Here is a 57,671-nt window from a genome sequence, read left to right on the forward strand (position 1 = left end):
GCGCCGGCCCGCCGCCGGGCGGGCCGGCGCCCCGGAGCGGTCCGCGCTCACGCCCCCGCCTGCCCCCGACCGCCCGTCCGACCAGGAGCTGCCATGACCGACGCCCCGATGACCGCCCCCACCGCCGCGGTCGTGATCCGCCGGGCCACCCCGGCCGACACCACCGAGGTGGCGGCGATGGTCCGCGAGATCGCCGCACACGAGGACCAGGCCGCGTCCGTGCACGTGCCCGACGACCAGTGGCACGGGCTGCTCGAGCGGCCCGAGGTGGTCGTGCTGCTCGCCGAGCGCGACGGCGCGGCCGTCGGCTACGTCTCGGCGATCCGGCGGCTGCACCTGTGGACGGGCGGTGACGTGCTCGACCTCGACGACCTCTACGTCCGGCCCGGACACCGCGACACCGGCGTCGGCCGGCGGCTGATGGCTGCACTCGCCACCCTGGCCGCACCCGAGCAGCTGCTCATCCGGTGGGGCACGGAGGTCGACAACGTCGACGCCCAGCGGTTCTACCGCCGCCTCGGCGCCACCCTCCGGCCCAAGATCCTCGCCGCCTGGACGCCTGCCGTGTACGGCGCGCTGGTCCCCGGCCGTTGAACCCGCTGGTCCGGGGATCCGCCGGGTCGGAGAACCCGGCGAATCCACCGGTCCGAGCCTGCGCGCCACCGCCGACAGTCGGCCGTAGCCGACGACCCGATCGACCCCAGGAGTCCGGGATGACCACCACCGCGCCTGGCAGTGCCGCGCCGACCGCCGCCGCCGGACCGAGCGCCAGCTGCACCCTCGACATCGGCGGCATGACCTGCGCCTCCTGTGTCGGCCGGGTCGAGAAGGCGCTGAACCGGGTCGACGGCGTGGCGGCCGCGGAGGTGAACCTGGCCACCGAGGTCGCCACCGTCCGCTTCGACCCGGCACGGGTCGGACTCGAGGAGCTGACCGCCGCGGTCGCCCGCGCCGGCTACACCGCCACCCCCCGCCGCGAGACCCCGCCCGCCGACCAGGACACCGGCACCGGTCCCGGGACGGCGGCCGGAGGTGGCGACGACGAGACGCGGCTGACCGCGCTCAGGCGCCGGTGGCAGATCACCCTCGCCACCGGCCTGGGCCTGATGGTGCTGATGTACGTGCCGCTGTACCTGGACACGATGGACTGGCTGATGCCGGCCGTCCTCGTGGTCGCCACCGTCGTGCAGTTCTGGGCCGGCCGGGACGTCTACCGCGCCGCCTGGGCCGCCGCCCGCCACCGCTCGACGAACATGAACACCCTCGTCGCCCTCGGGACCGGCGTCGCCTACGGCTACAGCGCCTTCGTCACCCTGTGGCCGGCCGCCGCCGAGCGCTGGGGCCTGCCGCTGCACGTCTACTTCGAGACGTCCCTGGTGATCCTCGCCCTGGTCCTGGCGGGCCGGTGGATGGAGGCCCGGGCGAAGAAGCAGACCGCCGCGGCGATCACCGCCCTGGTCGGCCTCGCGCCGAGGACGGCCCGCGTGCTGCGCGACGGCGCCGAGGTCGACGTCCCGGTCGAGCAGGTCGCCGTCGGGGACCTCGTGCGGGTCCGGCCCGGCGAGAAGGTCCCCGTCGACGGCGTCGTGACTGAGGGCGCCACCGCGGTCGACGAGAGCATGCTGACCGGCGAGAGCCTGCCGGTGGACAAGACGGTCGGCGACCAGCTGATCGGCGCCACGCTCAACCGGACCGGCACCGTCGTCGTCCGGGCCACCGCGGTCGGTGCCGACACCGCGCTGGCGCAGATCGTCCGCCTGGTGGAGGACGCGCAGGGCGCGAAGGTCCCGCTGCAGCGGCTGGCGGACCGGGTCTCGGCCTGGTTCGTCCCGATCGTGCTCGGCCTGGCCGCGGCCACCTTCCTCGCCTGGGCGCTGTTCGGCCCGGACAGCGGCCGGCTGACGATGGCGATCACCACGACGATCGCGGTGCTGATCATCGCCTGCCCGTGCGCGCTGGGCCTGGCCACGCCGACCGCGGTCATGGTCGGCACCGGCCGGGCCGCGGAGCTCGGCATCCTGATCGGCAACGGGGACGCGCTGGAGACCGCCCGCCGGGTCACCGCCGTCGTGCTGGACAAGACCGGCACGATCACGCGCGGCAGGCCGGCCCTCACCGGCGTCACCACCACCGGCGGGTGGGCCGAGGACGACGTCCTGGCGCTGGTGGCCGCCGCGGAGACCGGCAGCGAGCACCCGGTCGGCGAGGCGGTCCTGGCCGCCGCCGACCGCGGGCTGGTCCTGCCGGCGCTGCGCTCCTTCGACGCCGTGCCCGGCCACGGCATCGACGCCGTCGTCGACGACCGGCACGTCCTGGTGGGCAACGCCGCCCTCATGGCCGCCCGCGGGACCGACGTCTCCGCGCTGCAGGCCACCGCCGCCCGCGAGGCCGCCGCCGGCCGCACGCCCATGTTCGCCGCGGTCGACGGGGCCGCGGCCGCGGTGCTCACGGTCGCCGACACGGTCAGGCCCGAGTCGGCCGAGGCGGTCGCCCAGCTGCAGGCGCTCGGCGTCCAGGTGTGGATGCTCACCGGTGACAACGCCGCCACCGCGGCCGCGATCGCCGGGCAGGTCGGCATCGAGCACGTGCTGGCGGAGGTGCTGCCGGCGGACAAGGCGGCGCAGGTGCGCCGGCTGCAGGAGCAGGGCCACGTCGTGGCGATGGCCGGCGACGGCATCAACGACGCCGCGGCCCTGTCGGCCGCCGACGTGGGCATCGCCATCGGGACCGGCGCCGACGTCGCGATCGCCGCCTCCGACGTCACCCTCGTCGGCGGCGACCTGCGCGGCATCGTCTCGGCGATCGCGCTGTCCCGGCGCACCGTGACCACGATGAAGCAGGGACTCGGCTGGGCGTTCGGCTACAACCTGCTGCTGATCCCGGTCGCCGCCGGCGCCCTGTACTGGTGGAACGGCCTGCTGCTGGACCCGGTGCTGGCCTCCGCCGCGATGGCGATGAGCTCGGTCAGCGTCGTGACCAACGCGCTGCGGCTGCGCCGCTTCCGCCGCCCGGCCACCGTCGCGGAGATCCTGCGCCCGCCGCTGCGTGCCCGGATCGGCCAGTACGCCTACCTGACCGGCATCGCGGTCGTCGCGCTGGCCCTGGGCGCGGGGCTGACCGCGGTGTCCCGGATGGACTTCGCCGAGCGCGGCATGAACGGGACGCTCGCCTGGATGCAGGGCACCGGCATGCCGATGCGGCCGGCGATGAGCGAGATGATGACCGCCGAGGTGCCGCCGACCGAGGCCGCCGACGCCCGGCTCGACGTCCGGCTCGACCTGCCCGCCGCCGTCCGCCCGGGGGAGCCGGCCCGGCTGGTGGCCACCGTCGTCGACACGGGCACCGGGGAACCCGTCGAGGACCTCACCCGCAGCCACGAGGCGTGGATGCACCTCATCGCCACCCGCGAGGACCTGGGCACCTTCGCCCACGTCCACCCGCAGCCCACCGGCCGGCCCGGGCAGCTCGCCGTCGACGTCACGTTCCCCACCGCCGGCCGGTACGTCGTCGACACCGAGTTCCGGCGGCAGGGCGAGATGGCCGACGTGCACTCGCGGCAGGTGCTCACCGTGGCCGGTACCGCGCCGGAGCCGGTGGCCCTGACGTCCGGGCCGCGGACGGTCGTCGTCGACGGCGTGCGGGTCGAGCTGGGAGGGACCGCCGAGGCCGGGGGCGTGAGCGACCTGCACTTCACGTTCACCGACGCGGGGACCGGCCGGCCGGTCGACGACCTGCAGCCCTACCTGGCCGCCGCCGGGCACGTCGTGGTCATGCGCGCCGACGGGCAGACCTTCGCCCACGAGCACGCGGAGGTGGACGACGGGAACGGCCGGCCGGTGTTCGCGCTGCCGGGCCAGACGTTCGGTCCGGAGCTCGACGTGCACGCCGAGTTCCCCACCGCCGGGGTCTACCGGCTGTGGGCGCAGTTCCGCCTCGCCGACGGGGACGTCATCACCGTCCCGTTCACCGTCCGGGCCCGCTGACCGGAGGAGCACCCGATGAGCACGCCCACCACCCCGACGCCCCGCCCGGCTGGGGCGCGGCACCCCTGGTCGCGGGTGATCGGCAGGCGCGACCAGCTGCCGGTCCAGCGGCTCGCCGACGGACCGGCTGCTGACGACGTCGGTGCCGTCGCGTCGGCCGCGGACCGCGCGCACGGCAGGACCGGAGGACCGGACGGGCCCCGCTCGCCGAGAGAGGAACGGATGACCGTGCACGTGCGCCCGGCGACACCCGAGGACGTCCCGGCCGCCGCGGCGGTGCTCGCCGACGCGTTCACCGACTACCCCTGGACCCGGTGGACGGTCGACGCCGACGACCACGGCGGGCGGCTGAGGACGCTGTTCCGCCTCGATCTCTCCGCCGTCGCGGTGCCCTTCGGCCGGGTCGACCTCGGCGAGACGGTGGACGGGCTCGTGAGCGTCGCGGTCTGGATCCGCGGCACCGCGGTACCCGCGGACGTGTGGGCACGGGTCGGTCGGGCGACCACCGAGCTGGCGGGGGACCGGGCAGCGGCCGCGGCCGAGGCCGAGGCGGTGCTCGCCGGACGCCGCCTCGACGAGCCGCACGTGGCCCTCGCCAGCCTCGGCGTCGCGCGGCGTCGGCAGGGGCGGGGCCTCGGTGCCGCGACCCTGGCCCCGGGACTCGCGTGGGCCGACCACGAGGGACTGGCGGTGCACCTGGAGACCAGCGCGGAGCCCAACGTGCGCTTCTACCGCCGCCTCGGCTTCGCGGTGGTCGACGCCGTCGACCTCCCCGACGGGGGTCCGCGCACCTGGCTGATGCGCCGTCCGCCCCGCGCGTCCGCCGCTGCCCAGGGGACCTCATCCGTGGGGTTCCCGGACGGACGGGACCGGTGAACGTCGTGCTCCTGCGGCCCGGTACGTCCTGCGCCTGCGCCGCACCAGCGCCGCCATCCCGGCCGGCGCCCCGGTCCTCGACCTCGTCCTGCTCACCGCGCGGGTCGTGGCTCCCCGCTCCTGCCGGGAGGCCCGCGGGGCGTGGGACGGGCGGGCGACGGGACCAGCTCACGAGCAGGCGGGCGATGTAGTACTCGTCGACCGGTAGTACTCGTCGACCGCCTGCCCACCGCGGTCCAGGGCGCGGCGGCGCAGTCCCTCGACGTGGGACCCGCCCGCCGGGTGGAGCCGGACGGCGCGCCGGGAGGGAGGACGTCGACGGGAGTCAGCCCCCGAGGTCCGAGCCGACGGCGGCCCCGAGGTCGAAGGAACCTCCGGCGGTGTGGCCGGCGAGCCGTTCGGCCAGGGGCCCCGGGGACTCCTCGCGTTCTCCCGGTTCGAGGAGCATGCACGGCGACTGACGGTCCCGGCGGAGCTGCAGTGCCAGCAGTGCCAGCCGTGCCGGCAGCGCCGGGGCGTCCTCCGGGCCGGCGCGCCGGACGGCGGACCCGGGGGAGGTCGCTGCGTCGGCGCGCCCGCCGGTCAGGGGATGTCCCGGGGGAGGACGAACCGGCCGGCGACGACGGTGGCGATCACCGCGTAGGCGGCCAGGGCGATCGCGCCGTGGACCGGGTCCCCGCTGCCGGCCAGGCCCACGGTCGCGTTGACGGCGCCCATCGGCAGGTAGGTGGACGGGACGAGGAGGCCGGCGAGGTTCTCGCCGACCACCGCCCAGACCATGAGCCCGACGATCCCGGCGACGGTCGACCGGGCCGCGTAGCCGACGCTCACGCCCAGGACGGCGGCGAGGGGGGCGGCGAGCGCGGGGGTGGCGACCAGCCCCACCGCGTCGGCGGTCGGTCCGGCCGGCAGGCCGCGGGCGTCGCCGATCGCGGAGGCGAGGACCCAGGACAGCACCCCGGTGAGGGCGCCGGTGACGGCGGCGAAGGCCGCGTAGGTCACCTGCCGGGCGGCGAAGACGTCGAGGCGCCGCGGGCGGACGAGGAAGGTCGACTCCGCCGTCCGGTGCTGGTGGTCGCTGGAGCCGCCCAGGATGCCGAGCACGAGCACGGTGACCGCGGCCAGGACGCCGGGGATCCGGACGGCCTCGGCGAGGTCCTCGGCCACGTCGTGCGGGGCCGTCCCGAAGGCGAGGCCGACCAGCAGGCCGGTCAGCGTCAGGACCACGGCGACCGCGATCAGCGGTGCGGGGACGGTGCGCAGCCGGATCTGCTCGGCGCGCAGGAGAGCGGTCATCGGGGGTCTCCGGTCCGGGTGGTGCCGTGCTCGGACACGAGGGAGAAGAAGAGGTCCTCGAGGGACGCCGTCGACGACCCCAGCGCGTACAGCGGGATCCCGGCTGCGGCCGCTGCCTCGGCCACCGCCTCCTGGGAGAGACCGCGGACCTCGATCCGGTCCTCGGCCGGCGAGGTGGCCATCGCCCCCGCGGTCGCGAGGAGGGGGACGAGCCGGCCGGCCTGCGGTGTCCGGACGGTCACGACCGTCTCCGGAGCCCGCACCAGGTCGGCCAGCGGTCCCTGGGCGACCAGGCGGCCGGAGCGGATGACGACGATGTCGTCGACGGTGGACTCCACTTCGGCGAGCACGTGGCTGGAGACCAGCACGGTGCGTCCCTCCGCGGCGAGGTGGCGCAGGAAGCCGCGCAGCCAGCGGATGCCGTCGGGATCCAGGCCGTTGGCCGGTTCGTCCAGGACGAGGACGCGGGGGTCGCCGAGCAGGGCCGCGGCCAGACCGAGGCGCTGCTGCATGCCGAGGCTGTAGCCGCTCGCCCGCCGGTCGGCGGCGTCGGTCAGTCCGACCAGCTCCAGGACCTCGTCGACCCGCTCGGCGGGGAGGGAGGCCATCGCGGCGAGCACGCGCAGGTGTCCCCGGCCGGTGCGGCGCGGGTGGAAGGCCCCCGTCGAGAGCACCGCACCCACCGCGCGCACCGGCTCGGGCAGGTCACGGACGGCCACACCGTCGACCGTGGCCCGGCCCGACGTCGGCGTGACCAGGCCCATCAGCATGCGCAGCGTGGTGGTCTTCCCCGCGCCGTTGGGGCCGAGGAAGCCGAGGACCCGCCCGGCCTCGGCGGTGAACGTGAGGTCCTCCACCGCCGTCAGCTCGCCGTACCGCTTCGTCAGCCCGCGCACCTCGATGACCGCCATCGCAGCGCTCCTCCCGCTCGTCGCTCGTCCGTCAACGGCCGGGAACGCTAGGAGCGGTGCCGACGACGGGGCATCGCCCAGCGGTCGGGTCCTCGGGGTCACCGACGGGAGCAGCCGGGCGCTCGGACTGCCCCGGCGGTCGTAGCCCTCGCTCCTCCGCCGGCCCGGACACCTGCGCGGGCAGCCGGTGAACCGCGACGGGTCAGACCCGCGGCGTACGCCGATCTCCTCCCGGCGGGGCAGGCAGAGCGCCCGCCGGCGTTCCTACAGTGGCCGGGTGCCCGGAGGACGTCCCGATCGTGTGCGCCGGGCGCTGCCCTGGGCGGTGGACGGGGTCCTCACCGCCGCCCTGGCCGTCCTGCACGCCGGCCGGCTGCTCGGCGCGCCGACGGCCGCGGTGGGGGAGCGGCCGATCGACGCACTCGCCTGGGTCCTGGGGGCGGCGGCCACGCTGCCCGTCCTGGCCCGTCGGTGGGTGCCGTGGACCGTCCTGGTCCTCACGTCCTCGGCGATGGTCGGCTTCGTCGCGCTGGGCTACCCGCCCTCCCTGTCCGGGTACGCGGTGCTGGTCGCCCTCTACGGCGTGGCAGCGCAGTGTCCCCGGCGGCTGTCCGTGCCCGCGGTGCTGTTCGCGGCCCTGCCGATGCTCGTCGTGTACCTGCAGTGGAGCGCGGAGTACACCTGGGGCTCGGCGCTCCAGGACGCGCTGCTGGCCGGCGCGGCCTGGTCGCTGGGCGACGCCGCGCGGACCCGCCGGCTGCAGGCCGACGCGCTGGCGGAGCGGGCCAGGGAGGCGGAGCTGAACCGCGAGGCCCACGGTCGCGAGGCGGTGGCCCAGGAGCGGCTGCGCATCGCCCGGGAGCTGCACGACGTGATGGCGCACAGCATGAGCGTCATCGCCGTCCAGGCCGGGGTCGGCCGGCACGTGATGGACCGGGACCCGGAGACGGCCCGCAAGGCGCTCGGTGTCATCGAGGACAGCAGCCGCCGCACGCTCACCGAGATGCGGCAGCTGCTGGGCGTCCTCCGTGTCGACGACGGACCGGTGGCGGGGTCCGGCGGCACCGTGCCCACCCCGGCCGACCGCGCACCGCAGCCGGGTCTGGACCGGCTCGAGGAGCTCCTCGCCGGTGCGCGGGCGACCGGGCTGGTGGTGACGCTGACGGTGACCGGGACGGCCCGGTCGTTGTCGCCGCAGCTGGACCTCGCCGCTTATCGCATCCTGCAGGAGGGGCTGACCAACGCCGCCAAGCACGCGGGCCCGGCGGAGATCCGGGTCGTCCTCGACTGGCAGGGCACCGACCTGGTCATCGACGTCAGCGACGACGGACGCGGCCCGGTCGGTGGGCGGAGGAGCCGGACCCCCGGCGGTGGCTACGGGCTGATCGGCCTGCGGGAGCGCGCCACGTCCGTCGGCGGCGAGCTGCACGCGGGGCCCGAGCCCCGCGGGGGCTTCCGGATCCGCGCCCGGCTGCCCCTGGAGGCGGAGAGCGCGACCACCTCCGGGAGCGGTTCGTGACCATCCGGGTGCTCGTCGTCGACGACCAGGAACTCGTGCGCGCCGGCTTCAGCGCGCTGCTGCGCAACGACGGCATCGAGGTCGTCGCCGAGGGCGGGAACGGGCAGCAGGCGGTGGAGCTGGCGCAGCGGCACCGGCCCGACGTCGTCCTGATGGACGTGCGGATGCCTGTCATGGACGGCATCGAGGCCACCCGGACCATCCTCGGCAACTGGCCGGCCGCCGACGGCGAGCCGCCCCGGATCATGATGCTGACGACCTTCGACCTGGACGACTACGTGTTCGCGGCGCTGCGCGCCGGCGCCGCCGGGTTCCTGCTCAAGGACACCCGGCCGGCCGAGCTGCTGGACGCGGTCCGGGTCATCGCGCGCGGGGAGGCCCTGCTCTCGCCGGGGATCACCCGCAAGTTGATCGCCGAGTTCGCCCGGCAGCCGGCTCCCGCCGCGCGGCCGACCGGGGGGCAGCTGCGGGAGCTCACCGAGCGCGAGGTCGACGTGCTGCGGCTGGTGGGGACCGGCCGCAGCAACCAGGAGATCGCCGCCGAGCTGTTCGTCAGCGAGGCCACGGTCAAGACCCACCTCGGCCGCGTCATGGCCAAGCTGCACCTGTCCAGCCGCGCACAGGCCGTCGTGGTCGCCTACGAGAGCGGCCTGGTGAGGGCCGGCTCGCAGGGCGGGTAGGACGCGATCCGACCGCCGTCACCCGCTGGTCGTACACCTCCGGAGGCAGGGCGACGCCCTTCGTGATCAACCGCGGGGGCGACGCGCGCCGGGCCGCGGATCGGCAGGGTCTGTCGTCGAACTCGATCACCGGGAGACGACAGTGGACGTATCGCGCAACCTCGCCGGCCGGATGGGGCGGTGGAGCGCCCGGCACCGGAAGACGGCGGTGCTCGGCTGGCTGGCCTTCGTGGTCCTGGCCGTGGTCCTCGGCGGCCTGCTGCCGCGGGGGGAACTGACTCCTGCGGAGGAGCTGCTGGGGGCGCCCGCGCAGGCGCAGCGGATCCTCGACGACAACGGCTGGGAGGAGCCGGCGTCGGAGATGGTCCTGGTGCAGCGGGAGGACGGCGTGTCCGAGGCCGCCGCGACCGCCGCGCTGACCGACCTGGTCGCGGTCCTCCAGCACACGCCGTCGGTGGAGAGCGTGCACAGCCCGCTGGACGGCGCGCCACTCGTGTCCGCCGACGGCCGGTCCGCCCTGGTGACCTTCGACGTCGCGGGCGACCCCGAGGACGCCGACGCGAGGATCGGTCCCATCCAGGGCGCGGTCGCCGCGGTTGCCGCCGAGCACGACGACGTCCGGGTGGAGCAGTTCGGGGGCACCAGCGCGGGGGTGGCGCTCGACGAGACCATCGCCGGCGACTTCCAGCGCGCGGAGCTGCTGTCGATCCCGATCACGCTGGCCGTGCTGCTGCTGACCTTCGGCGCCCTGGTGGCCGCGGTCCTCCCGCTGGTCTTCGCGCTCACGGCGTTCGTCGGGGCGCTCGGGCTGCTCAGCCTGACCAGCCAGATCTGGCACGTCGACCAGAGCGCACAGATCGTCATGCTGCTCATCGGGCTGGCCGTCGGCGTGGACTACTCGCTCTTCTACCTCAAGCGCGAACGCGAGGAACGCGCGCGGGGTCTCGGGTCGGTCGACGCCCTCGACGTCGCCGCGGCCACCTCCGGACGGTCGGTGCTGGTCTCCGGCATCACGGTGGTGGTGGCGATGGCCGGCATGTTCCTCACCGGCTTCTCGGTCTTCACCGGCATGGCCTCGGCCACGATCCTGGTCGTCGCCACGTCCGTGGTCGGCTCGCTGACCGTGCTCCCGGCGCTGATGAGCTGGCTGGGCGACCGGGTGGAGAAGGGGCGCCTGCCGTTCCTCCGCCGCCGCGAGGCCGGCCCCGGCCGGTTCTGGCCGCTGGTGCTCGGGGCGGTGCTGCGCCGGCCGCTGGTCGCCGTGGTGACCGCCGGGGCGGCGCTGGTCGCCCTCGCCGTGCCGGCGTTGTCGATGGACCTGCGCAGCGAGGGCATCGAGGACCTGCCGCGGGACCTCGCGGTCATGCAGACCTACGACCGGATCACCGCGGCCTTCCCCGGCGGCCCCGCGCCGGCCGAGGTCGTCATCGAGGCGGCCGACGTCACCGCTCCCGAGGTGCAGGGGGCGATCGCCGACCTCCGGGAACGGGCGCTGGCCACCGGGCGGATGAACGAGCCGGTCGGGGTGGAGACCAACGAGGCCGGCACGGTGGCGGTCGTCAGCGTGCCGCTGGTCGGCGACGGCGAGGAACAGGCCTCCCGCGACGCCCTCGCCACCCTGACCGAGGACGTCGTCCCGGCGACGGTCGGCGCGCTCGACGACGTCACCGTGGTCGTCTCCGGCAACACCGCGTACTCGGTGGCCTTCGACCAGCTCATGGCCGAGCGCACCCCGTGGGTCTTCGGGTTCGTGCTGCTGCTGGCCTTCGTGCTGCTGCTGGTGTCGTTCCGGTCGGTCGTCGTGGCCCTGACGGCGATCGTGCTCAACCTGCTCAGCGTGGCCGCCGCCTACGGCGCGCTGGTGCTGGTGTTCGAGGAGGGCTGGGGCGCCGGCCTCATCGGGCTCGACCGGACCGGGGGGATCGTGAACTGGATCCCGCTGTTCCTCTTCGTCATCCTCTTCGGGCTGTCGATGGACTACCACGTGTTCATCCTCAGCCGGGTCCGGGAGGGCTACGACCGCGGCGCGGACACCCGGGAGGCGATCACCCAGGGCATCACGAGGTCCGCGGGAGTGGTCACCAGCGCCGCGGTGATCATGGTGTTCGTCTTCCTCACCTTCGTGACGCTGTCGCTGACCAGCATGAAGCAGATCGGGCTCGGGCTGGCCATCGCGGTGCTGCTGGACGCCACCGTCGTCCGCGCGGTCCTGCTGCCGGCGGTCATGCGGCTGCTCGGGGACGCGAACTGGTACCTGCCCCGGTGGCTGCGCTGGCTGCCGACCCTGCGGCACGACGTCGACCCGCTCCCGGTGCCGGCTTCCGTACCCGCTCCTCGGGACCCCGAGGAGGAGCAGGCCCTGGCCCTCAGCAGGGACTGACCCGTCGCGCCGGGGCGCCGTCCGTGGCCGGACGGCGCCCCGGTGTGCGTCGGGTCAGGAGCGGGGGAGCGCCTGCGGCACCGGTGCGGTCCACGCGTGCAGGGGCGAGGGGATCGGCATGGAGTGCTGCGTGAGGTCGATGCCGTAGAGGAAGACGCTCATGTCCCGCTCGGCCTGCAGCAGCGGGTGGTCGGAGGTGCGGATGGTCTCCAGGAGCCGGGCCACCTCGCCGCGCACGTAGATGAGGTAGAGCTCGCCGATCCGGGTGCGTTGCACGAGGTGCACCTCCCGCCGGGAGCCGGTGAGCTCGTGGCGGACGTCGTCGAACCGGTCGATCGTCAGGCGGCGCTCGGCGATGCCGGCGGAGACCCCGGGCAGCAGCACGGTGGCGAAGGCCATGACCTCCGGGAACCCGTCCGCGGTGCCGGCGGCGGAGAACCGGCGCACCTCCACGGGGAGGGCGTCCCCGGGATCCCACGGATCCGTGCCGAGGGCGGCGGTGATGCGGGCGTGCACCCGTGCCGTCACCTCGTCGGTGGGCTGCGCCAGCCGGCGCGCCACGGTCCACGGGTCGCAGGCGCGGAGGTGGACCAGCAGGACGTCCGCCTCGTCGAGGTGCTGCAGCCAGAACGTCTGGGCCTCGGCGCCGGCCGCGAGCCGCTCGGCCGTCAGCACGTCCTGGTGCTCGCGCAGCAGCACGGCGAGCAGGTCGACGCGGTCCGGGTCGGGGCCCCGGCCGGGCAGGGGGACCGCGTACAGGACGTCGGTGGCGGAGGCCGGAGTGGCGGTGGGGAGGGGATCGGGGTCCGTCCGCGGGGCGGGCACCCAGCGCCGCCAGCGCGCGAAACCTGCCACGCCCACCAGACTACGGGCGGCCGGAGCGGTTGCGGATCCGCGCACCGTCGGCCGGAGCGTCACCGTCCGGGACCCGCGCGTGGTGGGCGGCACCGACGGCGCGCATCCGCGCCCCGACCGGTTCTCCCGCCGCTCCGGTCCCCAGATCGTGCGGGTCCTCCAGGCGCTGGGCGGAGACGGGCCGGCCGGTGCCCTCGTCGCGGGCGGCGCTGCCGGAGGTGTGGACGCCCGGTCCGACGGGAGCTGTTCCGGACCTCTCGTCCGGGACGAGGGCGGCGGCGTCGATCTCGCGGACGAACCCGGTCCCCTGGCAGGTGGTGCAGGCGCCGGCGCTGTCGAGGGCGAGGTCCTCGGCTGCCGGGAGATCGAGCACGACGCTGCACTCGGGGCAGGTCAGTCGTGCCCCGGTGGCGACTCCCACGTCGGGCTCCTGACGGTGCCCGCTGGGGCACCACACCTTCGAAGACCGGTCCGTGTCCCCGCACCTGCTGGACGCCGACCCACGGCTGACCCCGGTCATCGACCGGCTCGAGCAGGAACACCACGCCATCCACGACGTCCTCGAGGGCGTCGACCGCGCGCTGGTCGCCTTCGTCGCCACCGCCGACAGCACAGCCGGACTGCGCGCCGCCGTCGACCTGCTCAGCGACACCCTGCTCTATCACCTCGCCTACGGGGGGAACGCGACATCGTCTACCACGGCCCACCTGAGGAACGGGTGATCCCGTTCCCCTCCGAGAGGACCGGGCGACGAGCCCGGACGCGGCACGACAGACCCACCGGTCCGCTCCTGCACGGACGGCTCGGCGGGCTCGTCGCCCCGCTGTCCGGGGTGGGCCGCCGGTCGGGCACTACCCGCTCGGTGTGATGCGCGAGGGAGTCGTGTCGTCGGGGGACGGCAGGATCCCGTCGGCCCGGTGGGCGCGCAGCCGGGTGACCAGGACGGCGACCTGGGTGCGGCGTTGCAGGCCCAGTTTGGGCAGCAGGTTGCTGACGTAGTTCTTCACCGTCTTCTCCGCCAGACCCAGCCGGTTGCCGATCTGGCGGTTGGTGAGCCCGTCCCCGATCAGCTGCAGCACGGCACGCTCCCGCTCGGTGAGGTCGGCCAGCGGATCCGGCCGCCCGGCGCCGCCGTCGGCGTCGAGCACCGCGGTGACCTCGGGGGCGAACACGGTGCCGCCCGCCGCCACCCGGCGCACGGCCGCCCGCAGGGCCGGACCCCGCACGTGCTTGACCAGGTATCCCGACACCCCCGCCCGCACGGCTGCTGCCACCGTCTCCGGGTCGGCGTACTGGCTGAGCACCAGGCACCGCACCCCGGGGACGTCCGCGCGCAGCCGGGTGCAGGCCTCCGCCCCGGTGCCGTCGGGCAGGCGCATCCCCATCACGGCCACGTCCGGGCGCACGGCCCGGCCGCGGACCACCGCCTGGTCGACCGAGGCCGCCTCGGCGACGACGGCGAACCCGGCGTCGCCCTCGAGCACCTGGATCACGCCGCGGCGGACCACCTCCTGCTCGTCGAGCACGAGGACCCGTACGACGGCCGTCTCTGCCGGCACCGGAACCAGCTCCCCGGGGTCGAGGGGTGCGGCACGACGTCGTCGGCGTGCAGCCGGAACGCTATTCGGCCGCGCGGGAGTTCGGTACCCGCGCCGGCACCCTAGAGCCGGCGCTCCCCGAGCTGCGGTCGAGGGCCGGCCGACCGCAGGCGCTGCCCGCCGTCCGGGGGTCACCGGCGCGGCTGGGCCGGGAGCGGCTGGAGCACGCCAGCGCCACCGTCACGCTCACCGTCCACCGGCACGTGCACCCCGGCATGGGCCGGCAGGCCACTGACCGCTTCACCACCCTGCTGGAGGGCTGAGACCGGGCGATGGGTGTCGAACGGGCACCACGAGGGCCCCGGAGACCCGAACCTGACGCGCCCCGGGCTCTCGACCTGCCGGAACACCGGGGCGGTGCTGTGTCCGAGGGGGGCTCGGGCACCGCGAAGTGCGAGCCGTCCCACCGGCGTCTCCCACCGGGGGAGTGGAGCGCGGTGTGCGCGGCTTCGTGGTCATCGTCGGAACGCGGCGCGGCGCACGGACGAGATCGTCTGTCAGGCCGACGGCGGTGCAGCCACACGTGGGTGCACCTGCTCCCGACACCAGATGCCGTCAGTGCGCGCTGTCCGACGCTCGGCACGCTCGGACTCGCTGTCCGACGCTCGGCACGCTCGGACTCGCGGACCCAGTGCCGGTCCGACGACAGCCGCAGGCTCGTGCCGTTGGGCCGGCCGAACGCGGGCCGAAGCAAGCGCGAGCGTGTTGTCGTGGTCGCGCACGGTCCGGCCGGCGAGTTCCAGTGTCTCGACCCGCGCGGCCGGGGCGGTGAGCGATGCCTCGGCTCTCAGCGGGGCGACGTGATCGCCGACGCCCCAGTGCGGTCCGAACGCGAAGCCCAGGTGGGCAGACGCGTTGCGGGACGGGGCGAAGTGGTCGGGCTCGGTCCAGCGGCAGGGTCGTGGTCGGCCGTGGTCGGAACATCGAGATCACGCGCCGTCGAGGACGACGATCTCGGGCGACCTGGACGTCGGCCGTGGCAGTGTGTACGCGCTGGTCGGAGTGGGTGGCGAAGGCGCCGAGGACGACGGTCAGCCCGTGCGCAGTGGTGTCCACCCCGGCCGGAACGGGAAGCGGGACGACGAGCGGGGCCTGCCCGGCAGGATGCCGCCGCGGTCGGCGGTTGGTCATGCGCGGCGAACTCTCCCCGCCGCTCGGGCCTGCCCCGGCTGCGCGCGTGGTCACCCAACGGTCCGCGGGGAGCTGCGACCCGGACGAGACCGCCGGAGCGCGGAGCGGATGACCGGTGGTCGTGCCAGGTCGTCGGCCGCGGTCTCGCGCTGAGGTGGCCGGGCTTCGTACCATCTCGTCCAGGTGTGCCGGGAAGTCTGGTCGGCGGTTCCTCAGCCGACCCCGACCGCCGGAGTTGATGGCCGTGACCACGACCGCCTCCGGTGGGACGGGACCCGACCCCCGGGCCGTGGACGCCGTGGTGGCGCAGGTCGCCGCCGCGTCGGCCGGCGAGCACGGGATGCCGGCCGCGCTCCTGGACGGCTACCTGACCGCTCTCTGGGCGGTGGCGTGCACCGGTCGTCGGCTGAGCCGGGACGAGGAGGCGGCGTGCCGACGCCTCGGTGGAGAGGCAGCGGCCACCGGTCTGGCGCTGCCGGCCCTCGTGGACATCTACATGACGGCCTCCCGGCGCCTGTGGCCCCGTCTCCCGGACCTGGTGGCGGAGGTCCGGCGCAGACCGCTGCGGCCTCCTGAGTTGATCAGCATCGGCGAGGCGGTGTGGCGGGCCGCGGACACCGCTCTGGCAGCACTGGCCGCTGGGTACGTCGAGGCCCAGCGCCAGGTGGTGCGGCGCGAGGAGGCGTTCCGGCGGGAGTTCGTCGAGGACCTCCTCAGCGGTCACGCCGACGTCGGATCACTGGTGGAGCGTGCCGGACCGTTCGGGCTCACTCTGACCGCTCCACACTTCGTCGCGGTCGCGGCCACCGACCGGCCGGTCGACTCGGGGATGCAGCTGACCGGCGGGTTGACCGACGACGTCCGCTCCCGCTTCGGGGACCGCGGGCTGCTCACCGCCGCGAAGGACGGGCAGCTCGTGTGCGTGTTCTCGCTCCCCCCGAGGGCCGGTGGCCACCCTCCGGGGCCGGACTGGTACGACCTGGCGGAGCTGGTCGGTCGGGCCGCGGCCCGGCTGACCCGCCGCTCCGAGTGGCGGGTCGGGGTCGGCCGCGTCCACCCGGGCCCGGGAGGGGTCCGGCGCTCGTACCGCGAGGCGCTGGAGGCCATCGACCTGGCCGAGCGCTTGTCCCTCCCGCAGCGGGTCGCCCACGCCCGTGACCTGCTCGTCTACCGGGTCCTCGTCCGCGACGAGGCCGCGATGGCCGACCTCGTCGAGGCTGTCCTGGGCCCGCTGGCGACCGCGCGGGGCGGAGCGGAGCCGCTGCTCCGCACGGTGGAGGCCTGGTTCGCCAGCGGCGGCAACACGGCCGAGGCGGCGCGCCGACTGCACCTGAGCGTCCGTGCCGTCACCTACCGGTTGCAGCGGGTCGCGGAGCTCACCGGCCACACAGCAGGTGACGCGGAGCACCGGCTCGCCCTGCACGTCGCCGTGACCGGGGCCCGGCTGCTCGACTGGCCGCGTCGCCCGCTCGTCGCCGACTGACCCGCCGATTGCCGGGACCCGGCAATCGGCGGGTCCCAACTCGTCCGCAGGCGGGCGCTGCCGGCGAAGGGGACCGGTTCCTAGCCTCCTGGCCATGCGCTCCCGACCTGCCCTGTACCCGATCCCCGACGCTCCCGCGCCCGGCGACGCGGCGCTCGCAGCGCAGGTCGAGCCCGCCGATCCGCCCACCGGCGACGGTGTCGGACGTGAGGGCGACCTGACCGTGTACGTCGACACCGACCCGCGGCCTCCGGTGGTGTCCGTCGTCGGCGCCCTGGAGGGCCACGGTCACGCCCTCCTGGCGGCGGTGCTCGACCACGTGCGCGAGCAGGTAGGGCAACCGATCGTGGTTGACCTGCACGGTGTCTCCCGGACCGATCAGCGCGCCCTGACCCCGGTCCTCACGGCCGACGTGGTCCTCACGGACACCTCACCAGCGGTCGACGAGGTCCTGCTCGACCTCACCAGGCGCGCGCAGGCGGCAACCGGCCGGGTCGGGCGAGCCCGCCGACCGCCTGCCGGGGCCCGGCGGAGCGCCTCACCGACTCCCCGTCCTCACCGGAGGTAGGCGTGTTCTCACTGCTCTGGTTGCTCGTCGTCGGGCTGGTCGCCGGGCTGCTCGCCCGCGCCATCGTGCCCGGCAGGGACTCGATGGGATGGCCGGCCACGATCCTGCTGGGGGTCGCCGGGTCGGTCGTCGGCGGACTGCTGCTCGGCCTCCTCACCGGCGGGCTGCGCGACCGCGGCTTCGGTCCCGCCGGGCTCGTCGGCTCGGTGATCGGGGCGGTGATCGTGCTGGTCGTCCACAACCGGCTGGCCGCCCGCCGACGGATGCCCCCGGGGGCGTCCCGCGGCCGGCTGTGACCGCAGGCGCCGGCGTGTCCTCGGTCCCGCGCGCGGGGAGCGGCGCCGCGCGCCGGCTCCCCCGCTCCCTGTGGCCCCCGACCCTCCGGATCTGCCGCGGCGTGCTCCTCGTGGGAGCGGTCTGCTGCGCCCTCGTCGGGGCGCTGAGCGCACCTGCCTACGTCGTCCTGGCGGTGACGCCGGCCTTCGGGCTCCTCGTGGCCGGCCTGGTCGGCCTCATGGACCCGGCCTTTCCGAAGGCCCCGTCGGCCAAGCGCAGAGCGGTCCTCGCCGGAGCGGGAGCATCCCTCGTCGTGCCGTGCCTCGCCGGCCTGGCGCAGCTGGGCGACGCCGGAACGGTCGCCGGGCTCGTCCTGCTGTTCCTGAGCTGCCTCCTGGCCGAGGCCTGGATCACCCGGTCCCTCGGCTCCGCCGGCCGGGACGACGAGGCGGAGGTGGACGTCGAGGAGCTGCAGCGGCTCCTGCGTGCCCTGCCGACCTCGGTGCTGGTGCGGGAATGGCGGTCGACCGGCGAACTCGTCCGGACGGCCGCGGACCCGGACCGCCGGGCCCGGAGCCTCCTGGTGCGCACCGTCCTGCTCGAGGAGATGACGCGCCGGGATCCGGCGGGAGTGGCCCGGTGGCTGCGAACCGGCGACGACGACGCTCCCGAGCAGTACCTGAGCGGCGACCGGGACACCGCCCCGTGAGGGCCCGGACCGGTCGGGTCCCCGCGCTCCGGCTCACCGCCGGGTGCCGGCGGTGGCGGGATGCCACCGCTGCGCCCGCCGGGCCCTGACCGGCCGAGCCGACCCAGGCCCGGACGGCCTGGCCCGGTACCTCCGAGGGCAGGTGTGCCGGGAAGTCCGGTCGGCGAGCTCGCCGCCGACCCCACCGCCTCTCCGGAGTTGATCTCGTGTCCGCCCCTGCCCCCACCTCGTTCCGGCTGTTCGACCGCGGCTCGTGGCCCGAGACCCGCCGCATCGCCGGCATCCTGCGCAAGGAGACCGTCGGCGGCATCCTGCTCATCAGCGGCGCCGTCCTCGCTCTGGCCTGGGCCAACAGCCCCTGGTCGGCGGCCTACGAGACGCTGCGCGACACCCGGGTCGGCCCGGCCGCCCTGCACCTGGACCTCACGTTGGGCACCTGGGCCGCCGACGGGCTGCTGGCGGTCTTCTTCTTCGTCGCCGGGCTGGAGCTCAAGCGCGAGTTCGTCGCCGGCGACCTGCGCGACCCGCGCCGGGCCGCGCTGCCGGTCGCCGCCGCGCTCGGCGGCATGGCCGTGCCGGCGCTGCTGTACTGGGCGATCAACGCCGGCGCCGGCGGCGGGGCGCTGGCCGGGTGGGCGATCCCGACCGCCACCGACATCGCCTTCGCGCTCGCCGTCCTCGCCGTGATCAGCACGCACCTGCCCGCGGCGCTGCGCACCTTCCTGCTCACCCTCGCCGTCGTCGACGACCTGCTGGCGATCACGATCATCGCGATCTTCTACACCTCCGCGCTGGCGGTCGCGCCGCTGCTGCTGGCCCTGATCCCGCTGACCGTCTTCGGAGTCCTGGTGCAGAAGCGGATCCGCTCGTGGTGGCTGCTGTTGCCGCTGGCCGTCGTGACCTGGGTGCTGGTGCACGAGTCCGGGGTGCACGCCACCGTCGCCGGCGTGCTGCTGGCGTTCACCGTGCCGGTGGTGCGCAGCCAGGCCGCCGGCGGACCGGACGCCGGCCCCGGGTTGGCCGAGCACTTCGAGCACCGGTTCCGCCCGCTCTCGGCCGGCGTCGCCGTGCCGGTGTTCGCGTTCTTCTCCGCCGGGGTCACCGTCGGCGGGCTGTCCGGGCTGGGCGCGGCGCTCACCGACAGCGTCGCGGTCGGCATCGTCGTCGGCCTGGTCGTCGGCAAGGTGGTCGGCATCACCGGGGCCACCTGGCTGGTCGCCCGGTTCACCCGCGCCGAGCTCGACCGCGACCTCGGCTGGCCCGACGTCGTCGGGCTGTCGCTGCTGGCCGGCATCGGGTTCACCGTCTCGCTGCTGATCGGCGAGCTGGCCTTCGGCGCCGACACGCTCCGCGACGAGCACGTCAAGGTGGGCGTGCTGGCCGGCACCCTGCTCGCGGCGCTGCTGGCCACCGTGCTGCTCCGGCTGCGCGACCGCCGCTACCGGCGCATCGCCGAGGCCGAGACGCGGGACGTGGACGCCGACGGTGTCCCGGACGTCCACCAGTCCGGCCGGCGAGGATGAGCCCGCCCCGCGGCGACGCCGTGGGGCTCGGCGACGACGTCCGCCCCGACCGACACCGGCGCTGGACCCGCGTACGGCAGCTGCCACCACGCCCGATGCCGCAACCGACCGCCAGCAGGACGCCCATGACCGGGATGGGCCAGAGCGCACTGGCAGACGGGCGGCGACCACGCGGATCGCTCGGTTGCCGCCTCCTCGGCCGCCCACAGGGCAGTCCTTCCGGCACGTCGGGCACGGACGGTCCGAGGGTCCCGCAGTGAGACGCTCCGTGCCTGCGCACGCCGGCCGGGGAGTGCGGTTGCGCTGCTCCGGGCCGGCGACCTCCGTCCTCGTCCGGCCGGAGGGAGCGCCGAGCCTGGATGGGCTGGACGTCGCTCCTCCGGGGAAGCCGGCCTCACCGGACGGCAGCTGCCGTGCGGTGAGGCGGTGCCCGCCGGGCCGGACCAGCGGTACGGCGTCGCGCGTGCCGGCCCGCGGGCGAGCTCCGACACGGCCGGGCGGCGCACGGGATCCGGACGACGGCGGGCAGCGTGGATCGACGAGGTGGCGGTCCACGCCACGGCGGGGGAGGGACCGTTGCCGGGACGGGGTCTTACCGACTGCCTTCCGCGGCGATGAGCTCGGCGACGTCTTCGGGCATCTGCGAGCAGTCGTCGTCGGTGTCCGGCTGGTCCTGGGCGAGCCCCTCGACGCCGGCGTCCTCGACCGGCTGGAAGCCCTTCTCGGCGATGTGCCGCGGCACCCGGTTCTGCGCGTTGACGACGTGCGAGCGCGACAGCCAGCCGAGGCCGTCGTCCACGTCGAAGTCGAGCCCGCCGCCGGGCGCTCGCTGGACGTGTCCCGGAGACGGCAGGAGCCCGACCAGCTGGACGGCCTGATCGACGGACAGCGTGGACGGAGGGGTGTCGAAGTAGTACCAGCTGGCCGAGCAGATGCCGTAGACCTGCGGACCGAGCTGGGCGTGGTTGACGTACAGCTCGAGCATGCGGCGGTCGTCGAGGACCAGCGCCAGCTCCATCGACAGGCCGGCCTCGACGGCCTTGCGCCAGGCGCTCATCTCCTGGTTCAGGAAGAGGTTCTTGGCCACCTGTTGCGGGATCGTCGACCCGGACGGGTCCTCCTCCCCGCGCAGGTGCGCTTCGGCGCGGCCGGACAGCTCGTCCCAGGTGAAGGCACCGTCGCGGTAGGGGAGCGGCTGGTCCTCGTGCGCGATGACGGCGGCGAGGAAGTTGCGCGACACGTGCTCGACCGGCACCGACTGCTGGACGGCGCCCTGGTCGTTGGCCAGCATGAACGCCGTCGTCGGCGGGTCGATCCAGCGCAGTGACACCAGGACCAGCGCCTGGAGCAGGAAGGCGATCACCAGGATGCGGGCGGTGCGGCGGCGCAGGCGACGACGCCGTTCGCGCTTCGGGTCCTCCCGGGGTGGGACCTCGTCCGCTGCCGGCCGGGTGCCCGGCCGACGGCGCTGGTGCGGAGGCGTGGTCCCCGGACCGGGCGGCGGTGGCGGCGGCCACGGTCGGGACCGAGGAGGGGGCGCAGCCCACGGGTCGGACGGCGGAGGTCCTGGCCACGGATCGCCGTACCGCGCGAGCGGGTCGTCGGCCACCGGCCGCGACGTGCGCCGGGAGGACTCCCGGTCGGTCCGCTGCTGCTCGTCCGGCACGTCAGCCGGCGGGCGACGGCGGCGCGGCGCGAAGGGCATGAGGTGTCGTCCTCCTGTGACCCGCTGACCGGATCCCCAGGTTACCGGGGATCAGCGGCGAGCCGATCGTCCGACGGGTGAGCGCGCGCAGGCGCCCGTTCCCGGCCGCCTCGGTCGAACTGGCTGCCCGTGTCGGCGGTCCGCCTCCGGTCCGGGCTCCACGCCACGTCGGCGTCCGACACGTCGGTCCGGGAGCGTCCCGTCGTCCCGCTCGTCGCGGTCCCACTGCTGCGGGCGGGCACGGGCGCGCTCACGGTCCCACCTGTCGACCGTCGGTTCCCGGTGGTGCGGTCCGCGGAGTGCGCGGACCCAGGTGCCGCACTGCTCGACGGCGGACCGGGCAGCGGCCCGTCACTGGGGCATCCCAGGCCCGAACACGGAGACGCCCCGGGTTCCTGACCTGCAGGAACACCGGAGCGGTGCGGTGTCCGAGGGGGGACTTGAACCCCCACGCCCGATAAAGGGCACTAGCACCTCAAGCTAGCGCGTCTGCCATTCCGCCACCCGGACGAGTGCGGGGCCAAGACTACCCGACGCACTCCGCAGCCCGGCACGGGTACCCCGCCGTGTCGCATCGCCCGGTCGTCCGTGCCCGTCGGAGGCCGGGGCGGGCCCGTAGTGTCGCCGGGGTGGAGAACCGAGGTCCCGTCCAGGCCCAGGCCGAGGTCGCCGAGCTGCTCGGCGAGCTGATCCGGATCGACACGACCAACACCGGCGACACCGCCACCAGCGCCGGCGAGCGGACGGCCGCCGAGTGGGTCGCCGGCAAGCTGGACGAGGTCGGCATCGCCTCGCAGGTCCTGGAGTCCGAGCGGGGGAGGGCCAGCCTCGTCGCCCGTGTCCCCGGCGCCGACCGCAGCCGTCCCGCCCTGCTGGTGCACGGGCACCTCGACGTCGTCCCCGCGGACCCCGCCGAGTGGAGCGTGCACCCGTTCTCCGGCGAGGAGCGCGACGGCTACGTGTGGGGCCGCGGCGCGGTCGACATGAAGGACATGGACGCGATGGTCCTGGCGCTGGTGCGCGAGTGGGCCCGCACCGGCGTGCAGCCGCCGCGCGACGTCGTCCTCGCCTTCGTCGCCGACGAGGAGGCCGGCGGCAGGCTCGGCGCGCGCTGGCTGGTCGACGAGCACCCGGACCTGTTCGCCGACTGCTCCGAGGCGATCAGCGAGGTCGGCGGCTTCTCCATCACCGTCCGCGACGACCTGCGCCTCTACCTGGTCCAGACGGCGGAGAAGGGCCTGGCGTGGATGCGCCTGACCGCCGGCGGCCGGCCCGGGCACGGCTCGTTCGTCCACGACGACAACGCCGTCACCCGGCTGTGCCAGGCCGTCGCCCGGCTGGGCTCGACCCGGCTGCCCACCGTGCTCACCCCGCCGATGCGCCAGTTCCTCGCCGCGGTCGAGGAGGCCTACGGCATCGAGATCGACCCGGACGAGCCGGAGGAGGCGCTGGCCCGGCTGGGCGGCATCAGCCGGATGATCGGCGCGGCGCTGCGCAACACCGCCAACCCCACGATGCTCGACGCCGGCTACAAGACCAACGTCATCCCCGGGACGGCGAGCGCCACCGTCGACGGCCGCTTCCTGCACGGCCAGGAGGAGGAGTTCGAGCGCCAGCTGGCCTCCCTGGTCGGCGAGGGCGTCCAGCGCGAGTGGATCGTCCACGACCAGGCCGTGGAGACGACGTTCGACGGCCCGCTGGTCGACATGATGGTCGAGGCGCTGAAGGCCGAGGACGACGGTGCGCGGCCGGTGCCGTTCACGATGAGCGGCGGCACCGACGCCAAGAGCTTCGAGCGCCTGGGCATGCGCTGCTTCGGCTTCTCGCCGCTGCGGCTGCCCGCCGACCTCGACTTCGCCTCGCTGTTCCACGGCATCGACGAGCGGGTGCCGGTGGAGTCGCTGCGCTTCGGCGTCCGGGTGCTCGACCGCTTCCTGCGCGGCGTCTGAGCGCGGTTCAGCGGGCGGCCCGCAGCGCCTCGAGCGCCGCGGCCACCGCGGGCACCCGCCGGGCGTCGGGGCGGACGAGGGTCTCGACCACCCGCCCGTCGACGTCGGGCAGGTCGACGGCGGCCACGCCCGGCTGCGCGCTGATCGCCAGCGCCCACGCCGGCAGCAGCGCCACCCCGAGCCCGCGGGCGACCAGCCGCTGCACGACGACGTGGTCGTCGGTGGCGAACCGGACGTCGGGGGAGAACCCGGCGCGCCGCGCGCAGCGCAGCAGGTGCCGGCGGCAGCGGGGGCAGCCGGCGATCCACGGCTCCTCGCGCAGGTCGGCCAGCAGGGCGGGCGCCGGCCGGCCGGCGGGCACGACCGCCTGCACCGCGTGGCGGGACAGCGGCTCGCGCAGCAGGTCGCCGGGGACGTCCTCCCCGTCGTCCTCGTGCCGGAAGACCACGGCCAGGTCGGCGGCGCCCTCGCGCACCGCCGCCTCGGCCTCCGGCGGCTCCAGCTCGGTGAAGTGGACCTCCAGGGCCGGCGCCCGGTCCCGGAGCGCGGCCAGCGCCGGCGGGACCAGCACCGCGGCGGCGGTCGGGAAGGCCGCGATCCGGACGACGCCGGTGGCCAGCCCGGTCAGCGCGGCCACGTCCTGCTCGGCCGCGGCCAGCCGGTCGGCGATCGCCTCCGCGTGGCGCAGCAGCCGCCGGCCGGCCTCGGTGAGCGCCACCCCGCGCCCCTCCCGCACCACCAGCGGGGTCCCGGTCTCGGCCTCCAGCCGCCGGACCTGCTGGCTCACCGCCGGCTGGGTCCAGCCCAGGGCGCGGGCGGCGCCGGCGAGCGAACCGGCGTGCGCCACCTCGCGGAAGACCAGCAGCCGGCGGGAGTCCACGCCGACATGAAAGCAGCGCTTGGGTCGACCGGTCGACCCCGCGACCTGGTCGGGGAGCTCGGCGCCGGGGAGCCTGACCGCATGAGGACGATCGGACTGCTGGGCGGCATGAGCTGGGAGTCGACCGCGCTGTACTACCGGGTGACCAACGAGGCGGTCCGCGACCGGCTCGGCGGGCTGGCCAGCGCCTCGCTGCTGGTGCGCAGCCTCGACTTCCGCGCCGTGCGCGCCTGCCAGGTGGAGGACCGGTGGGACGACGCCGCGGCCCTGCTCGCCGCCGAGGCGCGGGCGCTGGAGGACGCCGGCGCCGACCTCGTGCTGCTGTGCACGAACTACATGCACAAGGTGGCCCCGGCGGTGGAGGCCGCCCTGACGGTGCCGTTCCTGCACATCGCCGACGCGGTGGCCGCGGCCGCGCCCGGGCCGGTGGTCGGCCTGCTCGGCGCCGCCGGCACGGTGCGCGAGCCGTTCTACCGGGACCGCCTGGCGGCACGGGGGCTGACGGTGCTCACCCCGCCGGACGACGACGTCGCGCGCGTCGACGCCGCGATCTTCGGCGAGCTGTGCCGTGGCGTGCTCTCCGACGGCACCCGCGCCGGGCTGCGCGCCGTGGTGGCCCGGCTCGCCGAGCGCGGGGCGCAGGCGGTGGCGCTGGGCTGCACCGAGCTCGAGCTGCTGCTGGGCCCGGACGACTCCGCGGTGCCCCTCCTGCCCTCGGCCCGGCTGCACGCGACCGCCGCCGTCGACCTCGCGCTCGGCGTCCCGGCCGCCGTGGTGTGATGCCGGGGTGACCTCTCCCACACCTCCCGGCCCCGGTTCCGTCGCGCTGATCACCGGAGGGACCGGCGGCTTCGGCCGCGCCCTCACGCAGAAGCTGCGCGAGCGGGACGTCACCGTCGTCGCCGCCGACCTCGACTCCGAGCGCAACCGGTCGGTGGCCGAGGAGCTCGGCGCGCACTTCGTCGCCCTCGACGTCACCGACCGCGCCGCCAACGAGGCCGTCGTCGCGCAGGTGGAGGCCGAGCACGGCCGGCTCGACGCCGCCTACCTCAACGCCGGCATCTCCGCCGCCAAGAGCGACGACGCCCTCGACCTCGACGAGTTCATGCGCGTGGTCGACATCGACCTGTTCGGCGTCGTCTACGGCGTGCAGGCCGCGCGCCCGGCGATCAAGCGGGCCGGCGGCGGGGCGATCGTGGTGACGGCGTCGCTGGCGGGCCTGTCGCCGATGCCCACCGACCCCGGCTACAGCGTGGCCAAGGGCGGCGCGATCGCGTTCGTCCGGTCGATGGCGCCGCGGCTGACCCGCGACGGCATCACCATCACCGCGATCTGCCCCGGCTTCGCCGACACCGCGATCATCGACCGCATCCGCCACGAGTTCGAGGCCGCGGACTTCCCGGTCATCCCCGCCGCCGAGGTCGCCGACGCGATGGTCATGGCCTGGACGTCGGGCGAGCCCGGCGCCGCGTACGTCATCCAGCCCGGCGTCGGCACGGTGCCCTACAAGTTCAAGGGCGTGCCGAGCGCGAAGACCGCGACCGGTGAGACCGCCGTCGTCCCGGAGGCGCTGCGGCCGCCGTCCATGCTCTGACCGCTCCTGCCGGGGCCGGTGACCGCCGTTCCCCGGCCTCTGGCAGGGTCGGCGCATGCGTGCATGGCGGGTACACGAGCTCGGCGACCCCTCGGAGGTCATGCGGCTGGAGGACGTCGAGGAGCCGACCCCGGCCGAGGGCCAGATCAAGGTCCGGGTCCGCGCGGCGGCGCTGAACTTCCCCGACGTCCTCATGGCGCAGGGGAGGTACCAGGAGCGCCCGCCGCTGCCCTACACGCCCGGCATGGAGCTGTGCGGGGAGACCGAGGACGGCCGGCGGGTGATCGGCCCGCCGGCCGGCGGCCCCGGCGCCTTCGCCGAGTACGCGCTGATGGACGCCCGCGACGCCTGGCCGGTGCCGGACAGCCTGTCCGACGAGAAGGCCGCGGCGCTGTGGATCACCTACCAGACCGGCCACGTCGGCCTGCACCGCCGGGCACACCTGCGGGCGGGGGAGTGGCTGCTGGTGCACGCCGGCGCGGGCGGCGTCGGGTCGGCGGCGATCCAGCTCGGCAAGGCCGCCGGCGCCAGGGTCATCGCCACCGCCGGCGGCCCGCACAAGGTCGAGGTGTGCCGCGAGCTCGGCGCCGACCACGTCGTCGACTACACGGCCGAGGACTTCGTCCCCGTCGTCAAGGAGCTCACCGGCGGCGAGGGTGCCGACGTCGTCTACGACCCGGTCGGCGGCGACGTGTTCGACAGGTCACGGAGGTGCATCGCCTTCGAGGGCCGGCTGGTCGTCGTCGGGTTCACCAGCGGGCGGATCCCCGAGGCGCCCGCCAACCACGCGCTGGTCAAGAACTACAGCGTCGTCGGCCTGCACTGGGGCCTGTACAAGAAGAAGGACCCGGCCGTGATCGGGCAGACCCACGACGAGCTGGTCCGGCTGGTCACCGCGGGCGCGATCGACCCGCTCGTCGGCCAGGTCCTGCCGCTGGACCGGGCGCCGCAGGCGCTGGCCGCGCTGGCCGACCGCGGCACCGTCGGCAAGGTCGTGCTCGTCCCCTGACCGGCCGCGCCGGGCGGCCGTGGACCGCCCGGCGCACCGGGGTCAGGCGTGGCGGAAGGCCGCCCGCTCCCGCCGCCGGAACGGGCGCCGCAGGGCGAGGCGCCAGACGGCCACGAGGGCCCGGCCGCGCTCCTGCCGCTCCAGGGCGGCCACGCCCTCCGGGGGCATCTCGTGCAGGACCCAGGCGACCAGTTCCAGCAGCCGCGGGGTGGTGTACGCGGTGTCGAAGAACCGGGCGCCGACCCACTCCCAGTCGGCCGGCTGCAGGTGGTCCTGCAGCACCCGCATGCCGTCGCGCTCCTCGTGGGCCAGGTGCCGGTCGACGTGGACGCGGAGGGCCGCGACGGCCGCGGCCAGCGCCTCCCGCGCGGGCCCGTCGGCCACGCCCGCCAGCCGCGCGAAGCCGTGCGAGCACTCCCCGAGCAGCGGGTCGATCGCCGCGTGCTCCGCCGCCATCGCCTCCAGGATCGCCCGGCCCTCCGCGTCCCCGGCCGCGGCCGCCCGCTCGAGCAGCAGGGGCCACAGCCCCGCGTCCTCCCCGGTGTGGTGGTGGTGGAGGACCGAGGCGAAGTAGTCCCAGCGCCGGCGCAGCAGCTCCCACGTCCGGCGGTCCTCGAGCGGCGTGCGCTCGACCGCGCGGCCGAAGGCGGCGAGGTCACGGCGGAAGCCGTGGTGCATCACCCACATGAGGGTGAGGTCGACCGGGCCGTCCGGCGCGTCGGCCTGGCCGGGGAGGCGGAGCCGGCCGGGGGCGGGTCGCTGCGGGGCCAGGGTGGTGGTGGACATGGCGTCGGTGGTGGTGGACATGGCGTCCTCCGGTGGGTGAGGGGTCAGGCCGGCGTCCGCCGGTCGTCGGAGGTGCCGGTCCCGGCGCTGCGCTCGATCTCGTCGACCAGCGGGGAGCCGGCGGCCTCGGCGCGGATCCGGGCGCCGAGCGACCGGGCGCCGCGCCGGTAGCGGGGATCGGCGAGCAGCCGCCGCACGGCGGCCGCGATCCGGTCGGGTGAGGCGCCCGGCCGGAGGCCCAGGGCCGCACCGTGCCGCCGGGCCCGGACCACGTTGTCCCGCTGGTCGCGGCCCATGGGCAGGCACAGCGCGGGGACGCCGGCCGCGAGGGCCTTCAGCAGCGTCCCGTGCCCGGCGTGGGTGACGACGACGTCGGCGGCCGCGAACAGCGGGGCGTGTGCCGCCGAGCGCACCACCACGACACCGCCGGTCCGCGGGACGCACGCGGGGTCCACCATCGGGCCGGTGGTGACGACGGCGCGCACCGGCAGGCGGCCGAGGGCGACCCCGACGCGGCGCAGCACGTCCTCCTGGGCCTGGTAGGTGCTGGAGAACCCCACGACCACCAGCGGCCCGTCCCCGGGCGGCGGCTCGACCGGCGCCGCCCAGACCGGGTCGTCGAGCACCGGCCCGACGTGCCGCACGTTCGGCGGCAGCCGCGCGGGCAGGTCGAAGGCCGCGGAGGTGAGCACGAGGACCCGCGCGGCGCGGTCCCACTGCTCCCACACGTCGCGCAGCGGGGCGAGGCCGAGCCCGGCGCGGGCGGCGTCGAGGTCGGGGAGGCCCCGGTCCCACGCGCGCCGGACCAGGGGGTGCAGCGACCGGTCGCGCGCCCGGCCCAGGGGCCCGCGCGCCGGGGGCAGGCCCGACCCGAACGGCGGCAGGTCCGGCGTGGGCCGGTTGTAGGCGTTGGGGCAGAGCGCCACGGACGGGGTCCCCGAGGCCTCCGCGGCCACCAGCGCGCCCATGAGCACCCCGCTGGCCACGAGCACGTCGGCGGGCCGCGCCGCCAGCGCCGCCCGGACCTCGGCGGCGTAGGCGGCGGCGGGGCCGGTGACGACCCGGGTGAGCAGCCGGTCGAGCACCTGCAGCGGCGTCCGGCAGGCCGTGTCGTCGACCAGGTCCCGGTCGGCCGCGGACCGGCGGTGCGGCGCCTGCCGCCAGGGGTGGAACGCGGCGCCGGCCGCGCGGACCTCGGGCTCCAGCGTGGGATCGCCCAGGACGCTGACCGAGTGGCCCCGGGACACCAGCCGCCGGACGACCCCCACCTCTGCCGGCACGGTGCCGCCGCCGTCCCACAGCGCGACCTGGACGTGCACGGCACGCCTCCTCAGGACGGGGCCGTCGCGAGGGCGGCCCGGAGCAGGTGGGTGAGGACCGCCGTGGTCTCGGCGCGGGAGTGACCGAGGTCGCGGCGCAGGAGCTTCCACGTGTGGACGTCGGTGACCGCGTAGAGCGCGGCCAGGGCGCGGCGGCGCGCCCGCGGCTCGTCCGGCAGGTCCGCGGCGAAGGCCTGCTCGAGCAGCGCGCGGTGGTGGGCGCGGGCGCGCGCGACCGCCTCGGCGAGGTCGGCGATGCGCTCGGCCACCGCCTCGAGGCGGACGTTGGCGTCGCCGAGCGCCTCGTACTGGCGCATCAGCCCGCGGACGAACCCGGGGACGTCCCCGGGGACCACCCGGCCGCGCAGCGCCTCGACCTCGGGCCGCAGCACCTCGGCGACGGCGAGGAACAACCCCTCCTTGGACCGGAAGTGGTTGAGCAGCGTCTGCTGGGTCACGCCCGCGGTCGCGGCGACCTCGGCGATGCGGACCTCGTCGTAGGGCCGGTCCACGAAGCGGTCGCGGGCCACGGCGAGGACGCGCTCCCGGGTGCGCTCGACGGCTCCCGCCCGCGCCCCCGACGTGCCCTGCGTCACAGGCAGAGCGTGGCCCTCGTTTGACCTGTGGTCAAGCGAGTTCTTGACGTCGACTCAAACGGGAGTCGGCGTCAGGTGACCGGCATCGGCAGGTAGGACAGCCGCGCGCGGCGCCGCAGGACGACCTTGCGGGTGCCGTCCGCGTGCAGCTGGAGGCGGGCCAGCTCCCACCCGCCGACGTCGGATTGGAGGCTCAACATGGTCGCCGCTGCGGAACGGGACGTGCCCGGGGGGATCCGCAGCGGCGCGTACTCCCAGTCGGCGGCGTTCACCCGCCCGATGTTGCCACGGTGGACACCTGCCGGTCACCCGGGCGCCGGTCCCCGGACTGCCGCCGCGGGGGACGGGCGGCAGGATGGACGGCGACCCGATCCGCACCCGAGGGAGGACGACGTGACCGATCCCGGTTCCGCCACCGACGCCGACCGCGCCGAGCAGGAGGCCCTCCTCGAGCCCGTGGCCCCCGCCGGGGCCGGCGACGCGGGACCGGTCGGCGACCTCGACGCCAACGAGGCCGACGCGCTGGAGCAGCAGCTGTCGACCGCGCCGGGCTCGGCCGGCCCGCTGCGCCCGGTCGGCGACGTCGACGCCAACGAGGCCGACGTGCTGGAGCAGGAGGCGGACGTCCCCTTCGACGACGACGACCGCACCGCCTGACCGGGGGATCGTCAGGGGGGCGAGCGGACCCCCGGCACCGCGGTCGGGGTGACTCCGCCCACCGGCGACGTCGCCCGCGGCTGACGCGGCTGCTGGTGCAGGCCCGCGTCCGGCCGCGGGTCCTGCCGCGCGACCCCGCGCGGCTCGACGGCGGGCTGCGCGACCACGGGGACGCCGTCCCGCCGTCCCCGCCGACCTCACCGGCCGCGACGCCGTCCTGCGCGCCCCCGGGGGCGCCGCCGCCCTGGACCGGGTCTGCCCGCCCGCCGGCGCCGGCGACCCGGCCGCCGCGGCCGCAGCGCTCGGGGAGGCTCAGGCGCCGTCGAGCCCCGGGTAGTCCGCCCCGGGCGCCTCGGCGGGCGGCCGCAGCAGGGTCACCGTGGCCCACCCCTCCCGCAGCAGGGCGTCGTCGGTGCCCGGGGCCGGCCCGTCGGGGCTCTCGCGGAAGGTGAGCGCCACGAAGTCCGCGCCGGTCTCGCCGACCTCGACCTGCACCGCGCCGAAGGGCGCCAGCCGGGCCGGGCGCAGCCCGCGCAGCCGCTCCGGCGGGACGTCGGGGACGTTGACGTTGACCACCACCGGCCCCGGCGCGAGCCCGAGGGTCCACCGCAGCGCCCGGCGGGTGACCTCCTCGGCGGTGGCCCACGCGTGCTCCGCGGCCGGGTCGGCGCTGCCGGCCAGCGACACCGCCAGGCCGGGGAGCCCGTGCAGGGTGCCGGTCAGCGCGGCGCCCACGGTGCCCGAGTGCAGCACCGCCGTCCCGGTGTTGGGGCCCCGGTTGACGCCGGAGAGCACGACGTCCGGCCGCGGCCCGAACGCGCCGCGCGCCCCGGCGAAGGCGATGAGCGCGGGGGAGGCCCCGACGGCGAGGGCGCGGACGGCGCCCACGCCGGGCAGCCGGCGCTCCCGGACCGCCAGCCGGTTGCCGTGCAGCAGCGCGGTCATCGACGCGCTGGACCCGCTGTGGTCCTGGTCGGGCGCGGCCAGCGTCACCTCCAGGCCCGCCTCCGCCGCCACGCGGGCCAGCAGGTGCACCCCCGGGCTGTCGATCCCGTCGTCGTTGGTCACCAGCGCGTGCACGCGGCCCCCTCCCGGTCCGGACGGCGCCCCCGTGCCCCGCGGGAGCGCCGCGCACACGCGTCCCCGTCCGGGACGGCCGCGCCCCGGGGCGGGCGGACGCCCGGCATGCTCGCCGGGTGCCCCTCGTGCTGGTGTTCCTGCTCCTCGTCGCGCTCGTGCTGCCGCTGCTGGCCTGGTCGCTCGCCGGCCGCCGGTTCTGGGCGGACCTGCGCGGCCCGGGCACCCGCGACCTGCGCGCCGAGGTGGTCGCCCGGCACGGGCTCAGCGGCGCCGAGGCCGACACCGTGCAGACGGCGGTGACCCGCGGCCGGCCGGTCGACGACGCGCGGCTGCGGCCGGCGGCCGCGGACTGGGCCGGCACCACGCTGACCGTCCTCGACGGGCAGCACGCCGCGCACGCCGGTCGCGACCGCGCGGCCTCCGTCGTCCTCGGCCTGGCCGGGCTGTGCCTGCTGGCCGCGGTGGTGCTGGCCGTCGTCCTCGACGCCGGCGCGGTGGTCCACCTGCTGGTGCTGCTCGCCGCCGGGGCGGTCGCCAACCTGGCGCTGCTCCCGGCGACGGTCCGGCGCAACCTGCGGCGGGCGCGCGCCGCCAACGGGGGATGACGCCCGCTTCCCTCCGCCGGTGGGTGTGGTTAGGCTTCCCTTACCGTCGTCTCGAGGGGGAGCCATGACCACCTGCCCGGGTTCTCCGGCGCTCTCCGTCGCCGGCGCCCCCGAACGGGCCCGCACCGCCGCGACCCGCCGCGCCGCGGCGCTGTGCGTCGCCGGCCGCGAGCCGAGCCGTCCCCTCGCGCACGCCACCACCGCCGCCGGGCAGGTGCTCGTGCTGGTCCCCGCCGACGGCGAGGTCACCGCCGCCCTCGACGGCGCGCCGGACCGGGAGGTCTCGGCCCTGCTCATGGTCAGCGACCGCGCGCCGGTGCCGCTGCGCGACCCGGTGCGGGCGACCCTGTGGCTGGCCGGCTGGCTGACCCCGGTGCCCGAGGTCGACCGGCGGGCGGCCGCGGTCGCCTTCGCCGAGGTCCGGCCCGAGGGCGCGCTGCTCGACGTCGGGACGTCGGCCACGCTGCTGCGCCTGGACCTCGCCGAGGTCGTGCTGCGCGAGGGCGACGCCTGCACCGAGGTCTCGCCGGGCGGGTTCGCCGCCGCCCGCCCCGACCCGCTCGCCGCCGTCGAGGCGCGGATGCTGCAGCACCTCGACCGCGACCACCCCGACGTGCTCGCCGTCCTGCGCAGCCGCGTGCCGGCCGGGCCGGGGGAGACCGTGCGCCCGCTGGGCATCGACCGGTTCGGCTACCGGCTGCGGGTGGAGCGGCCGGGCGGGCACCGCGACGTCCGGGTGCCGTTCCCGCGGCCGCTGACCTGCCCCGGCCAGCTGCGCGCGGCGACGTCCCAGCTGCTGTGCGCCCTCCGCGCCGGCCTCACCCGCCGCGACTAGCACGCTCTCGCGCGGCAGGCGGCGCTCAGGCGTCCAGGTTCTCGCGCAGCAGCCGGGCCAGGCGGGTGCGCCGCGGGCGGACGTCGACCTCCCGCACCGCCCGCGCCAGCGCCGCGCCGGACGCGTGCACGATCGACAGGTGCTGTTGCGCGCGGGTGAGCGCGGTGTAGACCAGCGGCCGCGACAGCATCCCGCCCGCCTCCGGCGGCAGCACCACGACGACGCCCGGCCACTCCGACCCCTGCGCCCGGTGCACGGTGATCGCCCACCCGTGCCGCAGGTCGGGCAGCGCGTCCCCGGTCACCGTCACCGGGCCCGAGGAGAAGTCGACGGTCAGCGAGCCCTCGCCGGTGCCGGTGACCACGCCGACCTCCCCGTTGGCGAACCCGATCGGCTCGAGGTCGAGGTGGTTGGCGGTGGCCACCACCCGGTCGCCGACGTCGAAGCCGAACACCGTGCCGTCGCCGGGGTTGAGCCGCTCCTTGAGCGCCTTGTTCAGCTCGATCGTCCCGGCCGGCCCGCGGTGCACCGGCGTCACGACCTGCACGTTGCGCGGGTCGATCCCCAGCGCCCGCGGGATCGAGTCGGTGACCAGCTGCACCACCCGCCGGGCCGCCTCGCCGCTGCCGGCGGCGGGCACGACGACGACCTCGCGGTCGGGGGAGTCCACCGGCGGCAGCTGCCCGGTGCGCACCGCCGACGCCAGCCGGGCGATCGCGCCGCCCTCGGCCTGCCGGTAGAGCGTGGTCAGCTCGGTCACCGGGACGACGCCGGAGTCGATGAGGTCGCCGAGCACGTGGCCGGGGCCGATCGAGGGCAGCTGCGCGGGGTCGCCGACCAGCAGCAGGTGGGTGCCGTCGGGGCAGGCCTCGATCAGCGCCGCGGTCAGCTCGACGTCGAGCATCGACGCCTCGTCCACCACGACGACGTCGGCGTCGAGCGGCCACTCCTCGTTGCGGGCGAACCCGCCGCCGAAGCCCTGCGCGCCGAGCAGCCGGTGCACGGTGACCGCGGGGTGGTCGGTGAGCTCCTCCAGCCGCTTGGCCGCCCGGCCGGTGGGGGCGGCCAGCGCGACCTCGGTGCCCTTGGCCCGCAGCAGGCGCACGACGGCGGCCACGGTGCGGCTCTTGCCGGTGCCCGGGCCGCCGGTGAGCAGCGAGACCCCGGCGCCGAGCACCTGCGCCACGGACTGCTTCTGCGCCTCGTCGAGGCCCTTGGACACCGAGCGGACGGCGGCCGGGTCGGCGATCCGCTCGGCGGTGGCGGCCAGCCGGGCCACGCCCTCGGCGACGGCCTCCTCGGCCATGCCGAACCGGGCCAGCGACAGCATCCGCAGCGCCGGGTCGGGCTCGGGCGGCTCGGCGTCAGGATCGCTGTCGGAGGACTCGTCCCACTCCGGCTCCGGCGGCTCGTGGTCGAGCACCTCGCCGGACTCGACCGCCGCGACGATCGCCGCCGCCGGGTCGGTGACGCCCTCGGCGCGCAGCGCGGCGACGACCAGGTCGGCGGGCAGCACGGTGTGCCCGTCGCGGCCGGCCGTGCGCAGGGTCATGACGACGATCGCGCGGCCGCGCCGGGAGTCCTGCCGGTCGGCGCCGGGCAGCAGCGAGATCGCCAGCCGGTCGGCGTCGGTGAGGCTGACGCCGTGCAGACCCAGCAGCGCCCACGGGTCGTCGCGCAGCCGCCGCGCGGCGTCCTCGCCCAGGGCGTCGGCGGCCGAGGACGCCAGCTTCGCCTCCAACCCGGCCCGCACCAGCAGCTCGACCACGCCGTAGGTGGGCCCTGCTGCCAGGAACGAGGAGAACAGCCGCTCGGCGCGCTGCTTGCCGACCCGCGGCATCTTCAGCAGCTTCGCGGCGGTGACGTCGTCGGGGGAGGTGATGCCGGCCGCGGGCAGCTCGGCGGCCGCCCGCTTGCCCAGGCCCGGCCACAGGCCGGCGGCGACGAAGGCGGCGAAGACGGGGTCGGGGGCGGGTGCGGTGCTCACGGAGGTCGTCGTCATCGGGCGGTGCGCTGGTCCGGGTAGGAGAAGTGCGGCGCGGAGACGTCCTCCAGCGCCGTGCGGATGGCCGCGGGCAGCCGGACGCTCTCGGCGTCGAGCGAGGCCTGCAGCTGGACGGCGGTGCGGGCGCCGACGACGGGCGCGGCGACGCCGGGGCGGTCGCGCACCCAGGCCAGCGCCACCGCCAGCGGGGTGGTGCCCAGGCCGTCGGCGGCGGTGACCACGGCCTCCACGATCCGGTCGGCGGTGGCCGAGCGCAGGTCGTCGATGAACCCGGCCCACTGCGGCGAGGCGCCCCGCGAGCCCTCCGGCGTCGCGGCCCGGTACTTGCCGGTGAGCAGCCCCCGGCCCAGCGGGGACCAGGCGAGCACCCCGAGCCCGAGCGCCTCGGCGGCGGGCACGACCTCCCGCTCGACGCCGCGCTGCAGCAGCGAGTACTCGACCTGGGTGCTCACCAGCGGCGCGCGGCCGGGCCAGGCGCGCTGCCAGGTGGCGGCCTGCGCGGTCTGCCAGCCGGTGTAGTTGCTCACCCCGACGTACCGCACCCGGCCGCTGGCCACGGCGGTGTCGCAGGCGGCGAGGGTCTCCTCGACGGGGGTGTGGTCGTCCCAGGCGTGCAGCTGCCACAGGTCCACGTGGTCGACGCCCAGGCGGGCCAGCGACGCGTCGAGCGCGGCCAGCAGGTGCCCGCGGGAGGCGCCGCGGCCCAGCGGCCCCGGCCCGGTGCGGCCCACGGCCTTGGTCGCGACCAGCACCTCCGACCGCGGGACGACGTCGGCCAGCAGCCGGCCCAGCGTGCGCTCGCTGTCGCCGTCGCAGTAGACGTCGGCGGTGTCGACGAGCGTGCCGCCGGCGTCGACGAACGCGGTGAGCTGCAGCGCCGCCTCGTCCTCGTCGGTGTCCCGGCCCCAGGTCATGGTGCCCAGCGCCAGCCGGGAGACGACCAGGCCGCTGCGTCCCAGCGCCCGTTGTTCCACGACCGGCCAACCTACCGTCGCGGGCCGACAGCGGCCGGTGGGCGCGGCGGTGTGAGGACGGCGACCCGCGTGGTGCCGGGCCGGCCCCGGCGGGCCGACCTAGGCTGTCCTCCCGTGCTCCGACGGAACCCGCGCACCGCGTCCCGCCCGACCCCCGGAACCCGGGGCTGAGCGCCCGTGGGGTGGTTCGAGGCCGTCGTCCTGGGGCTGGTGCAGGGGCTGACGGAGTTCCTGCCGATCTCCTCCAGCGCGCACCTGCGCGTCGTCGGGGAGGCCGCGGGCTGGGGTGACCCGGGCGCGGCGTTCACCGCGATCACGCAGATCGGCACCGAGGCCGCGGTGCTCCTCTACTTCCGCAAGGACATCGCGCGGATCGTCGTCGCCTGGGTGCGGGCCCTGGTCGACCGGACGCGCCGCTCGGACGCCGACGCCCGCATGGGCTGGCTGATCATCGTCGGCAGCGTGCCGATCGTCGTGCTCGGCCTGCTGTTCCAGGACGACATCGAGACGACGTTCCGCGACCTGCGGATCGTGGCCATCTCGCTGGTCGCGTTCTCGCTGGTCCTGTACTGGGCCGACCGGGTCGGCCGGAAGAAGCGCGAGCTCGCCGACCTCAGCGTCCGCGACGGGCTGCTGTTCGGGCTGGCGCAGGCGATGGCGCTGGTCCCCGGCGTGTCCCGCTCCGGCGGCACGATCACCATGGGCCTGTTCCTCGGCTACACCCGCGCGGCCGCCGCCCGGTACTCGTTCCTGCTGGCGATCCCGGCGGTGCTCGGGTCGGGCTTCTTCCAGGTGTACGAGGCGCTCACCGGCGACGTCGTGGGGGAGACCGTCTCCTGGGGGCCGACGGTCCTGGCCACGGTCATCGCGTTCGGCGTCGGCCTGTCGGTGATCGCCTGGCTGCTGCGCTACCTCGACCGCGGCACGTTCACGCCGTTCGTCGTCTACCGCGTGGTGCTCGGACTGGCGCTGCTGGCGCTGGTCGGCGTGGGGGTGCTCGCCCCGCGCTAGCGCCTAGGCTCGGGCGTCGTGACCACCGTCATCCTCCTGCGGCACGGCCGGACGACGGCGAACGCCGGCGGCGTGCTGGCCGGCTGGACCCCGGGCGTGCGGCTCGACGAGACCGGGCAGGAGCAGGCGGCCGCGGTGGGCCGGCGGCTGGCGCCGGTGCCGCTGGCCGCGGTGGTCAGCAGCCCGCTGGAGCGCTGCCGGCAGACCGCCGAGGCCGTCCTCGCCGGCCGCGACCTGGAGCTGCGGTCCGACGACCGGCTCGGCGAGGCCCGCTACGGCGACTGGACCGGCCGGCCGCTGAAGGAGCTGGCCGAGGAGCCGATGTGGAAGGTGGTGCAGCAGCACCCCTCCGCCGCGGTCTTCCCGGGCCCGGAGGGGGAGGGGCTGGCGCAGACCCAGGCCCGCGCGGTGGCCGCGGTCCGCGAGTGGAACGCCCGGCTGGGGCCCGACGCGGTGTGGCTGGCGTGCAGCCACGGCGACGTCATCAAGGCCGTCCTCGCCGACGCCCTCGGCCTGCACCTGGACGCCTTCCAGCGGATCGTCGTCGACCCGGCGTCGATCTCGGTGGTCACCTACACCGAGACCCGGCCCTTCGTCGTCCGGATGAACGACACCGGCGGCGACGTCGCCGCGCTCCTGCCGAAGGAGGGCTCGACCGACTCCGACGCCGTGGTGGGCGGCGGCGCCGGGGCGGCCACGACCTGAACGCAACCGTCCGCCTCCCCGCGTAACCTGGGCGCGTGCCTCGCCAGGTCTTCCGCTTCGACCGCCCGTCCCGGTTCGTCGCCGGCACGGTGGGCCAGCCCGGGGACCGCACCTTCTACCTGCAGGCGTCCGACGCCGAGGGGCGCGTGGTCAGCGTCGCGCTGGAGAAGTCGCAGGTGCAGGTCCTCGCCGAGCGCATGGACGAGCTGCTCGACGAGATCGCCACCCGCCCCGGCACCGCCGTCCCCGCCACCGCCGACGTCGACGACCTCGAGCCGCTCACCGCGCCCGTCGACGAGGAGTTCCGCGTCGCGGCCATGGGCCTGGCCTGGGACGGCGAGGCGCAGGCGGTGGTCGTCGAGGCCGTGGCCGCCACCGACGAGCCGGTCGACGAGGACGCGATCCTGTCCGACGCCGAGGAGGGCCCCGACGCGCTGCGGGTGACCATCACCCCCGGCGCCGCCCGCTCCTTCGTGGCCCGCGCCCGCCGCGTCGTCGCCGCCGGCCGGCCCTCGTGCCCGCTGTGCTCGCTGCCGCTGGACCCGACCGGGCACGTCTGCCCCCGGCAGAACGGCTACCGCCGCTGATCCGCGGACGACGGCGATGAGCGAGCCCGCGGAGGACCTCCGCGCCCCGGCCGGCGCCGCCGAGGCGCGCGCCCTGCTGCGCGAGGGCGAGATCGACGTCGAGGGCCGCATGCTCGACGCGAGCAACGTGACGCTGTTCGGCACCGTCCGCACCGGCACGCTCGAGGCCGAGTGCGTCTACAAGCCGGTCGCCGGCGAGCGGCCGCTGTGGGACTTCCCCGACGGCACCCTCGCCGGCCGCGAGGTGTCGGCGGCGCTGGTCAGCGAGGCCACCGGGTGGGACGTCGTCCCGCCCACCGTGCTGCGGGAGGGCCCGTTCGGCCCCGGCATGGTGCAGCTGTGGGTCGACGGCGACCCCGACGTCGACCTGGCTGCGTTCGTGCGCTCGGACCACCCGGGGCTGCGCCGCATGGCGGTGTTCGACGCCGTGGTCAACAACGCCGACCGCAAGGGCGGGCACATCATCCCGACGCCGTCGGGCCACGTGTACGGCGTCGACCACGGCATCTGCTTCTCGACCGACCCGAAGCTGCGCACCCTGCTGTGGCGCTGGGCGGGCAAGCCGCTGCTGCTGGAGGCGCTCGCGGTGCTCGAGCGGCTGGCCGACGACCTGCGCGGCGACCTCGGCGAGGCACTGCACGAGCACCTGACCCGCCGCGAGGTCCGGTGCACGCAGCAGCGGGTGGCCGAGCTGCTGCGCACCCAGGTGCACCCCGAGCCGTCGGGGGACTGGCCCGCGCTGCCCTGGCCCCCCTTCTGACCCGCCGGCACGGGCGACGGTGTGCGCCGACGCCGCACCCCGGGCACCGGGACGCGGCGTCGGCGCACACGCCCACCGGCAGCCGGGCCGTTGCCCGTGCCGGGTTCAGGACAGGTCGACCGCGGCGATCATCGCGGCCGCCTGGAGGCCGTCGCCGTCGACGGTCAGCACCTCCAGCGGCACCCGCCGCCAGCAGGCCAGCAGCAGGTCCCCGGCGGTGCCGCGCAGCGTGGCGACCGGCTGGGGCCGGGTGCCGGCGAACAGGGTCCGCTCGACGCCGGCGTCGACGGCGTGCAGCACCACCGGGTGCGCCCCCTCGGGCGGGCCGTCGGGCAGCGCGCCGGGCACCATCACCTCCAGCCACTCGTCGATGCCGTCGAGGCCGACGTCGGGAGGGATGGGCCGCACGTCGCCGAGCACCTGCTCGACGTCGACGGTGTGGACGACGGCCTCCTGCACCTGGCGCCGGAGCACGAAGCCGACGTCCTGCCGGGGCGCCCAGGTCCACACCCGCTCGGCGGGGTCGGCGCCGGCGAGCGCGGTCTCCAGCTCCGCGGACTGCCCGGCCGCCCAGCCCAGCAGCTCGTCGTCGGGACGGCGGCGCGGCGCCACGTACCCGCCGGGGTCGGGCGCGCGGGTGCGCACCACCCAGGCCCAGAAGTGCTGGACCTCGCCGAGGTGCCACACCAGGTCGGCCAGCGTCCAGCCGGGACACCCGGGCACCGGGGCGGTCCAGCCGCCGGCCAGCACGGCCTCGGCGGCGGCGTCGGCGAACCGGGCGTCGGTGCGGCGCAGCACCGGCAGGTAGCCCGACAGCTCCATCGCGGCCTCCTCGCGCGGGGACGGGCCCCGACGCTAGCCCGTCAGCGGGCCCACAGGGCGGGCACCGGGCGGGGCGCGGTGCGGCGCAGCAGCAGCGCCGCGGCGGTGCGCTCGTCGAGCACCAGGTCGGTGACCAGCCCGCCGGCCAGCGCCGCGGCCAGCGCCGTGACCTTGTTGACGCCGGCGACCGCGCACACCCGCCGCGGGATGCGGCGCAGCGCCGGCGGGACCAGGCCGCTGGTGCGGGCGTTGATCGGGATGCCCTCCCAGGTCCCGTCGCCGCGCAGGAAGACGGTGCACACGTCGCCGACCACCGAGGCGGCGGCGAGGTCGGCGCGGTCGGCGGGGCCGAGGTAGCCCTCCGCCCAGACCCGGCTCGGCACCGGGCCGGCCATCGCGCCGACGCCGAACAGCGCGACGTCGGCGGACTGCTGGATCGCCAGCACCCGGCGCACGCTGCGCTCGCGCCACATCGCCTGGCGGGTCTCGGACCGGTCGAAGAACGCCGGCACGGGGAAGTGGTGCACCTGCGCGTCCCAGGCGGTGCCGAACCGGCCGAGCACGTCGCTGCCGTACCCGACGCCGCTGCTGTGGGTGTTCATCGCGCCGTTGAGCTGGACGACGTGCGCGTCGCGCAGCGGCCGGGCCCGCAGGTGCTGACCCACGGCGCTGGTGGTGGTGCCCCACGCCAGCCCGAGCGTCATCCCGTCACCCATCGCCTCGTCGAGGACCGCCGCGGCCCGGCCGGCGACCAGCTGCAGCCGGGCGACGTCGGGCGCGTCCTCGGGCACCGCGACCACGCGCGCCGTCACGCCGTACCGTGCGCCGAGCTCGCTCGCCATCGAGGCTGCACGTCCGTGCACGGCGCTGACCGAGACGGTGACGATGCCGAGCGCCCGCGCGGCGTCCAGCATCCGGGACACCGTGGACCGCGAGACCCCCTCCTCGGCGGCGATGTCCTCCATCCGCACGCGGTCCAGCCAGTACCGGCGGGCCACCCGCTCGAGGTCCTCGTCGGCCGCCACGGTCCCGCTCCCTCCCGGCGCGGGCGACCCCGCGGTCCGGCTCCCACGCTAACGCCGCCGTGCACGGACGTGCAGGTGGTTGCCCTGCGCGGCCAACGGGTGCAGGTTGACCCTCGTCCCCGGGTGCCGGCACCCCGCCGGCGCCCCGCACCGCCCCCGCACCACCCCCAGGAGTGCCCGGTGTCCACAGCCCTCTCGCCCGAGGTCCGCACCTCCGCCCTCGACCGCATGTCCCGGGACGTGCTGGACGTCCTGGTCATCGGCGGCGGTGTCACCGGGGCCGGGGCCGCGCTCGACGCGGCCAGCCGCGGCCTGACGGTCGGCCTGCTCGAGCAGCGCGACTGGGCCTCGGGCACCTCGAGCCGGGCCAGCAAGCTGGTGCACGGCGGGCTCCGCTACCTGGAGATGCTCGACTTCGCGCTGGTCCGCGAGGCGCTGCACGAGCGCGGCCTGCTCGTCGGCCGGCTCGCCCCGCACCTGGTGCACCCGGTGCCCTTCCTCTACCCGATCCGGCACCGCGTGTGGGAGCGCGCCTACATCGGCGCGGGCATCGCCCTCTACGACGCCCTCGGCGGCCTGCTCGGCCGCCGCGACGGCCACGGCGTGCCGCTGCACCGGCACCTGTCGAAGAAGGGCCTGCGCCGGGTCGCGCCCTCGCTGAGGGACGACGTCGCCGTCGGCGCCATCCGCTACTGGGACGCCAAGGTCGACGACGCCCGCCTCGTGCAGGTGCTCGTGCGCACCGCGGTCGGGCACGGCGCGCTGGCCGCCAGCCGCACCCAGGTCACCGGCTACCTGGAGGAGGACGGCCGCGTCGCGGGCGTGCGGGCGGTGGACCTCGAGACCGGCCGCGAGATCACCGTCCGCGCCCGCCACGTCGTCGGCGCCACCGGGGTGTGGACCGACCAGACGGAGGAGCTCTTCCGCGCCCAGGGCCTGACCGTGCGCGCCTCCAAGGGCGTGCACATCGCCGTGCCGCGCGAGGCGATCGCCGGCGAGGACGGCTTCATCCTGCGCACCGAGAAGAGCGTGCTGTTCATCATCCCGTGGCCGACGCACTGGGTGATCGGCACGACCGACACCCCGTGGGACCTGACCAAGGACCACCCGGTCGCCTCGGCCGCGGACGTCGACTACCTGCTCGACCACGCCAACGCGGTGCTCGAACGCCCGCTCACCCGCGACGACGTCCTCGGCGTCTACACCGGCCTGCGCCCGCTGCTGCAGCCGGTCGACGAGGAGGCCGGGGGGACCACCCGGGTCTCCCGCGAGCACACCGCCGCCACCGTGCGGCCGGGCCTGACGATGATCGCCGGCGGCAAGTACACGACCTACCGCGTCATGGCCCGCGACGTCGTCGACATGGCCCTGCGCGACCGGGCGCCCGGCGAGGACCCCGACGCGCCGATCCCCCAGTCGCTCACCGAGGAGCTGCCGCTGGTGGGCGCCGACGGCTACCGGGTCCGCTGGAACCGCAAGGCGCACCTCGCCGCCGCGCACGGCTGGACCGAGAAGCGCGTGGAGCACCTGCTCGACCGCTACGGCAGCCTGGTCGACGAGGTCCTCGCCCTGGTCGACGCCGACCCCGAGCTCGGGCGCCCGCTGGAGGGCGCGCCGGACTACCTGCCGGCCGAGGTCGTCTACGCGGTCACCTCCGAGGGTGCCCTGCACCTGGAGGACGTGCTCACCCGCCGCACCCGGCTGTCCTACGAGCAGGCCGACCGGGGCACCGCCTCGGCCCGCGCCGCGGCCGACCTCATGGCGCCGCTGCTCGGCTGGGACGACGCCCAGCGCGAGCGGGAGATCAGCACCTACCTGGCGCGGGTGGAGGCCGAGCGCGCCGCCGAGGCCATGCCCGACGACACCTCGGCCGAGCGGGCGCGGCTGCGGGCGCCGGAGATCCGGCCCTTCGCGGACGCGTCGTGAGCCCCGCCTGAGGCAGCCGGCCGGCGAGCGGTCCCGCCGGCCCGGCCGCAGACCGAGAGCACGCACGAAGGAGGTGGAGGCAGGCACCCCGCACCACCCGCCCGGACCGGGCGGGCCCCCATCACGGCACAACCGGACACAGAGAGGTGTCTCAGCGTGTCACTGACCTCCGTCTTCTTCTCCGAGGTGCTCGGCACCGCGATCCTGCTGCTCTTCGGCGTCGGCGTCGTCGCCAACGTCCTGCTCACCGACTCCAAGGGGCACGGCGGCGGCTGGCTGCTCATCAACTTCGGCTGGGGCCTGGGCGTCTTCGCCGGCGTCTACGCGGCCTACCGCAGCGGTGCCCACCTCAACCCGGCGGTCACCGTCGGGCTGTGGGCGTTCGGGGCCGACGAGTACGCCCCCGGTGTCGACGTCACGTTCGGCAGCACCCTGGTCTACTTCGCCGGCGAGTTCGTCGGCGCGTTCCTCGGCGCGGTCGTCGCCTGGCTCGCCTACCAGAAGCACTACGCCGCGCACGACGAGCCCGGCGAGATCCTGGCGACCTTCTCCACGGGCCCGGCGATCCGCAGCCTCCCGTGGAACGCCCTCACCGAGGCCATCGGCACCTTCGTGCTGGTCTACATCATCCTGAAGTTCGGTGACACGCCGAGCCAGATCGGGCCGCTCGCCGTCGCCCTGCTGGTCGTCGGCATCGGCAACTCGCTCGGTGGACCGACCGGGTACGCGATCAACCCCGCCCGCGACCTGGGGCCGCGGATCGCGCACGCCGTGCTGCCCATCGCGAAGAAGGGCGGCAGCGACTGGGGCTACGCGTGGGTCCCCGTCGTCGGCCCGCTCGTCGGCGGTGCCCTGGCCGGCCTGCTCGCCCAGGGCTTCTGACCGCCCGCCGGCCACCCGCACCGGCCGTCCGCACCCGTCCCCTGCACCGTCCCCCTGCACCGTCGCACCCGGAGGAACCGTGAGCAGCTACATCGCCGCCATCGACCAGGGCACCACCAGCACCCGCTGCATGGTCTTCGACCACGACGGCGCCGTCGTCGCCGTGGCCCAGAAGGAGCACGCGCAGATCTTCCCGCGCGCCGGCTGGGTCGAGCACGACCCGCTGGAGATCTGGAGCAACGTCCGCGAGGTGGTCGGGCAGGCGCTGGCCCGCGCCGACCTGGTCGGCTCCGACCTCGCCGCCGTCGGCATCACCAACCAGCGCGAGACCACCGTCGTGTGGGACAAGAACACCGGCGAGCCGGTGTACAACGCGATCGTCTGGCAGGACACCCGCACCGACCGCATCGTCACCGAGCTCGGCGAGCTCGGCGGGGGAGCGGACCGGTACAAGGAGAAGGTCGGCCTGCCGCTGGCCACCTACTTCGCCGGGCCCAAGGTGACCTGGATCCTCGACAACGTCGAGGGCGCCCGCGAGCGCGCCGAGCGCGGCGACCTGCTCATGGGCACGATCGACAGCTGGCTGCTGTGGCAGATGACCGGCGGCACCGACGGCGGCCTGCACCTCACCGACGTCAGCAACGCCTCGCGCACCATGCTCATGGACTACAGCACCCTGGCGTGGGACGAGTCGATCGCCGCCGACATGCGCATCCCCGTGTCGATGCTGCCGGAGATCCGCTCGAACTCCGAGGTCTACGGCGAGGGCCGCAAGGCCGGCGCGCTGGCCGGCGTGAGGATCGCCGGCTCGCTCGGTGACCAGCAGGCGGCCACCTTCGGGCAGGTCTGCTTCCAGAAGGGCATGGCCAAGAACACCTACGGCACCGGCAACTTCCTGCTGCTCAACACCGGCGAGGAGGCGGTGTCCTCGCGCAACGGCCTGCTGACGACGGTCTGCTACCAGATCGGCGGCCGCAAGCCCGTGTACGCGCTGGAGGGCTCGATCGCCGTCACCGGCTCGCTGGTGCAGTGGGTGCGGGACAACCTGCGCCTGATCGGCGGCGCCGGGGAGATCGAGGCGGTGGCCCGGTCGGTGGACGACAACGGCGGCGCCTACTTCGTGCCGGCGTTCTCCGGCCTGTTCGCCCCGCACTGGCGCTCCGACGCCCGCGGCGCGCTGGTCGGGCTCACCCGGTACGTCAACCGCGGCCACCTGGCCCGGGCGGTGCTGGAGGCCACGGCCTACCAGACCCGCGAGGTCGTCGACGCCATGAACGCCGACTCGGGGGTGGCCCTCACCGAGCTGCGGGTCGACGGCGGCATGGTGGTCAACGAGCTGCTGATGCAGTTCCAGGCCGACATCCTCGGCGTCGACGTCGTCCGCCCGAAGATCGCCGAGACGACGGCGCTGGGCGCCGCCTACGCCGCGGGCCTCGCGGTCGGGTTCTGGGCCGACGAGGACGAGCTCACCAGCCAGTGGGCCGAGGACAAGCGGTGGAGCCCGGAGATGGACCAGGCCACCCGCGACCGCTACTACCGCAAGTGGCAGAAGGCGGTGACCCGGACCCTCGAGTGGGTCGACGACGACGACGACCAGTAGGCGACCGGCCCCGCGGGCGCCGTTCCCCAGGGAGGGACGGCGCCCGCGGGCGCGCCGGGAGCGCAACTAGGCTCGCTGACGTGCTCAGCTGGCCCGCCCCGCTCCTGCCGACCCTCCCGGGCCCCGGTCCGGTCCTGCGGCTCTACGACACCGCGCGCGGGCAGGTCGTGGACACCGAGCCCGACGCCGTGGCGCGGATGTACGTCTGCGGGATCACCCCCTACGACGCCACCCACCTCGGCCACGCCGCCACCTACCTGGCCTTCGACCTGGTCAACCGGGTGTGGCGGGACGCCGGGCACGCGGTCCACTACGTGCAGAACGTCACCGACATCGACGACCCGCTGCTCGAGCGCGCCGAGCGCGACGGCGAGGACTGGGTCGTCCTGGCCATGCGCGAGACCGCGCTGTTCCGCGAGGACATGACCGCGCTGCGGGTGCTGCCGCCCGAGGACTACGTCGGCGCGGTCGCGGCGATCCCGCTGATCGTCGCGCACGTGGAGACCCTGCTGGACGCGGGCCTGGCCTACGTCCTCGACGACGGCACCGGCGACGTCTACCACGACGTGGCGCAGGCACCGGGCTTCGGCGAGGAGTCCGGCTACGACGAGGCCACCATGCTCGCGCTGTCCGCCGAGCGCGGCGGCGACCCCGACCGCCCGGGCAAGCGCAACCGGCTCGACCCGCTGCTGTGGCGCGGCGCCCGGGAGGGCGAGCCGTCGTGGCCCGGCCCGCGCGGCATCGACGGCCGGCCCGGCTGGCACGTCGAGTGCGCCGCGATCGCGCTGGACACCATCGGCATGGGCTTCGACGTCCAGGGCGGCGGCAGCGACCTGGTCTTCCCGCACCACGAGTACTCCGCCGTCCACGCCGAGGCGCTCACCGGGACCAAGCCGTTCGCCCGGGCCTACGTGCACGCGGCGATGATCGGCCTGGACGGCGAGAAGATGAGCAAGAGCCGGGGCAACCTGGTGTTCGTCTCCAAGCTGCGCGGCGAGGGCGTCGACCCGATGGCGATCCGGCTGGCGCTGCTGTCGGGTCACTACCGCACCGACCGCGCCTGGACGCCGGACCTGCTGTCCGCCGCCGAGGCGCGGCTGGCCACCTGGCGGCGGGCCACCGCCCGCGACGCCGGCGCGCCCGCCGCACCGGTGCTGGCCGCGCTGCGCGAGCGGCTGGCCGACGACCTCGACAGCCCCGGCGCGATCGCCGCCGTCGACGCCTGGGCGGCCGCCACGCTGGCCGGGGAGGGCGAGAGCGACGACGGCGCCCCCGCGGTGGTGGCCGACGCCGTCGACGCGCTGCTCGGGATCGAGCTCGACACCGCGCTGCAGGAGGGCTGATGGGCGGGGGCTTCTGCTTCACCGACCGCGCCGCGCGCGAGCGGGAGGAGCAGGGCCTCGCCCCGGCCGCGGCCCGGTCGGCGGCCACCCGCGGCCGCGCCGTCGACGAGCCCGAGGACCGGCTGCGCACCGCCTTCGAGCGGGACCGGGACCGCATCCTGCACGCCAAGGCCTTCCGCCGGCTCAAGCACAAGACCCAGGTCTTCCTCAACCCCGACGGCGACCACTTCGTCACCCGGCTCACCCACACGCTGCAGGTCACCCAGGTCGCCCGGGCCATCGCCCGCGCACTGGGACTGAACGAGACCCTCGCCGAGGCGATCGCGCTCGGCCACGACGTCGGCCACTCGCCGTTCGGCCACATCGGCGAGGACGCGTTCGACCCCTACGTCCCCGGCGGGTGGCACCACGCGGCGCAGGGGGTGCGGATCGTCGAGGTGCTGGAGCACCTGAACCTCACCTGGGAGGTGCGCGACGGCATCCGCGCGCACAGCTGGAAGATCACCCCGCCGCCGGCCACGCGCGAGGGGGAGTGCGTGCGGTACGCCGACCGGATCGCCTACCTCTCCCACGACGCGCTCGACGCCGTCCGCGCCGGGGTGCTGCGCGTGCCCGACCTGCCCGCCCGTGCCTGCGAGCTGTTCGGCGAGCCGGGCAGCGCGATGGTGGGCGCGATGGTCGACGCCGTCGTCGCCGGCTCCCTCGCCGACGGCGGCGCGGTGGTCATGGCCGACGAGCCGCTGGCCGCGATGGACGAGCTGCGGACCTTCATGTTCCGGCGGGTCTACCTGTCCGAGACCGCCGCGGGGCAGAAGCAGCTGGCGGTCGACGTCATCCGGCGGCTGGTCGACCACCACCTCGCCGCGCCCGGCCTCATCCCGGCGTCCTACCGGGACACCGAGGCCGACGTCGTCACCCAGGTCGTCGACTACGTCTCGGGGATGACCGACCGGTACGCGCTGGCCACCCACGACCGGCTCTTCGGCGACGACGCCGCCGCCCGCATGGCCCCGCTGCTGCGCCGCGAGTGACCCTGCGGCCCGGGGAGCGGGCCGTCGCCGGGGTCCCTCGTGCCCTGCCGGGCGGGCAGCACCACCAGGGCACGGGGGACGCCCGCACGGCCGTCGCCGCGACCGTTATCCCCAACTCTGGTGCGCCACCGGACGGTGGGCGCCGCCGCGGGCGGAGCCGGTTGCCGGGAGGGGGCGCTCAGTTGGGGGAGGAGCCGCGGCGGCGGAGGTAGCGCTCGAACTCGCGGGCGATCTGGTCGCCGTCGGCCTGGGACAGGTCGGTCTCGGTGGCGCGCTCCTCCAGCGAGCGCACGTACTCGACGACCTCGGCGTCCTCCTGCGCCATCTCGTCGACGGTCTTCACCCAGTCGTCGGCCTGCTGGGGGAGCGCGCCGAGCGGCACCGCCAGCTCCAGCACCTCCTCGACCCGCTGCAGCAGCGCGACGGTGGCCCGCGGCGAGGGCGGCTGGGAGACGTAGTGGGGGACCGCCGCCCAGAAGCTCACCGCCGGCAGGCCGGCCTGCACGCACGCGTCCTGGAAGACGCCGAGGATGCCGGTGGGTCCCTCGTAGCGGGAGGTCTCCAGGCCGTAGGTGCGCGCGGACTCCTGGTCGTAGGCCGAGCCGGAGACCGGGGTGGGCCGGGTGTGCGGGGTGTCGGCGAGCAGGGCGCCCAGCGCCACCACCGTCTGGACGCCGAGCTCCTCGCACAGCTCGATCAGCTCGGCGCAGAACCCGCGCCAGCGCATGTTGGGCTCGATCCCGCGGATCAGGACGACGTCGCGGTCGCTGCCCGGCGGGCGGGCCACGGAGATGCGCGTCGTCGGCCACTCGACGCGCCGGCTCACCCCGCCCACGAGCGAGACGGTGGGCCGGTTGACCTGGAAGTCGTAGTAGTCCTCGGGGTCGAGCGCCGCGAGGGGGGTGGCGTCCCAGATGAGCTCCAGGTGCTCGAGCGCCCCGGTGGCGGCGTCCCCGGCGTCGTTCCAGCCCTCGAAGGCGACCACCGCCACCGGCCGGTTCAGCTGGGGCAGGTCCTCGGGAGCGGACTTCGGGTCGATCACCCCTGCGAGCCTACGTCGGTCGGGCCGCCCGACCGGGGTGGCGCGGGATGGGAAGATGTCCCGGACGTCCCGGGTTGCTCCCCGGACCACCCGGCGTCGGTGTCGGGCACGCTCGCACAGGAGATCCCGGCACCGTTCCGAACGCACCCCGAGGATGCCCGTGACCGACGCCCCCGACCTCCGGCCCGACGCGACGGCGGAGCTCACCTCCCTGATGGAGCAGCGGATCCTCGTGCTCGACGGCGCGATGGGGACCGCGATCCAGCGGGACCGCCCGAGCGAGGCCGGCTACCGCGGGGAGCGCTTCGCCGACTGGCCGGTCGACGTCCAGGGCAACAACGACCTGCTGGTGCTCACCCGGCCGGAGCTGGTGGCCGGCATCCACCGCGAGTACCTCGACGCCGGCGCCGACCTGGTCGAGACCAACACCTTCAACGCCAACGCCGTCTCGCTGGCCGACTACGGCATGGCCGCGCTCGCGCGGGAGATCAACGTCGCGGCGGCCCGGCTGGCCCGCCGCGAGGCCGACGCGGCCACCGCGCGCACCCCGGGGAAGCCGCGGTACGTCGCCGGCGCGATGGGCCCGACCACCCGGACGGCGTCCATCTCGCCCGACGTCAACGACCCCGGCGCCCGCAACGTCACCTTCCCCGAGCTGGTCGAGGCCTACCTCGAGCAGGCCGGCGGCCTGGTCGACGGCGGCGCGGACGTGCTGCTGGTCGAGACGGTCTTCGACACGCTCAACGCCAAGGCCGCGATCGTCGCGCTGGAGGCGCTGTTCGAGCAGCGCGGCCGCCGCTGGCCGGTGATGGTCTCCGGCACGATCACCGACGCGTCCGGCCGGACGCTGTCGGGGCAGACGACCGAGGCGTTCTGGCACTCGGTGCGCCACGTGCGGCCGCTGGTGGTCGGGCTCAACTGCGCGCTGGGCGCCGCGGAGATGCGGCCCTACGTCGCCGAGCTGGCGCGGATCGCCGACGCGTTCGTCTCCTGCTATCCCAACGCCGGGCTGCCCAACGCCTTCGGCGAGTACGACGAGGCGCCCGCCGACACCGCCGGCGTGCTGCACGGCTTCGCCGAGGACGGCTTCGTCAACGTCGTCGGCGGCTGCTGCGGCACCACGCCCGAGCACATCGCCGCGGTGGCCGCGGCGGTGGACGGGCTGCCGCCGCGCACGCCGCCGGCCGTCCGCCCGGCGCTGCGGCTGTCGGGCCTGGAGCCGCTGACCGTCGACGCCGACTCGCTGTTCGTCAACATCGGCGAGCGCACCAACATCACCGGCTCGGCCCGGTTCCGCCGGCTGATCCGCGACGGCGACTACCCGACGGCGCTGGCCGTCGCCCGCCAGCAGGTCGAGGCCGGCGCGCAGGTCATCGACGTCAACATGGACGAGGGCATGATCGACGGCGTCGCGGCGATGACCCGCTTCACCCGCCTGATCGCCGCCGAGCCCGACATCTGCCGCGTGCCGGTGATGGTCGACTCCTCCAAGTGGGAGGTCATCGAGGCCGGCCTCCAGCAGCTGCAGGGCAAGTCGATCGTCAACTCGATCTCGCTGAAGAACGGCGAGGCGGAGTTCGTCGAGCACGCCCGGCTGTGCCGCCGGTACGGCGCGGCCGTCGTCGTCATGGCCTTCGACGAGGACGGGCAGGCCGACACCCTCGAGCGCCGGCAGCAGATCTGCCGCCGCGCCTACGACATCCTCGTCGACCGGGTCGGCTTCCCCGCCGAGGACGTGATCTTCGACCCCAACGTCTTCGCCGTCGCCACCGGCATCGAGGAGCACGCCCGCTACGGCCTGGACTTCATCGAGGCCACCCGCTGGATCAAGGAGAACCTGCCGCACGCGCTGGTCTCCGGCGGCGTCTCCAACGTCTCGTTCTCCTTCCGCGGCAACAACCGCGTCCGCGAGGCCATCCACGCGGTGTTCCTCTTCCACGCGATCGCCGCCGGCATGGACATGGGCATCGTCAACGCCGGCGCGCTGGAGGTGTACGAGGAGGTCCCCGAGCGGCTGCGCGAGCGCATCGAGGACGTCGTCCTGGCCCGCCGGCCCGACGCCACCGAGCGGCTGCTGGAGATCGCCGGCGAGTACGCCGCCTCCGGCGCCGCCGAGGAGGCCGCCGCCGAGGAGTGGCGGGCGCTGCCGGTCGAGGAGCGGATCACCCACGCGCTGGTCAAGGGCATCGACGAGTTCGTCGAGGCCGACACCGAGGAGCTGCGGCGGGAGATCGCCGCGCGCGGCGGCCGGCCGATCGAGGTCATCGAGGGCCCGCTGATGGGCGGGATGAACGTCGTCGGCGACCTGTTCGGCGCCGGGAAGATGTTCCTGCCGCAGGTGGTGAAGTCCGCGCGGGTGATGAAGAAGGCCGTGGCCCACCTCGTGCCCCACATCGAGGCGGAGAAGCAGCCCGGCGACACGGGGAGCGGGGACGAGCGCCGCACCAACGGCACCGTGGTCATGGCGACGGTGAAGGGCGACGTCCACGACATCGGCAAGAACATCGTGGGCGTCGTGCTGCAGTGCAACAACTACGACGTCGTCGACCTCGGCGTCATGGTGCCGGCGCAGAAGGTGCTCGACACCGCCAAGGAGGTCGGCGCCGACGTCATCGGCCTGTCCGGGCTGATCACGCCCTCGCTGGACGAGATGGTCAACCTGGCCGGCGAGATGGAGCGGCAGGGCTTCGAGGTGCCGCTGCTCATCGGCGGGGCCACGACGTCGCGGGCGCACACCGCGGTCAAGGTCGCCCCGCGCTACCACGGCCCGGTCATCTGGGTGAAGGACGCGTCGCGGTCGGTGCCCGTCGTCGCGGCGCTGCTGTCGGACGAGCAGCGCCCCGGCCTGCTGGCGGCCACCGAGACCGAGTACGAGACGCTGCGCGAGCGGCACGCCGCGCGCACCGACACCCGGACGCTGCTGCCGCTGGCCGCCGCCCGCGCCGCCGCCCCGGCGCTGGACTGGTCGGTCTACACCCCGCCGCGGCCGCGGATGCTGCTGCAGCAGACCCGCGACGTGTGCACCGGGCCCTCCTGCGACCACGCGCACGCCGAGGTCGGCTACACCCGCGTGCTGCGCGACTACCCGCTGGAGGAGCTGCGCGGCTACGTCGACTGGCAGCCGTTCTTCACCGCCTGGGAGATGCGCGGCCGGTTCCCCGACCTGCTGAACAACCCGGCCACCGGCGACGCCGCGCGGCGGCTGTACGCCGACGCGCAGGCGATGCTCGACCGGATCGTCGCCGAGCGCTGGCTCACCGCCTCCGGCGTGTTCGGGCTGTTCCCGGCGGCCCGGGTCGACGGCGAGGACATCGAGGTCTACACCGACGAGTCCCGCACGCGGGTGCGCGCGGTGCTGCACCAGCTGCGGCAGCAGACCGAGGGCCGCGACGGCACCCCGCGCAGGTCGCTCGCCGACTTCGTGGCGCCGAAGGAGACCGGGCTGCGCGACCACGTCGGCGCCTTCGCCGTCACCGCGGGCCTCGGCTCGGCCGAGCGGGTCGCGGCGTTCAAGGCCGCCCACGACGACTACTCGGCGATCATGCTCGAGGCGCTCGCCGACCGGCTGGCCGAGGCGTTCGCCGAGCGGCTGCACGAGCGGGTGCGCCGGGAGTTCTGGGGCTACGCGGCCGACGAGCGGCTGGACAACGACGCCCTGATCGCCGAGCGCTACCGCGGCATCCGCCCCGCGCCCGGCTACCCGGCCTGCCCCGAGCACACCGAGAAGCAGACGATCTGGGACCTGCTCGACGTCGAGGCCTCGATCGGGCTGCAGCTGACCGAGTCCATGGCGATGTGGCCGGGCGCCGCGGTCAGCGGGCTGTACTTCTCGCACCCGGAGGCGCGGTACTTCAACCTGGGCCGGCTGGGCCGCGACCAGGTCGAGGACTACGCCCGCCGCAAGGGCTGGACGCTCGCCGAGGCCGAGCGCTGGCTCGCCCCCAACCTGGGCTACCGCACCGACGACGACTGACGAAGGCCCCCGTCCTCCTCAGCGCTCGCACGCTCGGGACGAGCCCCGGGACGGGGCCGTCCCGGTGCTGCACCGGGGCCGTTCCGGCACGTCGCGGGGTCAGCGCTGGGGGACGGTGATCTCGTACTGGGCGATCTTGCGGTAGAGGGTCGCCCGGCCGATGCCGAGCTCCTCGGCGACGCGGGTCATCGTGGTGCCCGGCTCGGTCAGGCACCGCACGATCTCGTCGCGCTCGAGCCGCTCCAGGCGGGACAGCGCCCGCGCGCCGCCGTCGAGCACCTCCGGCGCCAGGTGGCGCACGTCGACGACGTCGGCGCGGGCCACCGCCTCCCGCACCACCCGCCGCAGCTGGGCGACGTTGCCCGGCCAGCCGCAGGCGGCCAGCGCCCGGGCCGCGCGCGGGGTGAACGACACGTCCCGGTGCCGCTCCTGCCGCGCGGTACTCCGGCGCGGTGAGCACCGCGGGCTGCGGGCGCCCGGCGCGGCGGACCGTGGCCAGCCCCTGCGCCAGCTCGCCCGCGGCCCACGCCGGCAGCCGGTGCAGCCCGGGGACGATCACGCACGTGTCGCCGTCGCGCAGCTCGGGGGTCCACAGCTCCAGCCGCGGGGCGACGTCCCGAGGTGTCGTCGCCGATCCGGGCCAGCACGAACCCGGCGGGGTCGGCGAGCATCAGGCCCACCGGCTTGTCGGCGATCGTCGTCTGCAGGTCGGTGAGCACCCGGTGCGCGCACTCGTACAGCGGGGGGCCGGTGTCCGGCGTGCCGGTGAACACGGGCACGACCTCGTCGGACGGCACGCCGTAGCCCTGGCTGCGCCGCCACGACGCGCGCACCCGCGGGGCGCTGCCCCGGCCGGCCGGCACGGGGTCGGGCAGCGGCTCCGGTGGGCCGGACCAGCTCGTCCACGGGCACCTCCGGACGGCAGGACGCCGGTGTCCCGTGCCACGGGGAGGCACCCGCCGCGGCGGCGGGCGCGGCGTCTCCAGGTGAGACGCCGGGCCCGCTCGCGGCGGTCGCGTCCCGCGCTAGCGTCGGCGGCGAGCACGTGACCCAGCTCACGCCCGGAGCCGACGGAGGCCGACGGATGTACACCAGGGACGGCGAGCAGTACGACCGTCCCCCGCTCCCGCTGGAGGTGCGCTAGATGAAGGCCGTCCGCGTGCACGAGTACCACGCCGACCCCTCGATCGACGAGATCCCCGAACCGCAGCTCCGGGGCCCCCTCGACGTGATCGTGAAGATCGGCGGCGCCGGGGTGTGCCGCACCGACCTGCACATCCTCGAGGGCCAGTGGGCCGACCTGCAGAACCCCGACCTGCCCTACGTGATCGGGCACGAGAACGCCGGCTGGGTGCACGCCGTGGGGGAGGGGGTCACCAACGTCGCCGTCGGCGACACGGTGATCCTGCACCCGCAGCCCAGCTGCGGCCTGTGCGCGGCCTGCCGCGCCGGCCGGGACATGCAGTGCGAGAACGCGTTCTTCCCCGGGCTGAGCAACGACGACGGGGGGATGGCCGAGTACCTGCGCACCACCGCCCGCGCGTGCGTCAAGCTCGACCCGTCGACCGACCCGGCCGGCGTCGCCGCGCTCGCCGACGCCGGCATCACCGCCTACCACGCGGTGCGCAAGGCCCTGCCGCTGCTGTACCCGGGCACGACGGCGGTCGTCCTGGGCGCCGGCGGCCTCGGCCACATCGGCGTGCAGTGCCTGGCCGCGCTCTCGGCCACCCGGGTCGTCGTCGTCGACCGCAACCCCGACGCCCTGGCGCTCGCCCGGCAGATCGGCGCGGACGAGACCGTCGTCGCCGACGGCGGCCAGGTGCAGGCCGTCCAGGAGCTGACCGGCGGGGGCGCGGACGTCGTCTTCGACTTCGTCGCCGAGCAGGGCGCGGAGATGGACGGCTGGCGCATGACCCGCCCGGCCGGCTCGTACTACGTCATCGGGTACGGCGGCGAGCTGCGCATCCCGACGCTGGACTTCGTCGCCGGGGAGAAGAACGTCGTCGGCAACATCGTCGGCACCTACACCGACCTGGCCGAGCTGATGGTGCTCGCCCAGGCCGGGAAGGTCACCCTGCACACCCAGCGGTACCCGCTGGACCGGGCCGTGGACGCGCTCCGCGACCTCGAGGCCGGGAAGGTGCGGGGACGCGCGATCCTCGTGCCGTGAGCGGGCGCGGCCCCCGGCCCGCCCCGGCCGGGGGCCGCGTCTACCCCTCCCCGCCCACCTGCTCGAGGTCCATCCGCGACACCAGGTCGCCGCTGAACCGGTAGACGTGGCGCACCGTCTCCCGCGAGAGCACGGTGCCGCCCGGGTCGCGCACGGTCAGCGCCACGGTGACCGCGACCGAGCCGTCCGGGCGCTCCTCGACGCCGGTCGGCCGCACCAGCGGGCGGACCTGCGCCCACTGCCGCTCCCAGTAGTCCCGCACGCCGTCGTGCCCGTGCACCCGGCCGCCCTCCCAGCCGTTGGGCCAGTCCACGTCCGGCGCCATGGCGGCCACCACCGCGTCCAGGTCGCGGGCGGTGAACGCCCGGTAGAGCGAGCGCAGCAGGGCGGGGCGGTCCGGGGTGGTCACGGGGAGCGACGGTGCCACACCGGACCTCCCTCCGGCAGGAGCGCGCGTCCGCGCGATGCTGGTCGTCCGCCCACCCGACAGGAGTGACCATGACGCTCGCCGCCCCGCGGCCCCCCGCCACCGGCTCGGACGACGCCGCGCTGCGCGAGATCGAGCAGCGCGTGCTGTGGCTGGCGACGGCGATCGTCGACCACGCCAACCGGGTGCGCCCCAACCCGAGCGGTCTCAAGGTGGGCGGGCACCAGGCGTCCAGCGCCTCGATGGTCACGATCATGACCGCGCTGTGGCTGGAGCAGCTGGCCGCCGACGACCGGGTGAGCGTCAAGCCGCACGCTAGCCCGGTGCTGCACGCGCTGGAGTTCCTGCTCGGGCAGCTGGACGCCTCGTGGCTGACCACGCTGCGCGAGTTCGGCGGCCTGCAGTCCTACCCGTCGCGGCTGAAGGACCCCGTCCCGGCGGACTACTCGACCGGCTCGGTCGGCATCGGGGCCACCGCGCCGATCTGGGGCGCGCTGGCCCGACGCTACGTCAACACCCAGTTCGGCGCCGGCGGCACCGGCCGGCAGTGGTCGCTGGTGGGCGACGCCGAGCTGGACGAGGGCGCGGTCTGGGAGGCCGTGCTCGACCCGATGGTCGCCGAGCTCGGCGAGGTGAACTGGATCGTCGACCTCAACCGGCAGTCGCTGGACCGCGTCGTCCCGACCATGGGCGCCACCCGGCTGCAGGGCATGTTCACCGCGGCCGGCTGGCAGGTGCTCACCGTCAAGTACGGCGCGCTGCTGGAGGAGCTGTTCACCCGGCCCGGCGGGGCCGCGCTGCGCGACCGCATCGACGGGATGAGCAACGCCGAGTACCAGCGGCTGCTGCGCCGCACGCCCGCGGAGGTCCGCCGGGAGCTGCCCGGGGACGGGCCCGGCGCGGCCGCGGTCGCCGGGCTCGTCGCCGACGTGGCCGACGCCGACCTGGTCGCCGCCGTGCGCAACCTCGGCGGGCACGACCTCACCGCGCTGCGGCAGGCGTTCGCGCGGATCGACGACACCCGCCCCACCGTGGTCATCGCCTACACCCTCAAGGGCTACGGGCTGGCCACCGAGGGCCACCCGCAGAACCACTCCGCGCTGCTCACCGAGGCCCAGCTGCACGAGCTCGCCGCCCGCGTCGGCGTCGACCCGGCGCAGCCGTGGGCCGGGTTCCCGGCCGGCAGCCGCCCCGCCGACCTGCTCGCCGCCGCGGCGCGGCGGCTGACCCGGCCCCCGGTCGACGACGCCGTCGCCCCTCCGGTGCCGGCCGACCTGGGCCGCACCCCGTCGGGCACCGCGACGACGCAGGCGGCGCTGGGCCGCACGCTGCTCGACCTCAACCGCGCCGCCCCGGAGGTGGGCCGGCGGGTGGTCACCGTCAGCCCCGACGTGTCCAGCTCGACCAACCTCGGCGGCTGGGTGAACAAGGTCGGCGTCTGGTCGCACGAGGACCGCCGCGACTGGTTCGCCGACGACGCCGAGACGATCCTGCACTGGCGGGAGAAGCCCTCGGGCCAGCACGTGGAGCTCGGCATCGCCGAGACCAACCTGGTCGGCGCCATCGGCGAGCTCGGCGCCACCTGGTCGCGGTGGGGCCAGCCGCTGCTGCCGGTCGGCGTCCTCTACGACCCGTTCGTCGAGCGGGCGCTGGAGCCGTGGTCGTTCACCATCTACGCCGGCGGGCAGTCGCTGCTGGTCGGCACGCCGTCGGGGGTGACGCTGGCGCCCGAGGGCGGCGCGCACCAGTCGGTGACCACCCCGTCGATCGGGCTGGAGCAGCCCGGCTGCCTGTCCTACGAGCCGGCGTTCGCCCTCGACACCGAGTGGTGCCTGCTGGCCGCGCTCGGCCAGATGGGCCGCCCCGGCGGGCAGTCGGCGTACGTGCGGCTGTCCACCCGCCCGGTGGACCAGGCGCTGGCCGCGGTGCCCGCCGACCCGGCCGCCCGGGAGCGGCGCCGCCGGCAGGTGGTGGCCGGCGCCTACCCGCTGCGCCGGGTGCCGCGCCCGGCGGTGACGCTGGCCGCGATGGGCGCCGTCGTCCCCGAGGCCCTGGCCGCCGCCGAGCGGCTGGACGGGCTCGGCTTCCCCGCCGACGTCGTCGTGGTGACCAGCCCCGGCCTGCTGTTCCGCGCCGTGCAGGCCCGCCGCGGGCTGGACGACGCCGCGCCGTGGGTGCTCGACGGCGCGTTCCCCGCCGACCGGGCCGCGCCGCTGGTCACCGTGCTCGACGGGCACCCGCACACGCTCGCGTTCCTCGCCGGGGTCCGCGGGGTGCCGGCGGCGCACCTGGGCGTCACCCGGTTCGGCCAGAGCGGCGACCTCGACAGCGTCTACCGCCACCACGGCCTCGACGTCGACTCGCTGGTCGGCGCGGCGCTCGACCTCGTCGACTGAGCGGAGCGCGCCGCGGCCCGTTCCGCGGGCCCAGGAGATCCAGTCGACATGACGTCCTGACGACCGGGGTGCCGCGCGCAGCGGCGGTGCCCCGGTGTGGGAGCGTTGACCCTCGTGATCGGACACCAGGACCTCGCCGTGCGGACGTTGGGTCCGTGCCGCATCGACTCGCCGCTGGCGGAGCGGCTG

The 57,671-nt window shown here is 75.8% G+C and carries 51 protein-coding genes and 1 tRNA gene (1 of these 52 running past the window's edge); 32 read left to right on the forward strand and 20 right to left on the reverse strand.

What is annotated here, in order from left to right:
• The first annotated feature begins 93 nt into the window (after positions 1-93).
• The 3 genes from ACI8AK_RS18890 (at position 94) to ACI8AK_RS18900 (ending at position 4,859) form a co-directional block, all read left to right on the forward strand.
• On the forward strand, positions 94-594 hold the full coding sequence (locus tag ACI8AK_RS18890) for an N-acetyltransferase family protein (RefSeq protein WP_456957510.1): 501 nt from the start codon (positions 94-96) through the stop codon (positions 592-594).
• 119 nt (positions 595-713) lie between these two features.
• Positions 714-3,983, forward strand: coding sequence for a heavy metal translocating P-type ATPase (locus tag ACI8AK_RS18895; RefSeq protein WP_456957512.1), 3,270 nt, complete (start codon positions 714-716; stop codon positions 3,981-3,983).
• A gap of 15 nt (positions 3,984-3,998) precedes the next feature.
• Positions 3,999-4,859, forward strand: a complete 861-nt coding sequence (locus ACI8AK_RS18900; protein WP_456957513.1) for a GNAT family N-acetyltransferase — start codon at positions 3,999-4,001, stop codon at positions 4,857-4,859.
• Between the two features lie 582 nt (positions 4,860-5,441).
• Here the strand turns inward: ACI8AK_RS18900 and ACI8AK_RS18905 are convergent.
• Together ACI8AK_RS18905 and ACI8AK_RS18910 are read right to left on the reverse strand one after the other, a co-directional pair.
• The gene (locus tag ACI8AK_RS18905) at positions 5,442-6,155 is read right to left on the reverse strand and encodes a hypothetical protein (RefSeq protein ID WP_387989519.1); all 714 of its coding nucleotides are present in this window, start codon (positions 6,153-6,155) and stop codon (positions 5,442-5,444) included.
• Positions 6,152-7,066, reverse strand: a complete 915-nt coding sequence (locus ACI8AK_RS18910; protein WP_387989521.1) for an ABC transporter ATP-binding protein — start codon at positions 7,064-7,066, stop codon at positions 6,152-6,154. The genes ACI8AK_RS18905 and ACI8AK_RS18910 overlap by 4 nt, the downstream gene beginning before the upstream one ends.
• 277 nt (positions 7,067-7,343) lie before the next feature.
• On the opposite strand from ACI8AK_RS18910, the gene ACI8AK_RS18915 reads away from it, so the two are divergent.
• The 3 genes from ACI8AK_RS18915 to ACI8AK_RS18925 all read left to right on the forward strand — a co-directional run bounded on the left by ACI8AK_RS18915 (position 7,344) and on the right by ACI8AK_RS18925 (position 11,645).
• Positions 7,344-8,585: a sensor histidine kinase gene (locus ACI8AK_RS18915; protein WP_456957515.1), complete on the forward strand. Its 1,242-nt coding sequence runs from the start codon at positions 7,344-7,346 to the stop codon at positions 8,583-8,585.
• Positions 8,582-9,265, forward strand: a complete 684-nt coding sequence (locus ACI8AK_RS18920) for a response regulator (RefSeq protein ID WP_456903040.1) — start codon at positions 8,582-8,584, stop codon at positions 9,263-9,265. The genes ACI8AK_RS18915 and ACI8AK_RS18920 overlap by 4 nt, the downstream gene beginning before the upstream one ends.
• Positions 9,266-9,407: 142 nt before the next feature.
• Positions 9,408-11,645 (forward strand): MMPL family transporter, encoded by a 2,238-nt coding sequence (locus tag ACI8AK_RS18925; protein ID WP_456957516.1) that lies wholly within the window; start codon positions 9,408-9,410, stop codon positions 11,643-11,645.
• Between the two features lie 54 nt (positions 11,646-11,699).
• On the opposite strand, the gene ACI8AK_RS18930 is transcribed toward ACI8AK_RS18925, so the two are convergent.
• Together ACI8AK_RS18930 and ACI8AK_RS18935 are read right to left on the reverse strand one after the other, a co-directional pair.
• On the reverse strand, positions 11,700-12,500 hold the full coding sequence (locus ACI8AK_RS18930; protein ID WP_456957517.1) for a hypothetical protein: 801 nt from the start codon (positions 12,498-12,500) through the stop codon (positions 11,700-11,702).
• 10 nt (positions 12,501-12,510) lie between these two features.
• Positions 12,511-12,921 (reverse strand): hypothetical protein, encoded by a 411-nt coding sequence (locus tag ACI8AK_RS18935; protein WP_456957519.1) that lies wholly within the window; start codon positions 12,919-12,921, stop codon positions 12,511-12,513.
• Between the two features lie 22 nt (positions 12,922-12,943).
• Between ACI8AK_RS18935 and ACI8AK_RS18940 the strand changes: the two genes are divergently transcribed.
• Positions 12,944-13,222, forward strand: a complete 279-nt coding sequence (locus ACI8AK_RS18940; RefSeq protein WP_456957567.1) for a hemerythrin domain-containing protein — start codon at positions 12,944-12,946, stop codon at positions 13,220-13,222.
• A 129-nt stretch (positions 13,223-13,351) separates the two neighbouring features.
• On the opposite strand, the gene ACI8AK_RS18945 is transcribed toward ACI8AK_RS18940, so the two are convergent.
• Complete coding sequence (locus ACI8AK_RS18945; RefSeq protein WP_456957520.1) at positions 13,352-14,059, reverse strand: response regulator; 708 nt, start codon at positions 14,057-14,059, stop codon at positions 13,352-13,354.
• A gap of 26 nt (positions 14,060-14,085) precedes the next feature.
• Here ACI8AK_RS18945 and ACI8AK_RS18950 point away from each other — a divergent pair, with 26 nt between their 5' ends.
• The 5 genes from ACI8AK_RS18950 (at position 14,086) to nhaA (ending at position 19,788) form a co-directional block, all read left to right on the forward strand.
• The gene (locus ACI8AK_RS18950) at positions 14,086-14,361 is read left to right on the forward strand and encodes a hypothetical protein (protein ID WP_387989536.1); all 276 of its coding nucleotides are present in this window, start codon (positions 14,086-14,088) and stop codon (positions 14,359-14,361) included.
• Between the two features lie 1,157 nt (positions 14,362-15,518).
• Entirely contained in the window at positions 15,519-16,712 is a 1,194-nt protein-coding gene (locus ACI8AK_RS18955) for a PucR family transcriptional regulator (protein WP_456957522.1), read from the forward strand.
• A gap of 570 nt (positions 16,713-17,282) precedes the next feature.
• On the forward strand, positions 17,283-17,576 hold the full coding sequence (locus ACI8AK_RS18960) for a GlsB/YeaQ/YmgE family stress response membrane protein (RefSeq protein WP_387989544.1): 294 nt from the start codon (positions 17,283-17,285) through the stop codon (positions 17,574-17,576).
• A gap of 101 nt (positions 17,577-17,677) precedes the next feature.
• Positions 17,678-18,265 (forward strand): hypothetical protein, encoded by a 588-nt coding sequence (locus ACI8AK_RS18965; RefSeq protein ID WP_456957524.1) that lies wholly within the window; start codon positions 17,678-17,680, stop codon positions 18,263-18,265.
• A 206-nt stretch (positions 18,266-18,471) separates the two neighbouring features.
• A complete protein-coding gene (gene nhaA / locus ACI8AK_RS18970) occupies positions 18,472-19,788 on the forward strand; it encodes a Na+/H+ antiporter NhaA (protein WP_387989551.1) in 1,317 nt (438 codons plus the stop codon).
• 592 nt (positions 19,789-20,380) lie between these two features.
• On the opposite strand, the gene ACI8AK_RS18975 is transcribed toward nhaA, so the two are convergent.
• A complete protein-coding gene (locus tag ACI8AK_RS18975) occupies positions 20,381-21,151 on the reverse strand; it encodes a transglycosylase domain-containing protein (RefSeq protein WP_456957526.1) in 771 nt (256 codons plus the stop codon).
• A 767-nt stretch (positions 21,152-21,918) separates the two neighbouring features.
• A tRNA-Leu gene (locus ACI8AK_RS18980) sits at positions 21,919-22,003 on the reverse strand.
• A 119-nt stretch (positions 22,004-22,122) separates the two neighbouring features.
• Between ACI8AK_RS18980 and ACI8AK_RS18985 the strand changes: the two genes are divergently transcribed.
• Positions 22,123-23,442, forward strand: coding sequence for a M20/M25/M40 family metallo-hydrolase (locus ACI8AK_RS18985; RefSeq protein WP_456951246.1), 1,320 nt, complete (start codon positions 22,123-22,125; stop codon positions 23,440-23,442).
• A gap of 7 nt (positions 23,443-23,449) precedes the next feature.
• On the opposite strand, the gene ACI8AK_RS18990 is transcribed toward ACI8AK_RS18985, so the two are convergent.
• Positions 23,450-24,322 (reverse strand): LysR family transcriptional regulator, encoded by an 873-nt coding sequence (locus ACI8AK_RS18990; RefSeq protein ID WP_456957528.1) that lies wholly within the window; start codon positions 24,320-24,322, stop codon positions 23,450-23,452.
• Between the two features lie 81 nt (positions 24,323-24,403).
• Between ACI8AK_RS18990 and ACI8AK_RS18995 the strand changes: the two genes are divergently transcribed.
• The 3 genes from ACI8AK_RS18995 to ACI8AK_RS19005 are packed head-to-tail and all read left to right on the forward strand — an operon-like array spanning position 24,404 to position 26,925.
• Complete coding sequence (locus ACI8AK_RS18995; protein ID WP_456951244.1) at positions 24,404-25,102, forward strand: aspartate/glutamate racemase family protein; 699 nt, start codon at positions 24,404-24,406, stop codon at positions 25,100-25,102.
• Positions 25,103-25,109: 7 nt separating this feature from the next.
• Positions 25,110-25,916, forward strand: a complete 807-nt coding sequence (locus tag ACI8AK_RS19000; protein WP_387989565.1) for an SDR family oxidoreductase — start codon at positions 25,110-25,112, stop codon at positions 25,914-25,916.
• A 55-nt stretch (positions 25,917-25,971) separates the two neighbouring features.
• Positions 25,972-26,925: an NADPH:quinone oxidoreductase family protein gene (locus ACI8AK_RS19005; protein WP_387989567.1), complete on the forward strand. Its 954-nt coding sequence runs from the start codon at positions 25,972-25,974 to the stop codon at positions 26,923-26,925.
• Between the two features lie 42 nt (positions 26,926-26,967).
• On the opposite strand, the gene ACI8AK_RS19010 is transcribed toward ACI8AK_RS19005, so the two are convergent.
• The 4 genes from ACI8AK_RS19010 to ACI8AK_RS19025 all read right to left on the reverse strand — a co-directional run bounded on the left by ACI8AK_RS19010 (position 26,968) and on the right by ACI8AK_RS19025 (position 29,898).
• A complete protein-coding gene (locus ACI8AK_RS19010; protein WP_456957530.1) occupies positions 26,968-27,732 on the reverse strand; it encodes a hemerythrin domain-containing protein in 765 nt (254 codons plus the stop codon).
• A gap of 23 nt (positions 27,733-27,755) precedes the next feature.
• The gene (locus ACI8AK_RS19015; protein ID WP_456957532.1) at positions 27,756-29,030 is read right to left on the reverse strand and encodes a nucleotide disphospho-sugar-binding domain-containing protein; all 1,275 of its coding nucleotides are present in this window, start codon (positions 29,028-29,030) and stop codon (positions 27,756-27,758) included.
• A gap of 11 nt (positions 29,031-29,041) precedes the next feature.
• The gene (locus ACI8AK_RS19020) at positions 29,042-29,626 is read right to left on the reverse strand and encodes a TetR/AcrR family transcriptional regulator (RefSeq protein ID WP_456957534.1); all 585 of its coding nucleotides are present in this window, start codon (positions 29,624-29,626) and stop codon (positions 29,042-29,044) included.
• Between the two features lie 71 nt (positions 29,627-29,697).
• Positions 29,698-29,898 (reverse strand): DUF5703 family protein, encoded by a 201-nt coding sequence (locus ACI8AK_RS19025; protein WP_387989578.1) that lies wholly within the window; start codon positions 29,896-29,898, stop codon positions 29,698-29,700.
• Between the two features lie 121 nt (positions 29,899-30,019).
• On the opposite strand from ACI8AK_RS19025, the gene ACI8AK_RS19030 reads away from it, so the two are divergent.
• Positions 30,020-30,283 carry a hypothetical protein gene (locus tag ACI8AK_RS19030; RefSeq protein WP_387989581.1) on the forward strand — a complete coding sequence of 88 codons (264 nt, stop codon included), beginning with the start codon at positions 30,020-30,022 and terminating at the stop codon, positions 30,281-30,283.
• Positions 30,284-30,595: 312 nt separating this feature from the next.
• On the opposite strand, the gene surE is transcribed toward ACI8AK_RS19030, so the two are convergent.
• Positions 30,596-31,363: a 5'/3'-nucleotidase SurE gene (surE, locus tag ACI8AK_RS19035; RefSeq protein ID WP_456957536.1), complete on the reverse strand. Its 768-nt coding sequence runs from the start codon at positions 31,361-31,363 to the stop codon at positions 30,596-30,598.
• A gap of 116 nt (positions 31,364-31,479) precedes the next feature.
• On the opposite strand from surE, the gene ACI8AK_RS19040 reads away from it, so the two are divergent.
• The gene (locus ACI8AK_RS19040; RefSeq protein ID WP_387989590.1) at positions 31,480-31,968 is read left to right on the forward strand and encodes a hypothetical protein; all 489 of its coding nucleotides are present in this window, start codon (positions 31,480-31,482) and stop codon (positions 31,966-31,968) included.
• A 64-nt stretch (positions 31,969-32,032) separates the two neighbouring features.
• Positions 32,033-32,803, forward strand: coding sequence for a DUF2470 domain-containing protein (locus tag ACI8AK_RS19045; protein ID WP_456903026.1), 771 nt, complete (start codon positions 32,033-32,035; stop codon positions 32,801-32,803).
• Between the two features lie 25 nt (positions 32,804-32,828).
• On the opposite strand, the gene ACI8AK_RS19050 is transcribed toward ACI8AK_RS19045, so the two are convergent.
• Both ACI8AK_RS19050 and ACI8AK_RS19055 read right to left on the reverse strand, forming a co-directional pair.
• Positions 32,829-34,790, reverse strand: coding sequence for an AAA family ATPase (locus tag ACI8AK_RS19050; RefSeq protein ID WP_456903025.1), 1,962 nt, complete (start codon positions 34,788-34,790; stop codon positions 32,829-32,831).
• A gap of 11 nt (positions 34,791-34,801) precedes the next feature.
• Positions 34,802-35,782 (reverse strand): aldo/keto reductase, encoded by a 981-nt coding sequence (locus tag ACI8AK_RS19055; protein WP_387989598.1) that lies wholly within the window; start codon positions 35,780-35,782, stop codon positions 34,802-34,804.
• Between the two features lie 177 nt (positions 35,783-35,959).
• On the opposite strand from ACI8AK_RS19055, the gene ACI8AK_RS19060 reads away from it, so the two are divergent.
• From ACI8AK_RS19060 to ACI8AK_RS19075, 4 genes are read left to right on the forward strand one after another with little or no spacing between them, the layout of a single operon-like run.
• Positions 35,960-36,793, forward strand: coding sequence for an undecaprenyl-diphosphate phosphatase (locus ACI8AK_RS19060; protein WP_456957538.1), 834 nt, complete (start codon positions 35,960-35,962; stop codon positions 36,791-36,793).
• An 18-nt stretch (positions 36,794-36,811) separates the two neighbouring features.
• Positions 36,812-37,498: a histidine phosphatase family protein gene (locus tag ACI8AK_RS19065; RefSeq protein ID WP_387989604.1), complete on the forward strand. Its 687-nt coding sequence runs from the start codon at positions 36,812-36,814 to the stop codon at positions 37,496-37,498.
• 35 nt (positions 37,499-37,533) lie between these two features.
• Positions 37,534-38,085 carry a DUF3090 family protein gene (locus ACI8AK_RS19070; RefSeq protein WP_387989607.1) on the forward strand — a complete coding sequence of 184 codons (552 nt, stop codon included), beginning with the start codon at positions 37,534-37,536 and terminating at the stop codon, positions 38,083-38,085.
• Positions 38,086-38,101: 16 nt separating this feature from the next.
• On the forward strand, positions 38,102-38,845 hold the full coding sequence (locus ACI8AK_RS19075) for an SCO1664 family protein (RefSeq protein WP_387989610.1): 744 nt from the start codon (positions 38,102-38,104) through the stop codon (positions 38,843-38,845).
• A 105-nt stretch (positions 38,846-38,950) separates the two neighbouring features.
• Here ACI8AK_RS19075 and ACI8AK_RS19080 read toward each other — a convergent pair whose 3' ends face one another.
• Entirely contained in the window at positions 38,951-39,667 is a 717-nt protein-coding gene (locus ACI8AK_RS19080; protein WP_387989613.1) for a maleylpyruvate isomerase family mycothiol-dependent enzyme, read from the reverse strand.
• 41 nt (positions 39,668-39,708) lie between these two features.
• Positions 39,709-40,692, reverse strand: a complete 984-nt coding sequence (locus ACI8AK_RS19085) for a sugar-binding transcriptional regulator (protein ID WP_387989616.1) — start codon at positions 40,690-40,692, stop codon at positions 39,709-39,711.
• 180 nt (positions 40,693-40,872) lie between these two features.
• Between ACI8AK_RS19085 and ACI8AK_RS19090 the strand changes: the two genes are divergently transcribed.
• The 5 genes from ACI8AK_RS19090 (at position 40,873) to ACI8AK_RS19110 (ending at position 47,474) form a co-directional block, all read left to right on the forward strand.
• Positions 40,873-42,618: a glycerol-3-phosphate dehydrogenase/oxidase gene (locus tag ACI8AK_RS19090; RefSeq protein ID WP_387989619.1), complete on the forward strand. Its 1,746-nt coding sequence runs from the start codon at positions 40,873-40,875 to the stop codon at positions 42,616-42,618.
• A 156-nt stretch (positions 42,619-42,774) separates the two neighbouring features.
• Positions 42,775-43,500 carry an MIP/aquaporin family protein gene (locus tag ACI8AK_RS19095; protein WP_387989621.1) on the forward strand — a complete coding sequence of 242 codons (726 nt, stop codon included), beginning with the start codon at positions 42,775-42,777 and terminating at the stop codon, positions 43,498-43,500.
• A 79-nt stretch (positions 43,501-43,579) separates the two neighbouring features.
• Positions 43,580-45,100 carry a glycerol kinase GlpK gene (glpK, locus tag ACI8AK_RS19100; protein WP_456957540.1) on the forward strand — a complete coding sequence of 507 codons (1,521 nt, stop codon included), beginning with the start codon at positions 43,580-43,582 and terminating at the stop codon, positions 45,098-45,100.
• Between the two features lie 80 nt (positions 45,101-45,180).
• The gene (gene mshC, locus ACI8AK_RS19105; RefSeq protein WP_387989627.1) at positions 45,181-46,443 is read left to right on the forward strand and encodes a cysteine--1-D-myo-inosityl 2-amino-2-deoxy-alpha-D-glucopyranoside ligase; all 1,263 of its coding nucleotides are present in this window, start codon (positions 45,181-45,183) and stop codon (positions 46,441-46,443) included.
• Complete coding sequence (locus ACI8AK_RS19110; RefSeq protein ID WP_456957542.1) at positions 46,443-47,474, forward strand: HD domain-containing protein; 1,032 nt, start codon at positions 46,443-46,445, stop codon at positions 47,472-47,474. Before mshC ends, ACI8AK_RS19110 begins: the two co-directional genes overlap by 1 nt.
• A 178-nt stretch (positions 47,475-47,652) precedes the next feature.
• Here the strand turns inward: ACI8AK_RS19110 and ACI8AK_RS19115 are convergent, their stop codons facing one another.
• Positions 47,653-48,516: a PAC2 family protein gene (locus ACI8AK_RS19115; protein ID WP_387989633.1), complete on the reverse strand. Its 864-nt coding sequence runs from the start codon at positions 48,514-48,516 to the stop codon at positions 47,653-47,655.
• A gap of 160 nt (positions 48,517-48,676) precedes the next feature.
• Between ACI8AK_RS19115 and metH the strand changes: the two genes are divergently transcribed.
• Positions 48,677-52,489, forward strand: a complete 3,813-nt coding sequence (gene metH, locus ACI8AK_RS19120) for a methionine synthase (RefSeq protein WP_456957544.1) — start codon at positions 48,677-48,679, stop codon at positions 52,487-52,489.
• Between the two features lie 99 nt (positions 52,490-52,588).
• Here the strand turns inward: metH and ACI8AK_RS19125 are convergent, their stop codons facing one another.
• Positions 52,589-52,903, reverse strand: a complete 315-nt coding sequence (locus tag ACI8AK_RS19125) for a helix-turn-helix domain-containing protein (RefSeq protein ID WP_456957546.1) — start codon at positions 52,901-52,903, stop codon at positions 52,589-52,591.
• Positions 52,904-53,633: 730 nt separating this feature from the next.
• On the opposite strand from ACI8AK_RS19125, the gene ACI8AK_RS19130 reads away from it, so the two are divergent.
• Positions 53,634-54,659: an NAD(P)-dependent alcohol dehydrogenase gene (locus ACI8AK_RS19130; RefSeq protein ID WP_387989641.1), complete on the forward strand. Its 1,026-nt coding sequence runs from the start codon at positions 53,634-53,636 to the stop codon at positions 54,657-54,659.
• 40 nt (positions 54,660-54,699) lie between these two features.
• Here the strand turns inward: ACI8AK_RS19130 and ACI8AK_RS19135 are convergent, their stop codons facing one another.
• Complete coding sequence (locus tag ACI8AK_RS19135; protein WP_387989643.1) at positions 54,700-55,068, reverse strand: nuclear transport factor 2 family protein; 369 nt, start codon at positions 55,066-55,068, stop codon at positions 54,700-54,702.
• 89 nt (positions 55,069-55,157) lie between these two features.
• On the opposite strand from ACI8AK_RS19135, the gene ACI8AK_RS19140 reads away from it, so the two are divergent.
• Positions 55,158-57,482, forward strand: a complete 2,325-nt coding sequence (locus ACI8AK_RS19140; protein ID WP_456957548.1) for a transketolase-like TK C-terminal-containing protein — start codon at positions 55,158-55,160, stop codon at positions 57,480-57,482.
• Between the two features lie 114 nt (positions 57,483-57,596).
• Positions 57,597-57,671 carry the 5' end (the start) of an ATP-dependent 6-phosphofructokinase gene (locus ACI8AK_RS19145; protein ID WP_456957550.1) on the forward strand. 1,248 nt of this gene lie beyond the right edge of the window, so the window shows 75 of its 1,323 coding nt (coding positions 1-75); its start codon is at positions 57,597-57,599; the stop codon falls past the right edge of the window.

Source organism: Geodermatophilus sp. SYSU D00867, from assembly GCF_054050315.1.

What these genes read in the sequence shown, in the direction of transcription:
- ACI8AK_RS18900 (WP_456957513.1), top strand. Translation starts at nt 3,999, where the DNA reads ATGAGCACGCCCACCACCCCGACGCCCCGCCCGGCTGGGGCGCGGCAC.
- ACI8AK_RS19130 (WP_387989641.1), top strand. Translation starts at nt 53,634, where the DNA reads ATGAAGGCCGTCCGCGTGCACGAGTACCACGCCGACCCCTCGATCGAC.
- ACI8AK_RS19045 (WP_456903026.1), top strand. Translation starts at nt 32,033, where the DNA reads ATGACCACCTGCCCGGGTTCTCCGGCGCTCTCCGTCGCCGGCGCCCCC.
- ACI8AK_RS19010 (WP_456957530.1), bottom strand. Translation starts at nt 27,732, where the DNA reads ATGTCCACCACCACCGACGCCATGTCCACCACCACCCTGGCCCCGCAG.
- ACI8AK_RS19140 (WP_456957548.1), top strand. Translation starts at nt 55,158, where the DNA reads ATGACGCTCGCCGCCCCGCGGCCCCCCGCCACCGGCTCGGACGACGCC.
- ACI8AK_RS19075 (WP_387989610.1), top strand. Translation starts at nt 38,102, where the DNA reads ATGAGCGAGCCCGCGGAGGACCTCCGCGCCCCGGCCGGCGCCGCCGAG.
- ACI8AK_RS18995 (WP_456951244.1), top strand. Translation starts at nt 24,404, where the DNA reads ATGAGGACGATCGGACTGCTGGGCGGCATGAGCTGGGAGTCGACCGCG.
- ACI8AK_RS18905 (WP_387989519.1), bottom strand. Translation starts at nt 6,155, where the DNA reads ATGACCGCTCTCCTGCGCGCCGAGCAGATCCGGCTGCGCACCGTCCCC.
- ACI8AK_RS18895 (WP_456957512.1), top strand. Translation starts at nt 714, where the DNA reads ATGACCACCACCGCGCCTGGCAGTGCCGCGCCGACCGCCGCCGCCGGA.
- ACI8AK_RS18910 (WP_387989521.1), bottom strand. Translation starts at nt 7,066, where the DNA reads ATGGCGGTCATCGAGGTGCGCGGGCTGACGAAGCGGTACGGCGAGCTG.
- ACI8AK_RS19110 (WP_456957542.1), top strand. Translation starts at nt 46,443, where the DNA reads ATGGGCGGGGGCTTCTGCTTCACCGACCGCGCCGCGCGCGAGCGGGAG.
- ACI8AK_RS19080 (WP_387989613.1), bottom strand. Translation starts at nt 39,667, where the DNA reads ATGGAGCTGTCGGGCTACCTGCCGGTGCTGCGCCGCACCGACGCCCGG.
- ACI8AK_RS19005 (WP_387989567.1), top strand. Translation starts at nt 25,972, where the DNA reads ATGCGTGCATGGCGGGTACACGAGCTCGGCGACCCCTCGGAGGTCATG.
- ACI8AK_RS18890 (WP_456957510.1), top strand. Translation starts at nt 94, where the DNA reads ATGACCGACGCCCCGATGACCGCCCCCACCGCCGCGGTCGTGATCCGC.